Origin of the sequence: Kutzneria sp. NPDC051319, assembly GCF_040682195.1 — a bacterium.
Taxonomy (GTDB): Bacteria; Actinomycetota; Actinomycetes; order Mycobacteriales; family Pseudonocardiaceae; genus Kutzneria.
Genome location: NZ_JBFBAM010000005.1, coordinates 227,484 through 270,918, shown reverse-complemented (window position 1 = coordinate 270,918; position 43,435 = coordinate 227,484). Strand labels below are relative to the sequence as shown.

The 43,435-nt window shown below is 69.9% G+C and carries 41 protein-coding genes and 1 pseudogene (1 of these 42 running past the window's edge); 17 read left to right on the top strand and 25 right to left on the bottom strand.

Annotation, left to right across the window (positions count from 1 at the left end; translation table 11 throughout):
* Nucleotides 1–63: 63 nt before the first annotated feature.
* The 6 genes from AB0M73_RS07350 to AB0M73_RS07325 all read right to left on the bottom strand — a co-directional run bounded on the left by AB0M73_RS07350 (nt 64) and on the right by AB0M73_RS07325 (nt 6,064).
* Complete coding sequence (locus AB0M73_RS07350) at nt 64–1,389, bottom strand: glycoside hydrolase family 27 protein (RefSeq protein WP_363888020.1); 1,326 nt, start codon at nt 1,387–1,389, stop codon at nt 64–66.
* Nucleotides 1,390–1,581: 192 nt separating this feature from the next.
* Nucleotides 1,582–2,529 (bottom strand): hypothetical protein, encoded by a 948-nt coding sequence (locus AB0M73_RS07345; RefSeq protein ID WP_363888018.1) that lies wholly within the window; start codon nt 2,527–2,529, stop codon nt 1,582–1,584.
* A gap of 211 nt (nt 2,530–2,740) precedes the next feature.
* On the bottom strand, nt 2,741–3,139 hold the full coding sequence (locus AB0M73_RS07340; protein WP_363888015.1) for an RDD family protein: 399 nt from the start codon (nt 3,137–3,139) through the stop codon (nt 2,741–2,743).
* Between the two features lie 10 nt (nt 3,140–3,149).
* Nucleotides 3,150–3,563 carry an RDD family protein gene (locus tag AB0M73_RS07335; RefSeq protein WP_363888013.1) on the bottom strand — a complete coding sequence of 138 codons (414 nt, stop codon included), beginning with the start codon at nt 3,561–3,563 and terminating at the stop codon, nt 3,150–3,152.
* Nucleotides 3,564–3,622: 59 nt separating this feature from the next.
* The gene (locus AB0M73_RS07330; RefSeq protein ID WP_363888012.1) at nt 3,623–5,137 is read right to left on the bottom strand and encodes an amino acid permease; all 1,515 of its coding nucleotides are present in this window, start codon (nt 5,135–5,137) and stop codon (nt 3,623–3,625) included.
* Nucleotides 5,138–5,140: 3 nt separating this feature from the next.
* Nucleotides 5,141–6,064, bottom strand: coding sequence for a phosphotransferase (locus AB0M73_RS07325; RefSeq protein WP_363888009.1), 924 nt, complete (start codon nt 6,062–6,064; stop codon nt 5,141–5,143).
* Between the two features lie 91 nt (nt 6,065–6,155).
* Here AB0M73_RS07325 and AB0M73_RS07320 point away from each other — a divergent pair, with 91 nt between their 5' ends.
* From AB0M73_RS07320 to AB0M73_RS07310, 3 genes are all read left to right on the top strand, one after another.
* A complete protein-coding gene (locus AB0M73_RS07320) occupies nt 6,156–8,606 on the top strand; it encodes an FAD-dependent oxidoreductase (RefSeq protein WP_363888007.1) in 2,451 nt (816 codons plus the stop codon).
* A 113-nt stretch (nt 8,607–8,719) separates the two neighbouring features.
* Nucleotides 8,720–10,219, top strand: a complete 1,500-nt coding sequence (locus tag AB0M73_RS07315) for an alpha/beta hydrolase (protein ID WP_363888005.1) — start codon at nt 8,720–8,722, stop codon at nt 10,217–10,219.
* 125 nt (nt 10,220–10,344) lie between these two features.
* Nucleotides 10,345–11,748 carry an alpha/beta hydrolase gene (locus AB0M73_RS07310; RefSeq protein ID WP_363888045.1) on the top strand — a complete coding sequence of 468 codons (1,404 nt, stop codon included), beginning with the start codon at nt 10,345–10,347 and terminating at the stop codon, nt 11,746–11,748.
* Nucleotides 11,749–11,940: 192 nt separating this feature from the next.
* On the opposite strand, the gene AB0M73_RS07305 is transcribed toward AB0M73_RS07310, so the two are convergent.
* The 4 genes from AB0M73_RS07305 to AB0M73_RS07290 all read right to left on the bottom strand — a co-directional run bounded on the left by AB0M73_RS07305 (nt 11,941) and on the right by AB0M73_RS07290 (nt 15,037).
* Nucleotides 11,941–12,576 carry a response regulator transcription factor gene (locus AB0M73_RS07305; RefSeq protein ID WP_363888003.1) on the bottom strand — a complete coding sequence of 212 codons (636 nt, stop codon included), beginning with the start codon at nt 12,574–12,576 and terminating at the stop codon, nt 11,941–11,943.
* Nucleotides 12,577–12,628: 52 nt separating this feature from the next.
* Entirely contained in the window at nt 12,629–13,228 is a 600-nt protein-coding gene (locus tag AB0M73_RS07300) for a TetR/AcrR family transcriptional regulator (RefSeq protein ID WP_043717209.1), read from the bottom strand.
* 14 nt (nt 13,229–13,242) lie between these two features.
* A complete protein-coding gene (locus AB0M73_RS07295) occupies nt 13,243–14,193 on the bottom strand; it encodes an LLM class F420-dependent oxidoreductase (RefSeq protein WP_363888000.1) in 951 nt (316 codons plus the stop codon).
* A gap of 79 nt (nt 14,194–14,272) precedes the next feature.
* Nucleotides 14,273–15,037 (bottom strand): SDR family oxidoreductase, encoded by a 765-nt coding sequence (locus tag AB0M73_RS07290; RefSeq protein WP_363887997.1) that lies wholly within the window; start codon nt 15,035–15,037, stop codon nt 14,273–14,275.
* An 82-nt stretch (nt 15,038–15,119) separates the two neighbouring features.
* On the opposite strand from AB0M73_RS07290, the gene AB0M73_RS07285 reads away from it, so the two are divergent.
* The gene (locus tag AB0M73_RS07285; protein ID WP_363887995.1) at nt 15,120–15,911 is read left to right on the top strand and encodes an SDR family oxidoreductase; all 792 of its coding nucleotides are present in this window, start codon (nt 15,120–15,122) and stop codon (nt 15,909–15,911) included.
* A 149-nt stretch (nt 15,912–16,060) separates the two neighbouring features.
* Here the strand turns inward: AB0M73_RS07285 and AB0M73_RS07280 are convergent, their stop codons facing one another.
* Genes AB0M73_RS07280 through AB0M73_RS07270 form a run of 3 tightly spaced genes read right to left on the bottom strand, consistent with a single transcriptional unit; the run spans nt 16,061 to nt 18,935 of the window.
* Nucleotides 16,061–18,130, bottom strand: a complete 2,070-nt coding sequence (locus AB0M73_RS07280) for a prolyl oligopeptidase family serine peptidase (RefSeq protein WP_363887992.1) — start codon at nt 18,128–18,130, stop codon at nt 16,061–16,063.
* 29 nt (nt 18,131–18,159) lie between these two features.
* Entirely contained in the window at nt 18,160–18,618 is a 459-nt protein-coding gene (locus AB0M73_RS07275) for an SRPBCC family protein (RefSeq protein ID WP_363887990.1), read from the bottom strand.
* A complete protein-coding gene (locus tag AB0M73_RS07270; protein WP_363887986.1) occupies nt 18,615–18,935 on the bottom strand; it encodes a metalloregulator ArsR/SmtB family transcription factor in 321 nt (106 codons plus the stop codon). The genes AB0M73_RS07275 and AB0M73_RS07270 overlap by 4 nt, the downstream gene beginning before the upstream one ends.
* A 51-nt stretch (nt 18,936–18,986) precedes the next feature.
* Here AB0M73_RS07270 and AB0M73_RS07265 point away from each other — a divergent pair, with 51 nt between their 5' ends.
* Nucleotides 18,987–19,895 (top strand): ATP-binding protein, encoded by a 909-nt coding sequence (locus tag AB0M73_RS07265; RefSeq protein WP_363887984.1) that lies wholly within the window; start codon nt 18,987–18,989, stop codon nt 19,893–19,895.
* Between the two features lie 74 nt (nt 19,896–19,969).
* Here AB0M73_RS07265 and AB0M73_RS07260 read toward each other — a convergent pair whose 3' ends face one another.
* Together AB0M73_RS07260 and AB0M73_RS07255 are read right to left on the bottom strand one after the other, a co-directional pair.
* The gene (locus AB0M73_RS07260; RefSeq protein ID WP_043717214.1) at nt 19,970–21,457 is read right to left on the bottom strand and encodes a CoA-acylating methylmalonate-semialdehyde dehydrogenase; all 1,488 of its coding nucleotides are present in this window, start codon (nt 21,455–21,457) and stop codon (nt 19,970–19,972) included.
* Nucleotides 21,454–22,761, bottom strand: a complete 1,308-nt coding sequence (locus tag AB0M73_RS07255) for an aspartate aminotransferase family protein (protein WP_363887982.1) — start codon at nt 22,759–22,761, stop codon at nt 21,454–21,456. The genes AB0M73_RS07260 and AB0M73_RS07255 overlap by 4 nt, the downstream gene beginning before the upstream one ends.
* 129 nt (nt 22,762–22,890) lie before the next feature.
* Between AB0M73_RS07255 and AB0M73_RS07250 the strand changes: the two genes are divergently transcribed.
* Together AB0M73_RS07250 and AB0M73_RS07245 are read left to right on the top strand one after the other, a co-directional pair.
* Entirely contained in the window at nt 22,891–24,480 is a 1,590-nt protein-coding gene (locus AB0M73_RS07250) for a PucR family transcriptional regulator ligand-binding domain-containing protein (protein ID WP_363888043.1), read from the top strand.
* Nucleotides 24,481–24,491: 11 nt separating this feature from the next.
* Entirely contained in the window at nt 24,492–25,256 is a 765-nt protein-coding gene (locus AB0M73_RS07245) for a class I SAM-dependent methyltransferase (RefSeq protein ID WP_363887979.1), read from the top strand.
* Here AB0M73_RS07245 and AB0M73_RS07240 read toward each other — a convergent pair.
* The 6 genes from AB0M73_RS07240 to AB0M73_RS07215 all read right to left on the bottom strand — a co-directional run bounded on the left by AB0M73_RS07240 (nt 25,217) and on the right by AB0M73_RS07215 (nt 30,872).
* Nucleotides 25,217–26,371: a hypothetical protein gene (locus tag AB0M73_RS07240; RefSeq protein WP_363887976.1), complete on the bottom strand. Its 1,155-nt coding sequence runs from the start codon at nt 26,369–26,371 to the stop codon at nt 25,217–25,219. The genes AB0M73_RS07245 and AB0M73_RS07240 overlap by 40 nt on opposite strands.
* Nucleotides 26,368–27,426 (bottom strand): ThiF family adenylyltransferase, encoded by a 1,059-nt coding sequence (locus AB0M73_RS07235; RefSeq protein ID WP_363887974.1) that lies wholly within the window; start codon nt 27,424–27,426, stop codon nt 26,368–26,370. The genes AB0M73_RS07240 and AB0M73_RS07235 overlap by 4 nt, the downstream gene beginning before the upstream one ends.
* Nucleotides 27,427–27,777: 351 nt before the next feature.
* Nucleotides 27,778–28,944 carry an MAB_1171c family putative transporter gene (locus tag AB0M73_RS07230; protein WP_363887972.1) on the bottom strand — a complete coding sequence of 389 codons (1,167 nt, stop codon included), beginning with the start codon at nt 28,942–28,944 and terminating at the stop codon, nt 27,778–27,780.
* The gene (locus tag AB0M73_RS07225; RefSeq protein ID WP_363887969.1) at nt 28,937–29,509 is read right to left on the bottom strand and encodes a hypothetical protein; all 573 of its coding nucleotides are present in this window, start codon (nt 29,507–29,509) and stop codon (nt 28,937–28,939) included. The genes AB0M73_RS07230 and AB0M73_RS07225 overlap by 8 nt, the downstream gene beginning before the upstream one ends.
* Nucleotides 29,502–29,894: a hypothetical protein gene (locus AB0M73_RS07220; protein ID WP_043717223.1), complete on the bottom strand. Its 393-nt coding sequence runs from the start codon at nt 29,892–29,894 to the stop codon at nt 29,502–29,504. Before AB0M73_RS07220 ends, AB0M73_RS07225 begins: the two co-directional genes overlap by 8 nt.
* Nucleotides 29,895–30,125: 231 nt before the next feature.
* Complete coding sequence (locus AB0M73_RS07215; RefSeq protein WP_363887968.1) at nt 30,126–30,872, bottom strand: alpha/beta hydrolase-fold protein; 747 nt, start codon at nt 30,870–30,872, stop codon at nt 30,126–30,128.
* A 184-nt stretch (nt 30,873–31,056) separates the two neighbouring features.
* Here AB0M73_RS07215 and AB0M73_RS07210 point away from each other — a divergent pair, with 184 nt between their 5' ends.
* The 4 genes from AB0M73_RS07210 to AB0M73_RS07195 are packed head-to-tail and all read left to right on the top strand — an operon-like array spanning nt 31,057 to nt 35,833.
* The gene (locus AB0M73_RS07210; RefSeq protein WP_363887966.1) at nt 31,057–32,586 is read left to right on the top strand and encodes an NCS1 family nucleobase:cation symporter-1; all 1,530 of its coding nucleotides are present in this window, start codon (nt 31,057–31,059) and stop codon (nt 32,584–32,586) included.
* A gap of 15 nt (nt 32,587–32,601) precedes the next feature.
* A complete protein-coding gene (locus AB0M73_RS07205) occupies nt 32,602–33,444 on the top strand; it encodes a nitrilase-related carbon-nitrogen hydrolase (protein WP_043717224.1) in 843 nt (280 codons plus the stop codon).
* Nucleotides 33,441–34,829 carry a dihydropyrimidinase gene (gene hydA, locus AB0M73_RS07200; RefSeq protein WP_363887962.1) on the top strand — a complete coding sequence of 463 codons (1,389 nt, stop codon included), beginning with the start codon at nt 33,441–33,443 and terminating at the stop codon, nt 34,827–34,829. The genes AB0M73_RS07205 and hydA overlap by 4 nt, the downstream gene beginning before the upstream one ends.
* 11 nt (nt 34,830–34,840) lie before the next feature.
* On the top strand, nt 34,841–35,833 hold the full coding sequence (locus tag AB0M73_RS07195) for a TIGR03842 family LLM class F420-dependent oxidoreductase (RefSeq protein WP_363887959.1): 993 nt from the start codon (nt 34,841–34,843) through the stop codon (nt 35,831–35,833).
* 119 nt (nt 35,834–35,952) lie between these two features.
* Here the strand turns inward: AB0M73_RS07195 and ppk2 are convergent, their stop codons facing one another.
* Complete coding sequence (gene ppk2 / locus AB0M73_RS07190; RefSeq protein ID WP_363887957.1) at nt 35,953–36,747, bottom strand: polyphosphate kinase 2; 795 nt, start codon at nt 36,745–36,747, stop codon at nt 35,953–35,955.
* A gap of 133 nt (nt 36,748–36,880) precedes the next feature.
* Here ppk2 and AB0M73_RS07185 point away from each other — a divergent pair, with 133 nt between their 5' ends.
* From AB0M73_RS07185 to AB0M73_RS07160, 6 genes are all read left to right on the top strand, one after another.
* On the top strand, nt 36,881–37,747 hold the full coding sequence (locus tag AB0M73_RS07185; RefSeq protein ID WP_363887954.1) for a metal-dependent hydrolase: 867 nt from the start codon (nt 36,881–36,883) through the stop codon (nt 37,745–37,747).
* The gene (locus AB0M73_RS07180; protein ID WP_363887952.1) at nt 37,747–38,670 is read left to right on the top strand and encodes a 2Fe-2S iron-sulfur cluster-binding protein; all 924 of its coding nucleotides are present in this window, start codon (nt 37,747–37,749) and stop codon (nt 38,668–38,670) included. Before AB0M73_RS07185 ends, AB0M73_RS07180 begins: the two co-directional genes overlap by 1 nt.
* Complete coding sequence (locus AB0M73_RS07175; protein WP_363887950.1) at nt 38,667–40,370, top strand: SDR family oxidoreductase; 1,704 nt, start codon at nt 38,667–38,669, stop codon at nt 40,368–40,370. Before AB0M73_RS07180 ends, AB0M73_RS07175 begins: the two co-directional genes overlap by 4 nt.
* Nucleotides 40,371–40,373: 3 nt before the next feature.
* A complete protein-coding gene (locus AB0M73_RS07170; RefSeq protein ID WP_043717233.1) occupies nt 40,374–41,156 on the top strand; it encodes a methylenetetrahydrofolate reductase in 783 nt (260 codons plus the stop codon).
* Nucleotides 41,153–41,776 carry a maleylpyruvate isomerase N-terminal domain-containing protein gene (locus AB0M73_RS07165; protein ID WP_363887947.1) on the top strand — a complete coding sequence of 208 codons (624 nt, stop codon included), beginning with the start codon at nt 41,153–41,155 and terminating at the stop codon, nt 41,774–41,776. Before AB0M73_RS07170 ends, AB0M73_RS07165 begins: the two co-directional genes overlap by 4 nt.
* A gap of 90 nt (nt 41,777–41,866) precedes the next feature.
* Nucleotides 41,867–42,445: a dihydrofolate reductase family protein gene (locus tag AB0M73_RS07160; protein ID WP_363887944.1), complete on the top strand. Its 579-nt coding sequence runs from the start codon at nt 41,867–41,869 to the stop codon at nt 42,443–42,445.
* Nucleotides 42,446–42,494: 49 nt separating this feature from the next.
* On the opposite strand, the pseudogene AB0M73_RS07155 reads toward AB0M73_RS07160, so the two are convergent.
* The 3 genes and pseudogenes from AB0M73_RS07155 to AB0M73_RS07145 all read right to left on the bottom strand — a co-directional run.
* A pseudogene (locus AB0M73_RS07155) lies at nt 42,495–42,620 on the bottom strand (IS5/IS1182 family transposase); the annotation flags it as partial.
* A complete protein-coding gene (locus tag AB0M73_RS07150; RefSeq protein ID WP_363887941.1) occupies nt 42,604–42,873 on the bottom strand; it encodes a nuclear transport factor 2 family protein in 270 nt (89 codons plus the stop codon). The pseudogene AB0M73_RS07155 and the gene AB0M73_RS07150, both read right to left, overlap by 17 nt.
* A gap of 57 nt (nt 42,874–42,930) precedes the next feature.
* A protein-coding gene (locus AB0M73_RS07145; protein WP_363887939.1) for an RICIN domain-containing protein crosses the window boundary here: on the bottom strand, nt 42,931–43,435 show its 3' portion. Its footprint extends 35 nt past the window's final position; the window shows 505 of its 540 coding nt (coding positions 36–540); its start codon lies beyond the right edge, outside the window — the gene reads right to left on this strand; the stop codon is at nt 42,931–42,933.

Genomic DNA, 43,435 nt, shown 5'->3' with positions numbered 1-43,435 from the left:
CTCGGGCAGGCATGATCTCAACACATGCTCGCCCGAGAGCGGGACTCGCGGTGTTCGCGGGGGTCACCCCACCTTGATCAGCCGGGAGCCGTGGGACGGGACGGCCGTCGCGGTCCAACTTCCGTTGAACGAGCCCAGATCCGTGCGTGACACCAGGTCCCGCACCGGATGGCTGTCGCTGACCCCGAGATCGCTCCAGTTCACGGTGATGTTCGCCGTCGAGGAGCCCATGTTGTACACGGCGACGGCCCAGCTCCCGTCGGGCATCTGCTTGCGCCACTTCTGCAGGGTGCCTCCGGTCACGCGCGTCGGGAACCGCGAGGCCTGGTCCACCGCAACCACTTCCGGGTTGGTCAGGATCGAAACCGCCCCGCTGTCAAGGAAGTAGACGTCGCCGCCGACCCACAGGGGCGCGGAGGCCATGGACCAGAAGGTCATCACGCTCTGGCGTTCGGTGCTGGTGATGCCGTCCTGGATGGCCTGGCCCGAGTTGTTGGAGATGGGCATCGAGTCCAGGTTCGGGAAGTAGCCCGCCTGCAGGCCGGACAGCCAGTTCGGCAGGTCGTTCCACCGCGCGCTGACGGAACTGGACCAGGTCGACAAGGTTCCGCAGTAGCACTCCACGTCCGTGTCGATCCGAACATCGTTGGTGTAGCTGGAAAGTTGCGACTCGATGGACTGGGGCACGGGCCAGGCGCTGGTGCTGAGCCAGATGCTGCGGCCCGTCTGGTCGATGGCCCGGGACCAGGCCTGGATGTCGGCCACGTTGTCAGTCGTCGTGCCGTCGACCTTGATCAGGTCAACACCCCAGGAGGTGAAGCGGCTGGCGATGGAGCTGATGTAGGCCTGGGCGCAGGAGTTGGCGTAGTTGATCTTCCACGAGCTGCCCCAGCCATTGGTGGCGGTCAGGGGCTGCTGGGCGATGTCCTGGGTGTGGCAGCTGGTACCGAGGATGGGCGCGTTCTTGTCGTAGACGCCCTTGTCCAGCCCCACGGTCGTGTACAGCCCGAGCAGCAGACCCTCGCCGTGGACGTGGCCGGCCACGCCGGCGATGCCGTTGGGGAATCTGGTCGGATCGGGGTCCGGAATTCCGTTGCCGTCGGTGTGGCCGTGGAAGGCCAGGTCGGCGTTCCAGCCGGAGTCGATGTCGATGTACCGGTACCCGGCCGACTTCAGCTTCGACGCCACCGCGTCCGCCGCACCCTCGACGTGCGACTCGGTCAGCCAGCTCGTGCCGTACGTGGCCCGGGTCGAGGCCTCCACGCTCCAGCTGCTCCACCCCATCCCCGGCATCGCGAAGCCGGTCCGGGCATCCGCCGGGCTCGCGCCCGGTAGCAGCAGAGCGACGGCGGCCAACGCCGCCGCACCCGCCATGAGACGACTGGGCATGGCAGTCTCTTTTCTCCCGGTCCACGCTGATCAGGGAAAACTCACCGTAGCCCCGCTAAATTTCCGCCGTCAACTATCTCCTGTGGCGCGAGTCCCGCTCTCGGGCAACCATGAAGCAGCTTCCGAACCCCGGCGAGTCCCGCTCAGCGTCACACCGAAATACGGTTCGGGGCAGGTGTGGCCGACGCGCCGCTAGCCTGGGCAACCGGTCCGCGCGAGCACACCGAGGCCCTGAACCTCAGTGCCGGGGCCGAGGTCGCGCGGTAGGACGGACAGGGCGGAAGCGACGTCGTTGGCGTTGCACGAGTCGGGGACGTTGTACTCGGCCTGGAGCTGGCGGTAGCGGTCACGGAAGCGGACGGCGGCCTCCCGGCCGACGTGGTTCGACAAGATGTCGTTGAAGGAGTCGTCGGGCCACGGGTTGGGCTCGTGCGGGAGGCGGAAGCCGGCCTCACCGGGGTGGGGCGGGCCGATCTGCTGCTCGGGCACCATGAGGTCGTACCAACGGATCAGTTCGCCGTGTTCGGCGATGAACCACGAGGTGGTGGAGTCCCCGTAGCTCCTGAGGTACAGGTGCGCGGCGCCGAAGCGGCGGCTCAACGACGCGCACCGCTCACGACGCACGGCGCGGTGCGCGGCCTCGTCGGCGGCCATTTGTTTGACCCCATAGGGATCGTCCTCGCCGGGCGGGAGCGTGCCGACGGCGTGATGGTCGACGGCGGGCTCACCGAACACGAGGGTCCAGCCGTCCAACACGGGGCTCACGTAGACGACGGAGCACCGGCCGTGGTCCGACCACCACCGGTTGCCCTCGAACCGCCAAGCCAGCCGCCCCATGCGCATGGTCACCGGCACGGGCGACGAGAAGCCGAACGCGTCGAGCACCGCGGCCTGGTCGCTGGTCGGCAAGGCGTACCAGAACTCGCATTCGCTGAACGGCAACGGCTTCTCGGCCGGCAGCAGGGCGGGGTCGAACGGCTCACGCAGGGTGGCCAGCACCGACAACGCCGCCTCCCGCAGCTCCGACGACGACAACGCCGCCCGCACCTCGGCGATCTCCGCGGGCCCGAAGTCCTTCAGGGAGAACGGGTTGTAGTCGCCGTCGGCGGCGATCCGGCTCAACAGCTGGGCAACGTCCACGCCACAAACTATAGGTATCGCCGCGCCAACGCCGCGAAGGCGGCCTTGGGCTCCCACCTACCCTCGTCCCGCTCGTAGTACCGCGCGGCCCAGGAATTCTTTGAGCCGCCCGGGAACGGCGGGGATCGCCGCCATCAGTCGACCAGCACGGCCAGCAACTCGTCCTGTGTCAGGTCGCCGGTGAGGCGCACGGCCCTGCCGCCCACGCGATCTACAGCCCGTTCAACAGCCCTTCCAACATCATCCCGAAAGCCGCGGCGATACTCCCCAGCAACCACCACCCCACCAGCGACCAGAAGGAGACCCGTCCCCGCGTGTCCTCACGCACGATGCGCAGCTTGAACAGCGCCTTGCCCACCGTCCGCTGCCACGCCCACTGGACCAGCACCCGGTTCACGGACGACGCCGCCACGTAGGTGAGGCAGAACAGCAACGCCCGCAGGTTCGGGTCGTCGGGCGCGAGCCAGAAGCCCACGATCACGCCGATGGTCGCGTGCAGCAGCATGTCGGAGAAGACCGCCCCCAAGTGTCGGCCGGGGTACTCGCCATTGGAGTGCACGTTCTCGGCCGGCACCCTGATCGGCCACCGGCTGGCCGTCTCGGTCGCCATGAATGCCCCCTCAGATCAACTCGTGCAGCCGGTACGCCATGTACGCGCCGACCGCCGTCGCCCCGATGAACCACTGGAGGTTCAGGTCCAGCAGCGAAGGCCGGGCGCCGGTGTCCTCGCTGACCACGGACATCCCCACCAGCGCCTTGCCGATGGTCGTGCCGGTCCGCCGTTGGAACAGCACCCGGTGCGCGTACGACACCAGCGCGTAGCCGGCGACGGCCACCTCGAACCGCCACCAGAGGTCGGCGTCGGGCAGGGCGATGGCGAACCCGAGCCAGACGACCAGGGCGAAGGCCAGGTGCAGGCCGCCGTCGACGGCGTACCCGATGAACCGCCGCTCCCAACGGTGCAACTGGTCGAACGAGCCCCGCCGGTAGACCGGGGTCAGGCCCTTGAACGAGGTGCTGTCGATGTCCCCCATGTCCCTTCAACGCCGAGAAGTCCCGGATGGTTGCCCGGGACTTCTCGGCCGAACGGGTGTCAGATCTCGACAGTGTGCTTGGGGCCGGTGAACCACTTGCGGGCCGAGGCGAACCACCAGATGGCGATCAGCAGCACCAGTCCGCCGACGGCCAGCGGCGCGTAGTTCACGGCCGTCCAGCTGAAGTCGGCGGCGCCCGGCACGCCGGCGGGGACGGTGGGCAGGATGAAGTACACCGAGATGATGACGATCTCGATGATGGCCGTCCAGCACATCCACTTGTAGTTGCGGCCCAACGACCACGGCCCGGGCACGAACGAGGAGCCGGCCCGCAGCCGCAGGGCGATGGGGATCAGGAACGCCAGGTACAGCCCGATCACCGCCACCGACACGACGGCGTAGAACGCGGTGGGCACGCCGGCGGAGCTCTTGTACAGGGCGGGCAGCGTCAGCACGAGACCGGCGACGCAGGAGCCGATCACGGCGTTCACCGGCACCCGGTTGGCGTTCAGCTTGGACCACAGCCGGTGGCCGGGGACCGCGCCGTCCCGGCTGAAGGCGTAGCTCATCCGGGACGTGCTGGTCACGCAGCTCATGCCGCAGAAGAACTGGCCGATGGCCGAGATGCCGATGACCACGATGGCCAGGTTGGAGTTCAGGGCGGTGGTGATGATCGAGCCGACGAAGCCGGCCTGCTTGTTGATCTCGTCGACGTTGGTGGCGGCGAACAGGAAGGCCAGCAGCAGGACCCAGCCGCCGATCGCCGAGTACAGAATGGACTGCCAGATGCCACGGGCGGCGGTGCGCGCGGCCCCCTTGGTCTCCTCGGAGATGTGCGCGCAGGCGTCGAAGCCGGTGATCGTGTACTGGGTGAGCAGGAAACCCAGCGGCAGCACGTAGAACCAGTAGGTGCCGTCGGCGAAGCCGGAGTTGTTGATCCGCTGGGTGAACACGAACGCGAAGCTCTGGTGCGAGGTGGGCGCGAAGGCCAGGATCGCCACCACGGCCACGACGCCGACCACGTGCCAGTACACGGAGACGTTGTTGAGCATGGCGACCAGGTGGCTGCCGAAGATGTTGATCAGTGCGTGCAGCACCAGCACGATCACGAAGATGACGAAGATCTCGTTGAGCGTGCCCTCCCATCCGGAGTCCACAAGGGACAGGAAGAAGGAGATGAAGGTGGCGCAGCCGTAGTCGACGGACGCGGTCACGGCGACCAGCCCGACCAGGTTGAGCCAGCCGGTGAACCAGCCGTGCACCGGCTTGCCCAGTTTCGAGGCCCACCAGTAGATGCCGCCGGCGGTGGGGAACGCCGACACCAGCTCGGACATGCACAGCCCGATGATCAGGATGAAGGCCGAGATCACCGGCCAGCCCCAGCTGATCGCCACCGGGCCGCCGTTGTTCCAGGCCTGGCCGAACGTGGTGAAGCAGCCGGACAGGATGGAGATGATGGAGAAGGAGATGGCGAAGTTGGAGAAGCCGCTCCACGTCCGGCGCAACTCCTGCCGGTAGCCCAGTCGGGCCAGTGTTGTCGCGTCGTCGTCGATGTGCTCGACCTGCTCGCTCACGGCTTACCTCCGCACTGTGTCCAGCAACTCTCCCAGCCCGGGGTCGCCGAGATCGCTCAGCGCCCGCCCCCACTTCGCGGCCGCCTCGGCCGCGTAGTCGAAGTCGGCAGCGGCCCGGCCGCCAAGTAGTCCACTGTGGACCGTGAACCAGAGCGTCCAGGTCACGTTGGACATCGTCCGGTACAGCCGCACCCTGGCCAGCAGTTCCGGGGAACGGTCCCGACCGAAGTAGGCGTCGGCCAGCCGCGCCACGCCGTCCACGTCGAGCAGCGCCTCGGCGGCGATGTCCCCCAGCTCGAAGCACGGGTCGTTCTGGCCGGACAGCTGGTAGTCGACGATGCGCACCCGGCCGCCGTCGGCGATGAAGTTCTCGGCCAGCAGGTCGTTGTGGCACGGCACGCGCGGCACCGGCCGGGCGGCCAGCGCCTCCCGGATGCGGGCCACCAGCGGCAGTTGGTCGGCGTAGCCCTCGGGCAGCCCCAGCCCGTTCCGGTCGCACAGCGCGAGAAACTCGGCCAGCTTGTCGAAGATGTCGAAGTCGTTGCCGAACGGCCGCCCGGAGTGCAGCCGGCGGCACGCGGCGGCGATCCCCTCCAGGTGGGCCGGCACGTCCGCGGTCGACAGCGTCACGCCGTCCACGTACTCCAGCACCAGGGCGTGCTCGTCGGGCAGGACCCGCAGCACCTTCGGCCCGGCCCCGGTCTCGGCCGCCTGCACGGTGTTGGCGATCTCCTGGGCCATGGGCACGCCCAGGCCGGCCTCGGCGACGGCCGGGTCGAGCACCCGCAGCACGAACCGTCTCCCGCCGGCGTCCACCCGCACGACCCGGTGGCTGAGCCCGCCCTTGATCACGGTCAGCTCGACCGGCCCGGCGAACTCGGGCACCTGGGCGACGATCGATTCCACCACGGGCTCGTCCAGCACCACCTGACCGCGCCTCCCGCCATCGGACGAACGTGATCAGCAAGTGTCGGCCCGCGGCTGGCCAGCGTCAACCCGATGCGGTAACAAGGGCGTCGTGGCAGCTGACAGGGCACTCCCCGACCGGGCCCGGATCGTGATCATCGGTGGCGGGGTGGGCGGCGCCAGCGTCGCGTACCACCTCGCCCAGCTGGGCGAACGCGACGTGATCGTGCTCGACCGCGACGAGCTGACCAGCGGCTCGACCTTCCACTCGGCCGGGCTGGTCGGCCAGCTGCGGTCCGATCCGACGCTGACCAGGATGAACCAGCACTCCGCGCAGCTGTACGCCGAGTTGCAGACGGGTGAACATCCGCCCGGCTGGGTGCAGTGCGGCGGCATCCGGCTGGCCTGCACGCCGGACCGGATGGCCGAGGTGCGCCGGCAGATCGGCTGGGCCCGGGCGTTCGGCGTGCCGCTGGAGGAGATCAGCGCCGAGCAGGCCCGCGAGCTGTTCCCGCTCATGGACACCAAGGGTGTGCTGGGCGGCTCGTACCTGCCGACCGACGGCTACGTGGACCCCTCACAGCTGGCGTACTCGCTGGCCGCCGGGGCTCGCGCCGGCGGCGTGCGCATCCACCAGCACACCCGCGTGACCGGCATCGACGTCGAGCGCGGCCGGGTGACCAGGGTCCGCACCGACAAGGGCGACCTCGAGGCGGAGATCGTCGTCAACTGCGGCGGCATGTACGCGGCGGAGATCGGCCGGCTGGCCGGCGTGCGGATCCCGATCATCCCGATGTCCCACCAGTACGTGGTCACGGAGCCGGTGCGCGAGCGGGACGGCACGCACCTGCCGACGCTGCGCGACCCGGACAACCTCGTGTACTGGCGCGAGGAGGTCGACGGCCTGCTGATGGGCGGCTACGAGCGTGACTCACGGGCGTGGTCGCTCGACGACACCGGCCTGGACCGAATCCCCCAGGACTTCAACGGAAAGCTGCTCGCCGCCGACTGGGAGCGGTTCGCCGAGATCAGCGAGAACGCCGCGATGCGCGTGCCGGTGATGGCCGACCTGGGCATCCGCAAGCTGATCAACGGGCCGGAGGCCTTCACCCCGGACAACGAGTTCTGCCTCGGCGAGACCGAGGTGGCCGGCTTCTTCGTGGCCGCCGGGTTCTGCGCGCACGGCATCGCCGGCGCCGGCGGCATCGGCAAGGTGATGGCCGAGTGGATCGTGGCCGGCGAGGCCCAGCTCGATGTGTCCCACATGGACATTCGACGGTTCGGCCGGCAGTACCGGTCGCCCTCGTACACGCTGGCCCGGGTCACCGAGAACTACGAGACGTACTACGACATCCCGTTCCCGCACCGGCAGCGCAGCGCCGGCCGGCCGCTGCGGGTGTCGCCGGTGTACGCCTGGCATTCCCAGCAGCAGGCCCATTTCAGCGAGAAGTCCGGCTGGGAGCGGGTCGACTACTACCAGAACAACATGTACGGCGGCGACGACTTCATGCAGCCGCGGGGCTGGGCCGGCATGGGCTGGTCACCGGCCATCGTGGCCGAGCACCGAGGTACCCGCGCCGCCGCCGGCCTGTTCGACGAGTCCTCGTTCGCCAAGATCGAGGTGTCCGGGCCGGGCGCGGCGAAGCTGCTGAGTTGGTTGTGCGCCAACGATGTCGACCGCGAGGTCGGCAGCGTCACCTACACCCAGGCGCTGAACACGCGCGGCGGCATCGAGTGCGACTTCACGGTGGCTCGGCTGGAGGAGGACCTCTTCCGGATCGTCACCGGCACCGCCTACGGCTCGCGGGACCTGGCCTGGCTGCGTCAGCACGCCCCGGACGACGGCTCGGTGCGGATCACCGACGTCACCGGCCAGTACACGTGTTTCGCCCTGTGGGGCCCGAATGCGCGCAAGATCCTGGCCCAGCTGACGCCGGCCGGCCTCGACAACGAGTCGTTCCCGTACATGACGGCCCAGCAGATCACCGTCGGCGACGTGCCGCTGACCGCGCAGCGCGTGACCTTCGTGGGCGAGCTGGGCTGGGAGCTCTACGCCTCGGCCGAGTACGGCGCCGCGCTGTGGGCGGCGCTGTGGGAGTACGGGCAGGACTTCGGGCTGATCGCCGGCGGTTACAAGGCGATCGACAGCATGCGGCTGGAGAAGGGTTACCGGCTCTGGGGTTCCGACCTCACTCCCGACCACAATCCTTACGAGGCCGGGCTGGGCTTCTGCGTCAAGAAGGACGGGCCGTTCCTGGGCCGGGACGCTCTGCTGCGGGCCAAGGAGCGGGGCATCACCCGCCGCCTGCGCTGCCTGACGCTCGACCAGCAGCACATGGTCGCGTTGGGCGGTGAGCCGGTGCGCATCGGCGGCGAGGTGGTCGGCCGCGTGACGACCGGCGGATTCGGTTACACCGTGGACAAGCCCATCGCGTTCGCCTATCTGCCGGCGGACACCCCGATCGGCGCGGACCTTTCGGTGGAGTTGTTCGGCGAATGGGTCAATGGCGTGGTGGTGAAGGACCCGCTGTTTGACCCCAAGGGCACGCGCATCAAGGCGTGACGGGGAAAGCGTTAACAGTCAAGGGATTCGTGGGGGTTAACCCCCGAATTCCTTGACTGGCCTGGTTCTCCTGGTATCTGTGGGTGTGAGCCACGTTACTGAGGGGACACCAAGTGAAGACATTACGAGCAGCGCTGGCGCTGCCGGTGGTGGCGCTCGCCGCCATCACGACGACAGGGCTCTCCACCGCGGGGCCCGCGACCGCGGCGCCGGAGCAGCCGAGCCGGACGATCACCTGGGCGCCCTGTGTCCAGGACGCGACCGTCGACTGCGGCCAGCTGGTCCTCCCGATCAACTGGGACAACCCGAAGGACGGCACGTTCACGCTGGCCCTGGCCCGCCGCAAGGCGACGGATCCGGCCAAGCGCATCGGGTCCCTGGTGTTCGACCCGGGCGGCCCCGGCGGTTCGGGCGTGCTGTCGCTGATCTACAGCCCGAACATGTTCTCGCCGCAGCTGATGAGCCGGTTCGACATCATCGGTTTCGACCCGCGCGGCGTGAACCCGCACGACGCCATCAAGTGCGACGCCTCGGTGCTGGCGCAGGCGCCGACCGAAGCACCGGACACGCCCAAGGGCTTCGCCGCCGCGGTGGCGTACCGCAAGACGCTGACCGACGACTGCCGCAAGCTCAGCGGGCCGCTGATCGACCACGTGGACAACATCAGCGTGGTCAAGGACATCGACGCGATACGGGCCGCGCTGGGTGAGAAGAAGCTGACCTACTACGGCGTCTCCTACGGCACGCTGATGGGACAGCAGTACGCCGAGATGTTCCCGGACCACGTCCGCGCGCTGGCCCTGGACAGCAATATGGACCACAGCCAGCGCACCACCGGCTTCACGGTCACCGAGGCGCAGACCGACGAGGACGCGTTCCAGGAGTTCGTGAAGTGGTGCGACCGCGACGCCACCTGCGTGCTGCACGGCCAGGACGTCAACGCCCTGTTCAACCGGCTCTACGCCAAGGCCCAGGCCGGCCAGTTGGTCGACCCAGACGGCCAGCCGATCACCGCCGACCAGCTGTCGGACCTCCCGGTCGGCTACCTGTACGGGCCGGACTGGACCTATCTGGCCCAGGCGCTGAAGTCCCTGGCCGACGCCACGCCGGCGTTCGGTCCCAAGGCCGACACGCCGGTGCTGACGTACTTCCCGTTCGCCTTCTGCTCGGACTGGAAGTTCGACCTGCCCAACGCCGGCGCCGTCGCCGTCGAGCGCAAGATCAGCAACGCCGTCGCGCCGACGCTGCGCCTGTCCGGCATCGGCTGGGGCGCCATGACCGGCTGCCTCGGCGTCGACAAGGTGGCCAATCCTCAGCACCCGTACCAGGTTCACGGCACGCCGCCGCTGCTGATCATCGGCGGCAAGCACGACCCGGCCACGCCGTACGCGTGGTCGGTCGGCGCGGCCAGCCAGATCCCCAACTCCACGCTGCTCACCTATGACGGCTGGGGCCACGGGCAGTACTTCAAGAGCCCGTGCGTGGTCGACGCCACCGACCAGTACCTGATCTCGGGCAAGCTGCCGCCCAAGGGCACGCACTGCCCGGCCGTGCCGCCGACCACCACCGGTTTCGCCGGCCAGCACTCGCCGTTGCCCAGCATCGGGTTCTAGCGGCCGTTCGGGTCGGATCCGGCGGCCGGGCCGAGGCAGGAACGGCCGCCGGCCTTGAACCGAGACTCCCTCCGTGACGAGCGTGGAGCTCCACCCGTCACGGAGGGACCTTTCTGGTGAGAACGATGATGACCTTGGCGCTCGCGGCCGCCACCGCGGTGTCTTTGGCGACGCCGGTGACCGCTTCTGCGGCGCGCTCCATCACCTGGGCGCCGTGCGCCCAGGACGCGACCGTGGACTGCGGATCGCTGGTGCTGCCGATCGACTGGGCCAATCCCGGCGCCGGCACGTACACTATGGCCCTGGCCCGCAGGAAGGCCCGCGTGCCGAGCGAGCGCCTCGGCTCGCTGGTGTTCGATCCCGGCGGGCCCGGCAACTCGGGCACGGACTGGTTGCTGCACAAGGACTTCTTCACGCCTCAGATCCACGACCGGTTCGACATCGTCGGCTTCGACCCGCGCGGCACCGGCCAGAGCCAGCCCATCACCTGCGATCCGACGCTGGTCGCGGCCCTGCCGACGTCGGATCCTTCGACGCCCCAGGGGTACACGGATGCCGTGTCGTACAACCGGAAGCTGGCCGCCGACTGCCGCCAGCGCAGCGGGCCGCTGTTCGACCACATCGACGATCTCAGCGTGGCGCGCGACCTGGAAGCGATCCGGGTCGCGCTGGGCGAGGACAAGCTGACCTTCTACGGCGTCTCCTACGGCACGCTGATCGGCCAGCAGTACGCCGAGATGTACCCGCAGCGGATCCGCGCCCTGGCGTTGGACAGCAGCATGGACCACAACCTGGACGTCACCTCGTTCCTGGGTACCGAGGCGCAGTCCGGCGAAGACTCGTTCGAGGTCTTTGTCCAGTGGTGCAACGGATCCACGGTCTGCGTGCTGCACGGCCAGGACGTCGACGCCCTGTTCGACCGGCTCTACGCCAAGGCCCAGGCCGGCACGCTCGTCGACAGCACCGGCGCGAAGATCACCCCGGACTTCCTGTCCGAACTGCCCGGTCGGCCGCTGTACGGGCCGGACTGGGCCGGGATCGCCCAGCAGCTCCGGGCGATCGACGCCGGCACGTTCACCATGCCGCCGAACGGCGTTTCGCCGTACTTCCAGTTCGCCTTCTGCTCGGACTGGTCATTCCCCCTGCCCGACGCCGCCGCCGTTGCCTACCAACGGAAATTCGACAACCGCCTGGCTCCGGTCACCCGGGTTTCCGGCACGGGCTGGCCGGCCATGCGCAACTGCCTCGGCACACAACACGTCCAGAATCCGCAGCGGCGACTCCAGGTGCACGGCGTGCCACCGCTGCTGATGGTCGGCGCGTTGCACGACCCGGCCACGCCGTACGTGTGGCAGACCGATGTGGCCGGTCAGCTGCCGACCGCGACCCTGCTCACCTATGACGGATGGGGCCACGGCCAGTACTTCAAGAGCTCGTGCGTGGACGACGCGGTCGACGACTACCTGATTTCCCTGGCCCTGCCGGCGAAGGGCACGCACTGCCCCGCGGTGCCGCCGGCCGGCTCGTAACCGTTGAGGCGAGGGGCTCCCACTGTCACCGGGAGCCCCTCCGCGTCATGCGACGATGCCGAATTCGGGCGCCTGCACAGGATTCCCCTCCCCAAGGTCGATCTCCCCCACACCAGAAGTATCACGGGGCGCGCGGCAACGCCGACAGACCCGGGATTGCCCATCCGGCATGGGTAAGGTCACCCATGCCGCTCACTCGGCTTCGGTCGGCCCCAGTCCGTGGCGTTTCGCGTACTCGACGGCCTCGGCCCGGTTCTGCAGGCCGGCCTTGGTGTAGGCGTGGTTGAGGTGCGTCTTCACGGTCGCCTCGCTGACGGCGAGCCGGCGGGCGATCTCCGCGTTGGTCAGGCCGGCGGCGACCAGCCTGAGCACGTCGGCCTCGCGGGCCGTCAGCTCGCCGCGGTGATCTCGCCCGATCGGGCGACGCGGGGCCGGATTCACGCCGGCCACCACGGCCCGCAGGGCGCGGATCACCGTGTCGCGGTCGGCCGTCGGCGGCAGCCAGCCGGCCGCGCCGGCCTGCAGCGCCGGCAGCACCTGGTCGTTGGTCGCGGGCAGCACCGCGATCACGATCACCACGGTCGCGGGGTGCTCGGCGCGGACCGCGCGCGTCAGCTCGACCGCGTCGCCGCCGGGCAGCGACAGGCCGAGCAGCAGCACTTCCGGTCGGTGCCGGTCGAGCAGCGGAGGTACCTGGGTGTGGTGCGTCGCCGTGCCGACCACGGCGACGCCGGGTAAGTGCCCGAGCGCGGCGTCCAGGCCGGATCTGACCGGGACGCGGTCCTCCGCGACCACGACACGGACGATCGGGGTGTCCAAAGCCGTCATGGGCAAATGATGGTATGCCCACCCCGAACTCGCCCGGATTTCGGTGTCGGTTCTAGTTCGCCAGCGCCGCCAGCACGAAATCGGCGATCTCGGCACCCAGTTGCTCAGGGGACTTGGGGCCGTCCGGCCGATACCAGGTGGGCAATTGGTTCACCACGCCCAGCGCGATCAGGACCGCCGTGTCGGCCGGCGTCACCGAGCTGAACTCCCCCGACGCCTGTGCCTTGGCGATGACGTCACGGAACGTGCGCTGGTACCGCCGGCGGTCGGCCCGGAAGGCGGCCATCCGCTCGGAGTCCAGCTTGTGCATCTCCCGGACGAACACCGCCGTCTCGTCGATGCGGTCCGCGGTGGTGACGACCAGGTTGACCATGATCGCCCGGACGGTCTGCACCGCCCCGTTGCCCTCGGCGATGATCCGGTCCAGCTCGGCGGTCTGCAGGCCGATCAGCGAGTGGTAGATCTCGTAGAGCAGGTCGTCCTTGGAGTCGAAGTAGTGGTAGAGCGCGCCCTTGGTCACCTCGGCGTAGGTCACCACCTCCTGCACGGTGGTGGCGTCGAAGCCCTTCTCCGCGAACAGCTTCACCGCCGCGCGCAGGATGCGGCTCTCCATCGGGGTCAGCTCGCCGCGCCCCTGCGATGCCTTGGTCACGCCCGCTCCCTCTTCTACTTCCGGCCCAGGGCCCTGACGACGTCGAACTGGTCCGCCCCCGTGGGCAACACCATGATCGCGGGCGTGTCCAGGCCGTTGTCCACGTACTCCTGCACCCGCTCGCGGCAGCGGTCGAGGCTGCCATGCACGACCAGGTCGTCCACCACGTGGTCCGGGATGGCCGCGTTGGCGCCCTTGCGGTCGCCCGCCGCCCACAGCCGGTGCATCTCGGCCAGGTCCTCGCCGCGGCCCAGCCAGTCGTGGAACGCCGCGTAGGCCGGCACCGTCAGGTAGCTGCTGATCAGCATCCGACCCAAAGCCCTTGCCGCCGCAACATCTTCCGTCGGACAGACGAAGACCCGGGCCACCAACTCCTTGCCCGTGCCCAGTTCCGCGCGCACCCGCGGCACGTCGGTCGGGGCCAGCCAGTTGGTGATCGCGCCGTCGGCCTCCTTGGCGGCCAGCCGCAGCATGCCCGGGCGCAGCGCCGCCAGCATGATCTGCGGGGCCTGCTCGGGCACCCGCTCCAGCTTGAACCGGCTCACCTTGAACGAACCGAAGTCGCCGTCCACCTTCTCGCCGGCCAACGCCTTCTGCAGGAACCGCAGCGTGTCGCGGACGTTGGCGAACGGCTCCGTGAACTCACGGGCGTTCCAGCCCTGCACGATCACCGGCGAGCTCGACCCGATGCCCAGCGCGAACCGTCCCGGCGCGAGCTCGGCGATGGTCGCCGCCTGCATGGCCAGCAGGCCGGGGCCGCGGGTGTAGACCGGGGCGATGGCCGTGCCCAGACGCAGCGAGGGCGCCCACTCCGCGGCCAGCGCCAGCGGCGTGAAGGCGTCCGTGCCGGCCGTCTCGGCCGACCACACGTCGGTGTAGCCCAGGTCGGGCAGGGACTTGACCAGGTCGCGCTGCTTCGGCAGCGGAATGCCGGCCAACGGAAGCGTGATACCCCAACGACTCACTTCCACACCTCGCTAGCACTCGGCGTGCGCGTTCGCGCGTGCACTGCGTTGAATGATTCGCTCGCAAGCTCCCTCATGCTCAGACCACCATCGGGCGAATCGTGGCGCCGCCGTCGATGACCAGCGTCTGGCCGGTCATCCAGGACGAGTCGTCGCCGGCCAGGAAGACGGCCGCCTTGGCGATGTCCTCCGGCTCGCCGATGCGGCCGAGCGGCAGCGCCTTGTTCAGCTGCTCCTCGTTGTTCTCCCACAGGCCGCGGGCCAGGTGCGTGCGCACCACGCCGGGGGCGATCGCGTTCACCCGGGTGGTGGGGGCCAGCTCCATGGCGAACTGGCGGGTCAGGTGGATCACCGCCGCCTTGGTGGCGTTGTAGTAGCCGATGCCGATCTCCGGGGCCAGGCCGCCGATCGAGGCGATGTTGATGACCGAGCCGCCGGTGGCCGACATCGAGGCCTTCCACACCAGGCCCGTCCACAGCACCACCGACATCTGGTTGACCTGCACGGTCTTGTCCGCGCGGGGCACGTCCAGGTCGACCAGCGGGCCGTAGTACGGGTTGGTGCCGGCGTTGTTGACCAGGACGTCGATGCTGCCGAACTCCTCGACCGCCGCCGCGACACAGGCCTGGGCCTGCTCCGGCTCGCCGACGTGGGCCGCCTTGGCCAGCACCTTGGCCCCCGGCCGGGCCGCGCGCAGCTCCTCGGCGACCTGGTCGAGGGCCTCCTGCTTACGTGAGGAGAGCACCACGTTCGCGCCCTGGGCGGCCAGCGCGAAGGCGATCGCCTTGCCGATGCCGCGGGACGCGCCGGTGATCAGCGCGGTCTTGCCGGTCAGACCTGACATCTTCGTCGCTCCTGTGGTCGGGTGACCCCCACGGTACAATACCGACCAGTCGGTACGCAGGAGCTACGAGGAGGTCTTCGGCATGCAGGTGCGCGACAGCGTGGTCGTGGTGACCGGGGCCGGTCGGGGGATCGGGGCGGCCCTGGCCCGCCGTTTCGCCGCCGAGGGGGCCGCCGGCATCGTCGTCTCCGACGTGAACGGGGACTCCGCCGCGGCCGTCGCCGCCGAGCTCGGGGGCAACTCCGTCGCGGTCGCCGCCGACGTCACCGACGCCGCCCAGGTCGCCGCTCTGGTCACCGCCGCCGAGTCCCACTTCGGGCCCGTCGACCTGTTCTGCTCCAACGCCGGCGTGGCCTTCGGCCGGGGCATGGACGCCTCCCCCGCCGACTGGGCGACGAACCTCAACGTCAACCTCATGGCCCACGTGCACGCGGCCAACGCCGCCCTGCCGTCAATGCTCTCGCGCGGCCGCGGCTACTTCCTCAACACCGCGTCGGCCGCCGGCCTGCTGATGTCCCCCGGCGACGCCCCGTACAACGTGTCCAAGCACGCCGCCGTCGCCTTTGCCGAATGGCTCTCCGCCACCTACGGCGACCAGGGCATCGGCGTCAGCGTCCTGTGCCCCATGGGCGTGCGGACCGACATGCTCATGCCCGGCATCGAGCAGGGCGAGACCGCCGCCCTGGCCGTCGCCGCCTTCGGCGACATCCTCGAACCCGCCGCCGTCGCCTCCGTGGTCATCGACGGCCTCGCCGCCGAGCAGTTCCACATCCTCCCCCACCCCGAGGTCGCCACCTTCCTCCAGCGCAAGGCCTCCGACATCGACCGCTGGCTCTCCGGCATGCGCCGCGCCACCGCCCAACTCCCCCGCTAACCTCCTTTTTTCGCTACGTGAGTGGCTCATTTCGCTCCTAGAGCCACCTGAGCCACTCACGTGCGAGAACCACCCGCCCCAACGCGCCACATGAGTGGCTCAAGTGGCCGCCAATGCGAAATGAGCCACTCACGTGAAAAAGCGCCGGCTCAGCCCAGAGACCGCTTGAGGAAGTCGACCTGGAGCAGGAGGAGGTTCTCCGCCACCTGTTCCTGCGGGGTCATGTGGGTGACGCCGGAGAGGGGCAGGACGGTGTGGGGGCGGCCGGCGGCCAACAACGCCGAGCTCAACCGCAGGGTGTGGGCGGCGACCACGTTGTCGTCGGCCAGACCGTGGATGATCATGAGGTCCTGGCTGAGCTTGGGGGCGTCCTCGATGAGGGAGTTGGCGTCGTACACCTCGGGCCGCTCAACCGGGTTACCGAGATAGCGCTCGGTGTAGTGGGTGTCGTAGAGCCGCCAGTCGGTGACGGGCGCGCCGGCGATGCCGGCCCGGAAGACGTCCGGGCGGCGAAGCACGGCCAGGGCGGACAGGTAGCCGCCGTAGGACCAGCCCCGGATGGCGACGCGGGAGAGGTCCAGGAACGGGAACTGCGCGGCGGCGGCGTGGAGGGCGTCGACCTGGTCGTCGAGGGTGGCGCCGGCGAAGTCGAGGTGGATGGCCCGCTCCCACCCGGGACCCCGGCCGGGAGTGCCGCGACCGTCGACGACGAGGACGGCGAAGCCCTGGTCGGCCAACCACTGCGAGGCGGTGAAGGCATTCCGGGTCTGCACGACGCGCTGCGCATGGGGCCCGCCGTACGGGTCGAGCAGCACGGGCAGCGGGCCGTCGACGTAGCCGGTGGGCAGCAGCAGGGCGCCGCGAAGGCCCCGCTCCCCCAGCTCCAGCAGCTGGACGTTGGGCGTGATGGACGGCGTCTCGGCCAGGGACTCGATGCCACCGACGCGAGCGGAGCCACGGAAGACCTCGGCCACAGTGCCGAAGAAGCCGAGACCGGTGCTCAGCCGCACGGTGACGTCGCCGCTACGGGCGATGGCGTGCACGCCGTCGCCGACGGACAGCCGCTCCACGCCGTCCTTGCGCACGCGGTAGGTGTGGATCTGCGTGGGGTCGCCCTCGGACGCCCTGACCAGGATGTCTTCGGTCGTCACTGAAGTCACGGAGCGTACTTGCAGCGAGCCGTCGGTCAACACGTCGTCGCCGACGACCAGTCGCCAGGCGCCGTCGATGGCGGCGATCCGGACCAGCCGGCCGTCCTTGGTCCACGCCGGCACGCCGGGCATGATGTCGACCCACTGCGGGTCGCTGTCCTCGTGCAGCACGGAAGTCGCGCCGGTGGCCGGATCCAACGCCAGCACCCGCTGCGTGCGCTGGTCACGGGACTGCACGAGCAGCAGCGGCGCCCCGCCGGCCGACCAGTGCGCGGTCGCCAGGTACGGGAAGGCCACGCGGTCCCACTGCACGTCCACGCGCGAGCCGTCGAGGCCCAGCACGGCGAGGCTGACGTCGGCGTTGGGCGTGCCGGCGGCCGGGTAGGCGATCTCCGCCGGCACCGTGCCGGGGTTGGCCGGGTCGGCGATGTGCCAGCGCTGCACCGGCTTGTTGTCGACGCGGGCGGCCAGCAGCCGCTCACCGTCCGGCGCCCACCAGTAGCCCCGGAACCGATCCATCTCCTCGGCCGCGATGAACTCGGCGACGCCCCACGTAACCTCGTCCCCGTCGGGCACGGCCAGGCCCCGGTCGCCTGAGCCGTCCACGCCGACCACCCGCAGCTCGCCGGCCACCACGGCGTACGCCACGTGCCGGCCGGTCGGGTCGGGCCTCGGATCGATCACCGGACCGGGCGTGGCCAGCTCAGCGGTCGCGCCGGTGGCCAGGTCGGTCACGTGCACCTTGCCGGACAGCGCGAACGCCGCGACGGTCAACGCGGAGTCGGTGGCGTACCCGACCACACCGGCGGCCGACTCCCGGCTGCGCTCACGGCGCGCCCGCTCCTCCGGCGAGAGGTCCTCGCTGTCGGAGAAGGGGTCGAACAGCGGGGTCTCCCGCCCGCTCTCGACGTCCAGGCTCCACAGGCCGGTGCGACGGTCGGTGCCCGACGCGGAGCGCAGAAACAGCACCCGGGATCCGTCCGGTGCGACGGTGAACGCCCTGGGCACACCGAGCGAGAAGCGCTGGGTGCGGGCTTGTTGGCGGGGGAAGGACAGTTCGGCGGTCACGGAATGGACCCTATCCGTCCCCGCCCAGGTCACGCCGCTGCGATATCGGCGTAGCCCCGCAGGATGCCGGCCCAGCCGTTCTCGTTGTCCACGCCGCTGGCCACGGCCTGCCAGTTGCCGCCGTGCCGCTCGAAGTGCCGGTGCTCCAGCTCGACCCGGGTCACGTCCGGGCCTTCGGCGACGAACCGGATCTCGACCTCGCTGGCCTTGGCCGGGTCCGGGTCGTACGCCCACTCGCCGTTGAGGTGCCAGCTGACCACCACGCGGTTGGGCGGGTCGTAGACCAGCACCGTGCCCCAGTCGCACTCGCTGCCGTCCACGCCGCGCTCGTACCAACGGCCGCCCTGCCGCTGTTCCATGATCGCCTCGGCCATGTCGGCCTTGCCGATGTGGTGCGAGGACGGCCACCAGGTGGCGAACCCGGCGGTGAAGACCTTGAAGGCGTGCTGCTGGCCGGCCCTGACGGTGACGGTCCTGACGACGCTCATGACGGCTCCTCGGGTGTGTTCTCGACGGCGGCCGCGTAGGCGGCCAGTGCGCGGTCCCACACCAGGTCCAGGTAGGCCCGTAGGCCCGCGACCCCGCTCGGGTCGACCCGGTAGAGGCGCCTGGTGCCGACGGCGTCGTCGATCACCAGCCCGGCCTCCTTGAGCACCTTGAGGTGTTGGGACACGGCCGGACGGCTGATCGGCAGCTCGCGGGCGAGCTCGCCGACGGCCTTCGGCCCGGTGGCGACCAGCTCGAAGAGGGCCCGGCGCATGGGGTCGCCCAGCGCGCCGAGGCCGTCGGTTCGGTAAGTCGCCACGAACGGTAAGCTACGGCTTACCGAGACTGTCCGTCAAGTAGTGTGAGCACTGTGCAGCGGTTCATCACCGGCCCGGCCGTGGCCCGGCTGGAATGGGTGCTCGACGGCCTGGACGGGGAACGCGGCTGGGGTGAGGACGCCGCCGAGGTGCTCGCGCCCGGGTTCGCCGAGGCCGTCCCGCCCGAGCAGTACGTCAAGATCACGCGGCGGCGGGCCATGGACTACTCGCCGGTGGTCGTGCTCGGGTTCGACCTCGTCAACGACACGACCGCGCGGGCTCGGCTCCGCCGCCATGACGGAACCGTGGATGTGGTGTCGTGCACGGTGGAAAGCGCTTCACCGCACCGGATCGTCCACACCTACGTCACCGGGCTGGTGCCCGACGACCTGACGCCGCGCCTGCCGGCCGACTTCGCGCGGCACGATGTTCCCGACACGGCAACGGATGCGCGGCTGATCGTGTTCTCCGGCGTGCCCGGCAGCGGCAAGAGCACGCTGGCCGACGCCACCGGCCGTGAGCTCGGCATCCCCGTCTTCGCCGCCGACTGGCTCCTCGGCGCGCTGACCCCGTTCGGAGGCCGGCATTTCGAGTCACCGCTGTCCATTGCCGAGGAACTGCTGACCACGTTGGCGTTACGGCAACTGGTCGCCGGCCAGTCGGCGATCCTCGACTATCCGGCCGAGCGGGTCGCCACCCGGGAACGCTGGCGCAGCCTGGCCTCACGCACCGGGGCCGACTTCCGCGCGGTGGTCTGCATCTGCTCGAACCCCACGACCCATCGCCAGCGCCTCGAAACCCGCACACGTGGCATCCCCGGCTGGCACGACGCCGGCCACTGGGCCAACGTCCAGCAGCGGCAGACGGCGTTCCCGGGCTGGGCCGGCGCCGCACTGGCCGTCGACACCGCCCAGCCCCGGGAGATGGTCTTCGCCGCCGTCATGCGCCACCTCACCGAATAACCACCCTGATGCAGGGAAGGACGCCTTACCCTCGTTCAACGCGGGTAAGGCGTCCTTCCCTGCGTCAACGGAGGTCAGGAGTTCTGCGGGAACCCGAGGTTGATGCCGCCGTGCGACGGGTCCAGCCAGCGGCTGGTCACGACCTTGGACCGGGTGTAGAAGTGGACGCCTTCCGGGCCGTAGGCGTGGGAATCGCCGAACAGGGACTGCTTCCAGCCGCCGAACGAGTAGTACGCCACCGGCACCGGGATCGGCACGTTGACGCCGACCATGCCCACCTCGACCTCGTGCTGGAACCGCCGCGCGGCCCCGCCGTCGTTGGTGAAGATGGCAACGCCGTTGCCATAAGGGTTGTCGTTCACCACCGCCACGGCGTCCTCGTACGAGGACCGCCGCACCACCGACAGCACCGGGCCGAAGATCTCGTCCCGGTAGAGCGTCATGTCCGGCTCCACGCCGTCGAAAAGCGTTGGCCCGAGCCAGAAACCGGCCGAGTCGCCGTCGATCACATGGGAGCGGCCGTCGACGACGAGCCGGGCGCCCTCGGACACGCCGGTGTCCAGATAGGACGTGACCTTGTCGCGATGGGCCCCGGTGACCAGCGGGCCCATCTCGCTGTCGGGCTTGCGCCCGTCGCCGACCGACAACCCCGGGAGCCGCTCGGCGATCTTGGCGACCAGCTCGTCGCCGATGGGATCCACGGCCACCACGACGGAAACGGCCATGCACCGCTCCCCCGCCGAGCCGAAGCCGGCGTTCACCGCGGCGTCGGCGGCGAGATCGAGATCGGCGTCGGGCAGCACCACCATGTGGTTCTTGGCGCCACCCAACGCCTGCACGCGCTTGCCGGCGGCGGTGCCGGTCTCGTAGACGTAGCGGGCGATCGGCGTGGAACCGACGAACGAGATCGCCTTGACGTCACGGTGTTCCAGCAGCCGGTCCACGGCGACCTTGTCGCCGTGGACCACGTTGAGCACACCGGCCGGCAACCCGGCCTGGGCCCACAGGTCGGCGATGAGCATCGACGCCGACGGGTCCTTCTCGCTGGGCTTGAGCACAACCGTGTTGCCGCAGGCGATCGCGGTCGGCACGAACCACAGCGGCACCATGGCCGGGAAGTTGAACGGCGAGATCACGCCGACCACGCCGAGGGATTGCTGGATCGAGTACACGTCCACCCGGGTCGACGCGTTCTCGCTGAAGCCGCCCTTGAGCAGCTGCGGGATGCCGCACGCGTACTCGACGTTCTCGATCGCCCGCTGCACCTCGCCGGCCGCGTCGGAGAGCACCTTGCCGTGCTCGGCGGTGATGCGGGCGGCCACCTCGCTCTTGTTGGCCACCAACAGTTCCCTGAACCGGAACAGCACCGTCGACCGCGCCGCCAACGACGCCTCGCGCCAGGTCAGCCAGGCCTTCGACGCCGCCGCGACCGCCTCGTCGACGACGTCGGCCGATGCGAAGTCCACAGTGGACGCCACGGAACCCGTTGCCGGGTCGTACACCTCACCGACCCGCGAGGCGGTGCCGGTCCACAGCTTGCCGTCGATCCAGTGCGTGGTCATCGGGACAGCTCCTCGTTGGTCACGGCAATGGACTCGGCCAGGATGTCCAGGGCCTCGTCGGCCTCCGGCTCGGTCAACGTCATCGGTGGCGCCAGCCGCAGCACGTTCCCGTTGAGGCCGCCCTTGCCGATCAGCAGGCCACGCTTTCGCGTCTCCTCCAACACCCTCGCCGCCGCACGGGCGCTCGGCTCGTCGCCGCCGGGCTCGACCAGCTCGACGCCGATCATCAGCCCCTTGCCGCGCACGTCGCCGATCACCGGGTTCTCATCGCCGACGTGGCGCAGGCCGTTCATCAGCTTGTTGCCCAGCTTCAGGGCATTGGCCTGGAGATCGTGCTCCAGCACGTAGTCCAGGGTGGCGTTGGCGGCCGCGGTGGAGATCGGGTTGCCGCCGAAGGTGGAGATCGAGTTGGCGGTCAGGCTGTCCATGATGTCGCCACGGGCGATCACGCCGCCGATCGCGAAGCCGTTGCCCAGCCCCTTGGCGAAGGTCATCATATCCGGCACGACGTCGTGGGCCTCGATGCCCCAGAAGTGCTCGCCGGTCCGGCCCCAGCCGGTCTGCACCTCGTCGGAGATGAGCAGAATCCCGTTCTCGTCCAAGACTTCCTTGAACGCCGCGAACAGGCCGTCGGGCGGGGTGGTGAACCCGCCGACGCCCTGGATCGGCTCGGCGATCATGCACGCCACGTCGCCCGCGGTGGCGGTGGCCAGCACCTCGCGCAGGTCGGCCACGCAGGCCTTGATGTAGTCGGCGTCGCTGAAGTCCTTGAACGGCCCCCGATTGCGGTTGCCGCCGTGCACGTAGCTGACGTTGACCGGACTGAGCGAGGAGGCCGACCAGCCGCGGTTGCCGGTGACGGCGATCGTGCCGAACCCGCGGCCGTGGTAGGAGTTGCGCAGGGCCAGCACCTGGTTGCTGCGGCGGAACTGGGTGGCCAGCATCATCGCCGTCTCGTTGGCCTCGGTGCCCGAGTTGGTGAAGAACACCTTGGCGTCGGGGATGCCGGACAGCCGCGCGATCTTCTCGGCCAGCTCGACCTGCTGGCGGATCAGGTACAGCGTGGAGGTGTGCACGATGCCGCCGGACAGCTGCGCGCGCACGGCGTCGGAGATCTCCGCGATGTCGTAGCCGATGGCATTGGTCAGGATGCCGGCGAAGAAGTCCAGGTACTGGTTGCCCTCGGCGTCGGTGACGCGGCGGCCCTCGCCGTGCGTGATCTCGATCGGCTCGTCGTAGTACAGCGCGAGCCACCCGGGCAGCACAGCCTTGTGCCGGGCGAGCAGTTCAGCGTGCGACGACATGGCGTTCCTCCCGTGGTGGACCGGACCCGCAAGCGAGTGTGCGGCCCGGCGGGTCACCGCGGTAATGGACAACCTGTAGCGGGTTGGGCCGCCTAGACTGACACTGTGTCCAAGCTGGCCAAGAGCTCGGTGTTCCCGTCCGTGTCGGACGTGCTGACCATGCCGCTCATCCGGCGCGGCCGGCCCCGGCTGGCGGCCGGGTCGGCGGGGCTGGACGGCCGGGTCCGATGGGTGCACGTGGCCGAGGTCGCGGACATCGGGCCGCTGCTGCGCGGCGGCGAGCTGGTGCTGACCACGGGCATCGCGCTCGGTGACGACCCGGCCGAGCTCACCGCCTACATCGACGGGCTGGCCGACGCCGGGGCCAGCGGCGTGGTCTTCGAGCTGGTCCGGCGCTGGACCGACGCGCTGCCGGCGGCGCTGCTGGCCGCGGCCGAGCGGCGGTCACTGCCCGTGATCACGCTGGCCCAGGAGACCCGGTTCGTGGCCATCACCGAGGCGGTGGTGGCGATGATCGTCGACGCCCAGCTGGCCGAGCTGCGGGCGGCCGAGCAGGTGCACGAGACCTTCACGGCGCTGACGGTGTCCGGGGCCGAGCCGTCCGAGGTGCTCCGCGAGGTGGCGCGGATGACCGGCGCCCCGGTGGTGCTGGAGACGCTCGGTCACGACGTGCTGGCCTACGACACGGCCGGCGGCGAGGTGGCGGAGCTGCTGGCCAACTGGGCCGAGCGGTCCCGGGCGGTCAACGTCGCCGAGCGCACGGCCTACCACCCGGGCGCCGGTTGGCTCGTGACGATCGTCGGCGCGCGCGGCAACGACTGGGGACGGTTGGTGCTGGTGAGCCCCGACTCGCCGCCGCACCGGCTGGTCGTGGTGGCCGAGCGGGCCGCCTCCGCGCTGGCCGTGAACCGGCTCGTCGCCCGGGACCGGGAGAGCCTGGAGCGGCACACCCATCGCACCCTGTTGACGGAGCTGCTGGCCACCGGCGCGCCGCCGGTGGATCTGGCCACCCGGGCCGGGGCGCTCGGGGTGCCGCTGGAGGGGAGGCAGCTCGTCGGCATGGCCATCCGCCCCGAGACCACGCCGTCGGCGACCCAGGAGGCGCTGCGCGACCTGGCCGAGGCCACCGCGTCGGCCGCCCGTCGCACCAAGATCCCGGCCCTGGTCGGCGGCGTCGACGACATCTCCGTGCGGGCACTGCTCTCCCTGCCGTCGCAGTCCACTGTGGACGCCGCGCTGAGACGCCTTGCCTCACAGATCAGGAGTTCCCCCACCGCGATCCCCGTGGTCATCGGCGTCGGCACCACCGTGCGGTCCATCACCGACGGCCGGCGCAGCATGATCGAGGCCGCCCACGTGGCCAACGCCGCCCTGCGCTCCCCCGGCACCCGCAGCTACCACCGGCTCGACGACGTGCGCCTGCGCGGGCTGCTGCACCTGCTCCGTGAAGACGAGCGCCTGTCGGCCTTCGCCGAACGCGAGCTGGGGCCGCTGTTGGCCCGCGATGCCGCCCAGGGCAGCCGCCTGATCGACATCCTGCGGGTGTTCTGCGAGCACGGCGGCAACAAGTCGGCCGCGGCCGCCGCCGCGCACATGTCCCGCACCGCCTACTACCAGCAGCTGTCCCGCATCGAGTCGGTTCTCGGTGTCTCGCTTGAGGATCCCGAGTCCATGCTGTCCCTCTACGTTGCCCTGCTGGCAATGGATCTTCCCTGCTAGGGTCGGTTCCCGTGGCGGAAACCTATGCGACCGGGCCCTTTGCCGCGCCGACCGAGCAGGAGCGGCTGCGGATGCTGGAGCGGTTCCGCGACCCCGACACGGTGGCGATCCTGGAGTCGCTGCCGGCGGCGGAGTCGTGGCGGTGCCTGGAGATCGGCGCCGGCGCCGGTTCGGTGACCCGCTGGCTCTCGTCGCACTGCGCCCACGTCGTGGCCGCCGATCTGGACGTGCGGCGCCTGGAGCCGGCGCCGAACGTCACGGTGCTCGAAACCGACATCGCCACGCATGCGTTCGAGCCGGCCTCGTTCGACCTGATCCACGCCCGTGCCGTGATGTGTCACCTGCCCACCCGGGACAAGGTCGTCGCCGACGCCCGGGACTGGCTCGCCCCCGGCGGCTGGTTCGTCGTCGAGGACGTCTACACGCTGCCGGTCGGCTCCAGCCCCTATCCGGCCATGAACACCTACGCCCAGGCCGCAGCCGCTTCGGCTCAGGCTCGCGGTGCCGACATGCAGTGGGGCACAAGGCTTCCCGGGCTCATGGCGCGGCACGGCTATGTGGACATCCAGGTGGAGACGAAGCCGCGGATGATCGGCCTCGGCGGCCTGGCCGACGACCTGTGGCGGCTCAACCTGCAACAGGCCGGGCCGCACCTGATCGCCAAGGGCCTGTTCACGCAGAAGGCGCTGGACGAGTGCCTGGCGCTGATCGACGATCCCGGTTTCGTGGATGTCCGCTATATCGGCATTTCCGTCTGGGCCCGCAAGCCGGAGTGAGCGGCGCGGCGGATCGCCGCGATCCCCGACCGGGCCGCGCCGGTGAGGCCGAACCCCATCGGCACCAGGATCACCAGCAGCGCCACCACGCCGCCGACCGCCGACCACCCGCCGTCCGGGATCGCCGACACCGCCAGCCCGATCACCCGCAAGGTGGCTCGCAGCGTGAACCCGAAGTAGTAGGAGAACGCGATCGCCACGCCGGGCACGTACAGCAGCAGATAGGCCCTGGCCCAGAACAGTTCCCGCGGTGTCGCCGCTCCGATCAGGTCCAGGTCGTTGCGGCCGGCCCGACGGATCAGCCGGCGGAACACCGCGCCCTTGAGCGCCCACAGGTTCTTGCTGTTGGTCAGCACCAGGAACAGGGCGTAGAAGTCGGTGCGCATGTACACGGCGGTCTGCGCGACGATGGCGCCGACGTTGATGAACACCGCGACCCGCATGATCGGGTCGGGGCCGACGAACTCCTGGAGTATCACCAGAATCGCCACGATCGCGGCGTCGATCAGGATGCCGGCGACCAGCGGCACCGCGCGGCGCCGACGGGGCAGCACCCACAGGCCGGTCACGTCCGTCTGCGCCACGATGAAGAACAGCCTGCGGCCGAAGGAGATCCGGCCGTAGACGCCGTACTGGGCGGCGGCCAGCTTGTGCGCCATCTCGTGGATGACGGTGAGCACGGCCGAGACCACTGTGATGGACAGCAGGCTGGCCAACGGGATCGTGAACGGCACGCCGTCGTGGTAGTCCGGCCGCAGCGCGGGGTCGACCACGAGCAACACCACCCCGATCACCACCAGCGCCGCCTGCGCGGTCAGTCCCGCCGGACCGAAGAGGATACGGCCGAGGCGGTGGCCGAACGGCGGTGTGTCGCCCGGCGGCTCCTCGTCGCTCAGGATGCCGGCCTCGGTCAGGTCGTGCAGGAAGTCCTCGACATCCACCGGCTCGCCGACCATCTCGCCCGCCCGGGCCGTGCACTCGGCCACCGAAAGGCCTTCCTGCAACCACAACACGATCCGGCCGCCGACCGCCGGCACCTCGACGAAGTCGGGGCCGCCGCGCCAGCCGAGCAGGTATCCGTCGCCGTCCGGGACGACCGTGACCGCCTGGATCATCGGCACAGCTCGCAATCGGGATGGTGCTGCCACGCATGGCGTTCCGTGGTCATGCCGTCGGCCAGCTCCACGACGTGATAGCAGGCCGCGGCGACCGGCGGCTCGGTGCGCCGCAGGTAGCGCATCGCCTCCATCGTCACGAAGCCGGCCAACAGCTGCACGACCGGCCCGGTGGCTCGGTTGACCGGATTCCGCTCGAACAGCGCGTCCCGCATGGGCCCCTCGTCGCCGCGGTGCAGGTGCAGGCAACGCCGGCAGGGCGACCGGCCCGGCTCCACCGACCAGTAGCACAACGTCGAATAGGCCAGACCTCCCACGACATAAGGGATTCCGAGCTCGAAGCAGGCCTCGTTGACCATGAGCTGGATGTCGTCCGGGCTGTCGACGGCGCACACCACCAGGTCGTGGCCCTCGGCCAGTTCCCGGACGGCCGCGGCGCTGTCCACCCGGCGGTGCACCGGTTCGACGACCGTGCCCGGGGAGTAGGAATCCGCCCAGGCCTTGGCCGCGTCCACCTTGCGCTCGCCGATCGCGGCCAGCCCGTAGGCGAACTGCCGGGCCAGGTTCTTGGTCTCCACCACGTCGAAATCGACCAGTGTCACGTGCCCGACGCCCAGCCCCACCATGGATTGCAGCACGCCGGAGCCCACGCCGCCCGCGCCCAGCAGCAGCACCCGGGCCGCCGCCACCGCCCGGTGCTGGTCGGCGCTGCTCACGTCCAGGCTCGCCGTCACGTCGTAGAAGCGCAGGTTGCTCTCGTGCCGGCGCCGGACCTCGAGCGGCAGGGTCTCGTCGTCGCCGGCCCGTTCCAGCAGACCCCACTCGTCGAACTGCGCGACCGCCGCGGCGACGTCCCGTTCGGACACCGTGAAGCCGTTGGCCGCCATGGCATCGGCCAGTTCCGGCTCGGCACGGCGGCCTTCCCGCAGCAGGCCGAGCAGGGCCGCGACGGCGCCGTCCTCGTCGTCGAGATGGACGCGTTCCAGCGCGCGCCGGTGGATCACGACACTGCCGGCGTCGGGCAGCACCAGCACGGATTTCAGGCGTGGCAACACAAGCGGTCTCCCGGTTACGGACCGAGCCGTCCCCGGTCGAGGCGGGGACGGCTCGGCGTGCTGGCGACTCAGGCCGCCTCGGACTCCGTCTGGTGGTTGCGCGTCGCCTCGATGCGCTCCACCTTCTTCACCATGATCTTCATGCGTTGTCACCCCCTCGATCGAGGGCATGATCCTGCGCCGCCCCCACTCCCGGCCGACAGGGAGCCAGCCCCCAGGCGACCCAGGAACATTTCCCGACCCCAACCCCCGCGAGTCCCGCTCTCGGGCACACCGAAATACGGTTTCGGGCAGACCGGATCTGCACCGCCGCGGGTTTCGGTGTGACGCTGAGCGTGACTCGCGGGGGTGTTACAGGCGGTGGGTCGCGAGGCGGGTTTCGCTGACGGTGGTGGCGAAGCGGTCGGTGCGGGCGTCGGTCCAGACGGCGGCGACGGAGCGCAGCCAGTGCAGCTCGGACTCGCCGTCGGTGCCACCCTGGCGGACGAGGTCGAGCGGGTCGGTGGCCATGGGCAGGCCGGCGGCGTGCACGGCGATGGCGACCTTGAGCCAGCAGGCGGTGGTCATCGGGGCCATCACCTCGGGCGGCACGTCGGAGACGAAGACCTCGATCTGCGCGAGGTCGGCCGGCTGGACCCAGTCGTTCATGATCAGCATGCCGTCACGGATCTCGACCAGCCGCCGGTGCAGGCGGAGCTGGCTGTTCTGCGGCCGCAGCGCGTCGACCAGGAACGGCCGGGGCGGGTCGAGCGCGATGTGCGGCACGGCCGTGACGAGGGATTTCCACAGCGGGTACAGCGCACTGGCGTTGCGCCAGGCCGACCAGCCCAGCAGCAGCGGCACGAAGGCGGCGATCGAGCAGCCCAGCGAGACGCCGATGGTGTGCGGGGACGAGACGTAGGTGCCGAAGGCGACGGCGGACTCGACCCCACCGAACACGGCGACGAAGCGACTGCCGATGAACACCGTGAAGCCGACCGAGCCGATGATCAGCAGCAGCACGGGGATGCGCACCAGCCACGACCGCACACGGCCGAAGGCCCGCAGCAGCAGAACCAGCGTCGCCACGGTGGCGATGCCTTGGTAGACCAGGTAGACGACCCAGTAGACGTCCAAAATGGACACCGTGCCCGGCACCGGGAAGAAGTGCGGCCGGGCCTTGCCACCGCCGAGAGTGAAGATCACGTACGACGCGATCATCACGACAACCGTGACGCCGCAGGAGATCCAGCGCAGCCACGGGGAGATGCGCACCTCGGCCGCGCGGGCGGCGAACGTCAGCAGCGTGGCGGCGACACCGACGGCCATGACGCTGGAGGCGAGGTACTGGAAATTGACGTCGCCCGTGATGCCCCGGATGAAGGCGTTGGTGTCCTTCTGCAACATGGTGATGCCCAGCGCCAGCATCAGCAGCGCGAACCACAGCGGCCGCTGGTTGCGGGACCGCAGCGCCGAGACGCGCACGATCACGACGATCCAGCACAGGTAGAGCAGGACCGTCTGAATCAGGTCAGTCACCGTCGTTGATCCCCAGAATCGTGCCGAGCCGGCTGTCGGCGTCGCCGAGCGCGCGGGCGTGCCGCCGGGCCACCCGCTCCAGGATGAGGCTGGCCACCATCTCGGCGTCCTTCTCCTGGCCGGTGGTGTAGCTGGTGCGGGCCAGCACCTGCCGCACCAGGCCGGAGTCGACCTGCCCCTCGCTCAGGGCCTCGGTCAGCGCGGACGGCAGGTCCTCGGTCACGTGATCGCACAGCATGTGCCCGATCTCGTGCAGGATGATGTGCTCCTGGTGGAACCGGCTGGTCCGGTGCTCGACGAAGACGTGGTCGGCGACGTCGGTGGCGATCCACATGCCGCAGGCGTTGAGGCCCGAGGACGGCGGCACGTTCAGGGGGTGCACGTGCAGCGGCCGGCCGCGCTGGGCGGAGATCACCCGGCACAGCGCGTCCACGGAGAACGGGCCCGTGGTCGTGTACCGATCGGCGATCGCGCGCAGCTCGCGCTGTCTGGTCACGGGGTCCGCCTCGTCGGTCTGCGCCGGCGGGCACCGGTGGTACGGCGCCCGCACGGCGGAGTCAGTCATCGGACTCGTCGAGCTTCTCGATCTGCCGGGCCCGCTCCACCAGCTCGAGAATGGCCCGCTGGCTCTGCTCGGACAGCCCGTCGGCGCGCATCGCGATCATCCGCACGCCCTGCTGCCGCAGGCAGGCGGCCAGTTCCATGTCCTCGCTGGTCACCTCGTGGTCGAAGAAGTAGGCCGGCGGCCGTTGGAAGAAGCGGGCCAGCGCCTGCAGCCGGTCGCCCGTCGGGTTGCCCCGCTGCCCGGTGCGCAGCATCCACAGGTAGCCGGTCGAGATGGACAGCCCCGTCTCCCGCCGGATCTCCCGCGCGATCGCCGCGTTGCCCGGCGGTTTCGACCAGCGCTCGCCGATCAGCGCGTTGATCTTGTCGGCGACCGACTCGCCCATACCGTCCCCCAGCTCCCCCAGAAACCACCGTTCACCGTATTGAACACGGAACGCGCATGTCAAGAAACGCAGCGTATTGACAGCGCCCACCCCGGCTGGAAGGCTGAGCAAAACGTCCACCAGAATGAACAGCCCGGCGCCCGCCGGTCGTTCACCGCGGCGGACGTCGCACTGGGGCGATTGTCGAGCGGCAGGACGCGACCAGGGGGCGCGTCCTGCCTCCTCCGGCCCTCACAGCACCGTCCCCAGGTAGCCCATCGCCGCCGGCAACACCCGCCGCCAGTAGCCGTCCGTGTGCTCCCCATGGTCGAAGGCCGCCACCTCGGCGTGCGGCGCCAGCTCGCGGGCCGAGTCGTAGAACGGGTCCTCCTCCCCACACCACACGCCCAGCCGCTTCGGCAGCGGATGCCGCAGGGGCTCGTACGACGACCACTGGGCCTCGTCAGCGAAGGCGTCGACCGTGCGGGCGTCGTCCCACGAACGGAACAGGGCGGGGCTGAGGACCGCCGCCGGCAGGCCGGCGTCACGGGCGTAGACCAGGCCGCCGAAGCAGCCCATGGAAATGCCGAGGACCGCTCGCGGCGGAGCCAGGCCGGCGGCCTGGAGCCAGCCGGGCAGCTCCTCGCGCAGCATGCGCTGCGGATCATCGGACGGCGTGCGTGACACCCAGTAGGAATCGCCGCCGTCCACCGCCACCACGGTGAACCTCGCCTGCGCCGCCGCGAGGAAGGCGGGCACCCCGAGGTCGATCATGCCCCGAGCGGAGTTTCCACGGCCGTGCAGGAGCACGCACACCGGCAGCCCCGGCTGCATGACCACCATGTCCACGTCACGGCCCCGAGCGGCGGATCGCTGCCGGGTGACGGAGACCGGGACGGGCTTCACGGCGGGCACCACCCCGTCGGGTCCGGTCCACCCCAGCAGCCTCCGTAGTCGGGTCTGCTCGACCACCGCACCGGCGACCAGAGCCGCCCCCACCCCGCCACCGACCAGCACTGCCCGCCGTGAAATCACGATCAAGAGACGCCCGAACGGGCAGAAGGGTTCCGAACTGGACACAATGTGCGCCACGGGGGCCAACCATGGACACTGTGACACTGCCCTTTCCCGCAGCGGCCACCCACGATACTGACTTCTCGCCCAGGTGACGTCAGGAGCAGCCATGGCACACTCCCCGGTCCCGGTCACCCCGACAGACGGCCGCGTCGAGCTCGCGGACGACGCCGCGATCGCCGACAGCCGGTTCTACAACAGCGAGCTGGCCCCGGTGCCGCTGGAGAAGCGCACCTGGACGACGTACAACTTCTTCGCGCTGTGGATGGGCATGGCCCACAACATCCCCAGCTACACCCTGGCCGCCTCGCTGATCGCGCTGGGCATGGACTGGGTGCAGGCCTTCCTGACGATCACGCTGGGCAACCTGATCGTGCTGGTGCCGATGCTGCTCAACAGCCACGCCGGCACCAAGTACGGCATCCCGTTCCCGGTGTTCGCCCGCAGCTTCTACGGCGTGCGCGGCGCGAACCTGCCGGCCCTGCTGCGGGCGTTCATCGCCTGCGGCTGGTTCGGCATCCAGACGTGGGTCGGCGGCGAGGCGCTGTACGTGATCGTCGGCAAGCTGTTCGGCGGCGGTTGGAGCAATGCCGCGGCGATCGGCGGCCAGCCGTGGACGCTGTGGCTGTCCTTCGCGGCGTTCTGGGTCGTGCAGATGCTGATCATCTGGCGCGGCATGGACGCCATCCGCCGGTTCGAGAACTGGACGGCGCCGCTGGTGTCGGTGGGCTTCCTGATCCTGCTGGTCTACGTGCTGGTCAAGGCGGGCGGCTTCGGCCCGATCCTGTCCGAGCCGTCCAAGCTGGGCTGGGGATCGGGCTTCTGGGCGGTGTTCGCGCCCTCGCTGATGGCGATGATCGCCTTCTGGTCGACGCTGTCGCTGAACATGCCCGACTTCACCCGGTTCGGCGGCAGCCAGCGCAAGCAGTTCTGGGGCCAGATCCTGGGCCTGCCCACGACCATGTCGTTCATCGCGATCGTGGCCATCCTGACCACCTCGGGCGCGGTCGCCCTGTACGGCGAGGCGATCTGGGACCCGGCGCAGCTGGCGGCCCGCTTCGACAGCCCGGTGCTGGTGGTCGTCGCGCTGATCGCCCTGGTGCTGGCCACCATCTCGGCCAACCTGGCGGCCAACGTGGTGTCGCCGTCCTACGACTTCTCCAACGCCGTGCCCAAGCGCGTCACGTTCGCCACCGGCGGCCTGATCACCGGCGTGCTGGGCGTGCTGATCCAGCCGTGGCGGCTGATCTCCGACCCGCACGTCTACATCTTCACCTGGCTCGGCTTCTACGGCGGCGTGCTGGCCGCGGTGGCCGGCGTGCTGATCGCCGGCTACTGGCTGATCGACCGCACCCAGCTGTCGCTTCCGGACCTGTACAAGGAGAACGGCAAGTACTGGTTCACCGGCGGCTGGAACTGGCGGGCGCTGGTGGCCACCGTCGTCGGCGCGGTGATCGCGGTCGGCGGCGCCTACTCCGCGCCCGGCACCGGCCCGTTCCCGGCCGACGGCCTGATCCCGTTCCTCAAGCCCGTCTACGACTACAGCTGGGTGGCCGGCCTGATCGCCGCCTTCCTGCTGTACCTGGTACTGACGCCGAGAACATCGGCGACACCGGCAGTCACCGTGGCGACCAACTAGGCAAGGAGACGCAACGTGGCACAGATCGTCCGAGCCGGCCTCGTCCAGCAGCGCTGGACCGGGGACAAGGAATCGATGATCGCGAACGCGGTGGCCGCCATCGGGACCGCCGCCTCACAGGGCGCTCAGGTCATCTGCCTCCAGGAGTTGTTCTACGGCCCCTACTTCTGCCAGGTGCAGGACGCGGACTACTACTCCTACACCGAGCAGATCCCGGACGGGCCGACCACGCAGCTGCTGTGCGAGGTGGCCAAGCAGCACGGGGTGGTGCTGATCGCGCCCATGTACGAGCAGGAGCAGCCGGGCGTCTACTACAACACCGCGGCCGTCATCGACGCCGACGGCAAGTACCTGGGCAAGCACCGCAAGAACCACATCCCTCAGGTCAAGGGGTTCTGGGAGAAGTTCTACTTCCGGCCCGGCAACATGGGCTACCCGGTGTTCGACACCGCGGTCGGCCGCATCGGCGTCTACATCTGCTACGAGCGCCACTTCCCCGAGGGCTGGCGGGCGCTGGGCCTGGCCGGCGCCAAGATCGTGTTCAACCCGTCGGCCACCAGCCGCGGCCTGTCCGAGTACCTGTGGCGGCTGGAGCAGCCGGCGGCCGCGGTGGCCAACGAGTACTTCGTCGGCACGATCAACCGGGTCGGCGTGGAACCGCTGGGCGACAACGACTTCTACGGCCAGACCTACTTCGCCGACCCGCGTGGGCAGCTGATCGGCGAGGCCGCCTCCGACACCGAGGAGGAGATCGTCGTCCGCGATCTCGACATGGGCCTGCTGGCCGAGGTCCGCGACCTGTGGGCGTTCTACCGCGACCGCCGCCCGGACAGCTACGAATCGCTGGTGAAGCCGTGAGCATCCTGATCAAGGGTGGCACCGTGCTCAGCTCGACCGGCTCGGTGGCCGCCGACGTGGTCGTGGACGGCGAGCGGGTCACGGCCGTGGTGGCGCCGGACTCGTGGCCCGGCAACGCCGACACGGTGGTCGACGCGTCCGGCAAGTACGTGCTGCCGGGCGGCATCGACGGGCACACGCACATGGAGATGCCGTTCGGCGGCACCTTCTCGGCCGACACGTTCGAGACCGGCACGACCGCGGCGGCCTGGGGCGGCACCACCACCATCGTCGACTTCGCCGTGCAGGCCAAGGGAACCTCACTCCTGTCCACTTTGGACAAGTGGCACGAGAAGGCCGACGGCAACTGCGCGGTCGACTACGGCTTCCACATGATCGTGTCGGACGTCAACGACGGCACGCTCAAGGAGATGGACGCCTGCGTCGACGCCGGCGTGAACACGTTCAAGATGTTCATGGCCTACCCCGGCGTCTTCTACTCCACCGACGGCGAGATCCTGCTGGCGATGCAGCGGGCGCGGGCCAACGGCGGCACGATCATGATGCACGCCGAGAACGGCATCGCCATCGATCAGCTTGTCGCGCAGGCGATCGCCGCCGGGCGCACCGATCCCGTGCAGCACGGCCTGACCCGGCCGCCGGAGCTGGAGGGCGAGGCCACCCACCGGGCCATCCAGTTGGCCAAGGTCACCGGCGCGCCGCTGTACATCGTGCACCTGTCGGCGGCGCAGGCGCTGGAAGCCGTTGCCGAGGCCCGGAACACGGGCCAGAACGTGTTCGCGGAGACCTGCCCGCAGTACCTGTTCCTGTCCATCGAGGACCTGGCCCGACCGGACTTCGAGGGCGCCAAGTTCGTCGCTTCCCCGCCGCTGCGGGAGAAGTCGCACCAGGGCGCGCTGTGGCAGGGGCTGCGGACCAACGACCTGTCGGTGGTGTCGACCGACCACTGCCCGTTCTGCTTCGTGGAGCAGAAGGAGCTGGGCCGCGGCGACTTCTCCAAGATTCCCAACGGAATGCCCGGCGTCGAGCACCGGATGGACCTGATCTACCAGGGCGTGGTCGGTGGCGAGCTGACGTTGCAGCGCTGGGTCGAGGTCACCTCGACCACGCCGGCCCGGATGTTCGGGCTGTATCCCCGCAAGGGCGTCATCGCGCCCGGTTCGGACGCCGACATCGTGGTGTACGACCCGGCCGCGAAGCAGACGCTGTCGGCGACGACACATCACATGAACGTGGACTACTCGGCGTACGAGGGACTGGAGATCACCGGGCGCGTCGACACCGTGCTGTCGCGGGGCCGGGTTGTTGTCGACAGCGGCGGCTGGCACGGGGCCAAGGGGCACGGCCGGTTCCTGTCCCGCGAACTCAACCAGTACCTGAACTGAGAGGCCCAGCAATGGACTTCGGCGTTGTACTCCAAACGGATCCGCCGGCCCGCAACGTCGTCGAGATGATGAAGGCGGCCGAGGGCGGCGGCTTCCGCTACGGCTGGACGTTCGACTCGGTCGTGCTGTGGCAGGAGCCCTTTGTCATCTACTCCCAGATCCTGGCCGCCACGAGCGCGCTGGTCGTCGGCCCGATGGTGACCAATCCCAGCACCCGGGACTGGTCGGTGACGGCATCGCTGTTCGCCACCCTCAACGACATGTTCGGCAACCGGACCGTGTGCGGCATCGGCCGTGGCGACTCCGCGCGCCGGGTGATCGGCCAGAAACCGGCTTCCCTGGCCACTTTGAGCGAGGCCATGCACGTGATCAAGGACCTCGCCGAGGGCCGCGAGGCCCAGCACCACGGCGTGCCGGTGCAGATCCCGTGGGTGCGTGACGGCAAGCTGGAGATGTGGATGGCGGCCTACGGACCCCGGGCGCTGAAACTGGTCGGCGAGCAGGCCGACGGCTTCATCCTGCAGACCGCCGACCCGGACATCGCCCGCTGGACCATCGGCTCCGTGCGGGAAGCCGCCGTCGCCGCCGGCCGTGATCCCTCGGCCGTGACGATCTGTGTCGCCGCACCGGCCTACGTCGGCTCCGACCTTGCGCACCAGCGGGACCAGCTGCGCTGGTTCGGCGGCATGGTCGGCAACCACGTCGCCGACCTGGTCGCCCGCTACGGCGAGGGTGGCGGGGTGCCGAAGGCGTTGACCGACTACATCAAGGGCCGCGAGGGCTACGACTACGCCCACCACGGCAAGGCCGGCAACCCCTCCACCGACTTCGTCCCCGACGACATCGTCGACCGCTTCTGCCTGGTGGGCCCCGAATCCGCCCACATCGAGCGCCTCCAGGAGCTCGCCTCCCTCGGTGTCGACCAGTTCTCCCTCTACCTCATGCACGACGACCGCGACAAAACCCTCGCGGCGTACGGCACTTCGGTGATCCCCACCCTCTAACCCCCGCGAGTCACGCTCACAGACACACCGAAACACGGTTTCGGGCAGAACTGCGCCGCAGATCTCAGAACTGCCCGAAACCGTGTTTCGCACTGCCGGAGAGCGTGACTCGCGGGGGTTCAGTGGAGGGTTGCCGCGTGGTCGGGGACGTAGTTCTGGGTGTCCTTGGGCGGGCGTTGGTAGCCGGTGGACGGGGGACGCTTGGGCAGCTTGAGTTCCGGCAGCTTGACGTCGTGGTAGGGGATGGAGGACAGCAGGTGGGCGATCATGTTGATGCGGGCCCGGCGCTTGTCGTCGCTCTCCACGGTCATCCAGCGGGCCTCGGGGATGTCGGTGTGCACCAGCATCTCGTCCTTGGCCCGTGAGTAGTCCTCCCACCGGGTGATGGACTCGGCGTCCATGGGCGACAGCTTCCAGCGGCGCATGGGGTCGTCGAGGCGGTCGTGGAAGCGCTTCTCCTGCTCGTCGTCGGAGACGGAGAACCAGTACTTGCGCAGCAGCAGGCCGTCCTCGACGAGCAGCCGCTCGAAGATGGGGCACTGGTGCAGGAACCGGTGGTACTCGTCGGGCGTGCAGAAGCCCATCACCCGCTCGACACCGGCACGGTTGTACCAGCTGCGGTCGAACAGCACGATCTCGCCGGCGGCGGGCAGCTGGGCGATGTAGCGCTGGAAGTACCACTGCGACCGTTCCCGCTCGGACGGCGCCGGCAGTGCCGCGATGCGCGCGACGCGGGGGTTGAGGTACTCGGTGACGCGCTTGATGGCGCCACCCTTGCCGGCGGCGTCCCGGCCCTCGAACACGATGGCCACCCGCGCCTTCTCGACCCGGACCCACTCCTGGAGCTTCACCAGCTCGGCCTGCAGCCGCAGCAGCTCGGTCTCGTACAGCGTACGGTCGAGTCGCTTGCCCATCGGTCGTCCCTCCTGCCGATCTGCGTGAATGCCACCCCAGTGTCACCGACCGCGCCACTCGACCCGGGGGTTGCCACCGGATGCCCGCCGGTTTACCGTTACCTCCAGTAACAGGTAACTCGGGAGGTCGGCGATGACGGAACCCGACAAGCTGCTGCTGCAACCCCGTGACGTGCGGTTCGACTGGTCACAGCTGCCCATGCACTGGGTGCCGCGGGAGCCGTTCGCCACGCACGTGCTCAACGTCCTGCACCTGCTGCTGCCCGAGGGCGAGCGCTGGTTCTGCCGGGTCTTCCACCACGCCCTGCCGCTGGTCACCGACGACCGCCTGGCCGAGGACGTCCGCGGCTTCATCGGCCAGGAGGCGATGCACGCCGAGGCCCACCAGGGCGTCCTCGCCCACCTGCCGGCCAAGGGCCTCGATCCGGACCCGTTCGTGGCCCAGGTGTCGTGGATCTTCAAGCGCATCCTCGGCGAGCGGCCGACGCTCACCGTCCGGGCCCACCAGGAGTACCTGATCGAGCGACTGGCCATGGTCGCGGCCATCGAGCACGTGACGGCGTTCCTCGGCGACTGGATCCTCAACTCCCCCGGCCTCGACCGGGCCGAGGCCGATCCGACCATGCTCGACCTGCTGCGCTGGCACGGCGCCGAGGAGGTGGAGCACCGCTGCGTCGCCTTCGACGTGATGCGCCACTTCGACGGCCGCTACCTGCGCCGGGCGCGGGCCATGGTGATCGCCGGGCCGGTGCTGTGGATCATGTGGATCAAGGGCGCGAAGTTCCTGCTGGCCAACGATCCCGAGCTGCCGCGCGGCACCAAGGCCACCTGGCGCGACTACCGGCGTGCCGTCCGAAAAGGACTGATGCCGGGGCCGTGGCGGATCGCCCGCTCGATGTCCCGCTACTTCAAGCCGAGCTACTACCCCACGCAGGAGGGCTCCACCGCGCAGGCCGTGGCCTACCTGGCGCAGTCCCCGGCCGCGCAGGCAGCCCACTGATGCCGGACCGGTTCATCCAGGGCCTCGCCCGGTTCACCGACGTCTACACCCGGGCGCTGCCGCTCTGGGGCCGCAGCCGGCGGCGGACGGTCCCGCTGGAGCGGCCGCTGGATCTCGTTGTCAGCGAACGGAAAGAGGTCGCCGACGACGTCGTGGGCATCCGGCTGGCCGGGGACGACCTGCCGGCCTGGCAGCCCGGGGCGCATCTCGACCTGCACCTGCCGTCCGGACTGCGGCGGCAGTACTCGCTGTGTGGGGACCCCGGCGACCGCACGTATCGCATCGCGGCCCGGCTCATCGGCCCGGGATCGGCCGAGGTGCACGAGTTGAAGCCCGGCACGCGGGTCACGGTTCGCGGGCCGCGCAACGCCTTTCCCTTCGTGGCCCGGGGAAAGGCGCTGTTCGTCGCGGGCGGCATCGGCATCACGCCGATCCTGCCCATGGTTCGGACGGCGGCCCGACTGGGCATGGACTGGCGCCTGGTCTACAAGGGACGGTCGCTGCCCTTCCTCGACGAACTGCCGTCCGGCAACGTGACGATCAATCCCGGCCGGGACGAGCTGCTGGCCGACGCCCCGGAAGGCGGCGCGGTCTACGTCTGCGGGCCGTCGGGCATGTTGGACGCCGTGAAGCGGGGTTTCCGCGACTGCCCGGCGACCGGCCTGCACTACGAGCGGTTCGGGCCGCCCCCGATCATCGACGGTCACCCGTTCGAGGTGCAGCTGGGCGTGGACGGACCGGTGCTCGACGTGCCGGCCGACCGATCGGTACTGGCCGTGCTGCGCGACTTCAGGCCCAGTGTGCCGTACTCGTGCCAGCAGGGCTTCTGCGGCACCTGCCGGCAGCGCACGGTCGACGGCAGTGACATCCTGGTGTGCGTCGAGCGCACCGACGGCGAGCGCTTGGTCCTGGAGGAACGATGAAGAGCAGGACTGTGGCCTCCGACGGCGTTCGGCTGGCCGTCTACGAGCAGGGCGACCCGGCGAAGCCGACGGTGCTGCTGGTGCACGGCTACCCCGACACGCACCTGATGTGGCAGGACGTGGCCGCGCGGCTGGTCGAGGACTTCCACGTGGTCAGCTACGACACCCGGGGCTCGGGCAAGACCGGCAAACCGTCCACTATGGAGGGTTACCGGCTCGAACACCTCGGCCACGACCTGATGGCCGTGGCCGACGCGGTCAGCCCCGACCGTCCGGTGCACGTCGTCGCCCACGACTGGGGGTCGATCCAGGCGTGGGAGGCCGTCACCGAGCCGGCCAACGCCGACCGGATCGCTTCGTACACCTCGATTTCCGGGCCGTGCCTCGATCATGTGGCGCACTGGATGCGGCGGCCGAGCCTCAAGTCGGTCCGGCAGCTGATGCACTCGTGGTACATCGGCTTCTTCCACCTGCCCATGGTGCCGACGCTGGTCTGGCGGCTGTGGCTGGGCCGCAACTGGGGCCGCTTGCTGACCATGGTCGACGGCGTGCCCCGTCGGCCCGGGCATCCCGCGCCGACGATCACCAAGGACGGCATCAACGGGATGTCGTTGTACAAGGCCAATTTCCGACCCGTGACCCGTAATCCGCGGGAGCGCCGCACCACCGTTCCGGTGCAGGTCATCCAGCCCACGCGGGATCGCTACGTCACCGCGGCGCTGACCGAGAACCTCCAGAAGTGGGCGCCGAAGCTGTGGCGCCGCACCGTTGCGGCCAGCCACTGGGTCCCCATCACGCATCCGGACGTGATCGCCCGCATGGCCGCCGAGTTCATCCAGCACGTCTCCGGCGAGCCGGCCACGCGGTCGCTGCGCCGGGCCGAGGTCGGCCGGCACCGGCCACCGTTCGCCGACAAGCTGGTCGTGGTCACCGGCGGCGGCAGCGGCATCGGCCGGGCCACCGCGCTGGCGTTCGCCAAGCAGGGCGCGGAGGTCGTGGTCTGCGACGTCAACCACGACACCGCCAGCGAAACCGCCGTCCTGGCCGGCGGGCGGGCGACCGCCTACCAGGTGAACGTGGCCGACGAGAGCGCCGTGGCCAAGTTCGCCGCCGATGTCGCCGCCGAGCACGGCATTCCCGACGTCGTGGTCAACAACGCCGGCATCGGGCACGCCGGGACGCTGATGGACGCCACCACCGAGGAGTGGCAGCGGGTGCTGGGCGTCAACCTGTGGGGCGTGATCCACGGCTGCAAGTCGTTCGGCGAGCTCATGATCGCCGGCGGCGAGGGCGGGCACATCGTCAACGTGGCCTCGGGCGCCGCCTACGTGCCGTCCAAGCTGCTCGGCGTGTACTCGACGTCCAAGGCGGCGGTGTTCATGCTCTCCGACTGCCTGCGGGCCGAGCTCGCCTCGGCCGGCATCGGCGTGTCGACCATCTGCCCCGGCATCGTGAACACGAACATCGCCGGCACCACCACCTTCTCCGGCGCTTCGGCCGCCGAGCAGGCGCAGAAGCAGCGGGACAGCACCCGGATCTACCGCCGGCGCAACTTCCCGCCCGAGCGGGTGGCCGCCGAGATCGTGCGGGCCGTGCGTCAGCGGCGCGCGATCGTGCCGGTCACGGTCGAGTCCAAGGCCGCCCGGGTGATCAGCCGACTCGCCCCGTCCGTGCTGCGCGGGGTTGCCGCTAGATTCTGACCCATGACTTCGCGCCCGTTCCAGGTCGTCTGCGAGATCGAGCCGCCGACTCGGCCCGATCTGATGCACGTGCGGCACCAGATCGGCACCCTGTCCAAGGTCGCCGGCAGCTTTCTCATCCCCGACAACCACATCGGGCGGGCCACCGTGTCCAGTGTGGCCGTCGCGCACGAGGTGCAGGCCATGGGCGGGCGCAGCATCGCCTGCCTCAACTCCCGTGACCGCAACATGTTGGGCTTCCGCCGCGACCTGCTGACCGCCGCCGCCTACGGCGTCGAGGAGTTCCTGTTCGTCTACGGCGACAAGCCGGCCACCGGCAGCCGGACCGGGCAGCTCACCGTGCGGACGATGATCGACGAGGTGCGGTCCCTGTCCGAGGACAAGGCCTTCTCCGGCGTCGCCCCGTTCCGGGTCGGCACCGCCGCCGGGCTGCGCCCCCTGCCGTCCTGGAAGCGGGCCGCGGACTTCATGTTCGTGCAGGTCAGCTTCTCCCTCGACGCCCTGCTGCGGTGGCGCGACGCCAACCCCGTCGACATGCCCGTCTACGCCGGCGTCATGGTCATCGCCAGCCAGGCCCACGCCCAGCGGCTGGCCTCCGCCATCCCCGACATCGACATCCCCGCCGACCTCGTCGACCGCCTCGGCAGCGACCGCCTGGCCGGCGTCGAGTCCACGTGCGAGCAGGTCATGCGCATCCGCGAGACCGGCGCCTTCGACGGCGTCCACCTCGTGCCCGTCGCCCGCTACCGCGAGGTCGCCGCCCGGTTGGAGCAGCTGCTCAAGTGATCGCCCAGTTCCTGACCGCCGCCCGCGCCGTGGCCCCGCTGCTGCACTCCCCCGAGCTGGCCGAGGCGTGGGCCAAGCCCAGCGCCCTGGCCGAGTTCCGCGTCTCCGGCCTGGCCGGCCACCTCGCCGGCCAGGTCGGCAACATCCCCCGTTTCCTCGACGCCCCCGTGCCCTCGGGCGCGCCCGTGATGGAGGCCGTGGGCTACTACTCCCAGCACGGCGAGGTCGACGTCCACTCCGAGAAGTCCGCCCGCATCCGCATCCTCGGCGAGCAGCAAGCCGGCCTGTCCCCCGCCGACCTCGCCTCCCGCTACGACGCCGCCGTCCAGGCGGCGGCGGATCGGTTGGACGGCCTGTCCGAGGACCTCTTGGTGCTCATGTTCGGTCAGCGGGTGCTGCCGCTGGACCAGTGCCTGCTCACCCGCATCCTGGAGCTCGTCGTTCACGCCGACGACCTCGCCGTCAGCATCGGCGTCCCCACCCCGGCCTTCCCCTCCGACGTCGTCGACGCCACGACTGTCACCTTGGCTCGCATCGCCGTGGCCCGGCGCGGGGCCCTCCCCGTGCTGCGGGCCCTCTCCCGCCGTGAGCGTGCCGACGCCGTGGCCAGCGCTTTCTGACCGGGAAATCTCTGGGTAGGTGTGTCGATCCCGGCGCGGTTCGTTCGACGCAGTGATGACAGCAGGTCGGAACCAAGTAAGGAGCACCCAGTGCGCACCCTGATCACCACCGCGTTCGTGTCCCTCGACGGCGTTGTCGAGGCTCCGGGCGGCGAGCCCGGCTACCGGAACTCGGGCTGGACGTTCCAGGGCATCGAGTTCGACCCGGCGGCGTACGAGCTGAAGGGGCGGGAGCAGGAGGAGGCGTCGGCGATGCTGCTGGGCCGGGTCAGCTACCAGGCCTTCTCGCCGGTGTGGCCGGGGATGACGGACGACTTCGCCAAGTACAACGCGATGCCCAAGCACGTGGTGTCGACGACGCTGAAGGAGCAGGACCTGGTCGACAACTGGGGCGAGACCAGCATCCTGCGGTCGCTGGACGAGGTGGCGGCGCTGAAGGAGACGACCGAGGGCGGACCGCTGATCGTGCACGGCAGCGCGACGCTGAACCGGGCGCTGGCCGACGCGGGCCTGATCGACCGCTACCACCTGCTGGTCTTCCCGGTCCTGCTCGGCGCGGGCAAGCGGCTGTTCAGCGCGGCCGACAAGGACAAGCAGGCCCTCAAGGTCATCGAGAGCGAGTCGTACGGCAACGGCATCCAGAAGCTGGTCTACGACGTCGTCCGCTAAGACGGTTTCTCATTTGGGGTTGCCGTGAGTCACCAGGTCCAGCTTAACGGTCATAGCCCTTGTCCCCGTGCAGCTTGCGCGGCCGACGCCGAGGCCGCCCGGCCGGCCCCTTGACCGGGGCCACGGCATCGACCACCGCCTCCAACTCCAGGTGATCGTTACGGTTGGCGGCTGATGCCGTTGTTGTCGCGGAGGTAGACGCCGGAGGCGGGCTGGCGGTTGGCGCGGGTGGGGATGAGCTCGAACCGGCGGCCGACTCGGAAGATGGCGGCGCGGAAGCGGGCGACGGGGGCTCGGCCCTCGTACTCGAAGGGCACCGGGGGCATGGACATGAAGACGTCGTCGGTGAGCAGGTCGACGAGGGCGTCGAAGTCGGCGGACTCCCAGGCGCGGAACGACTGGCGCAGGAGTGCGGCGGTCAGAATCATCGAACCCCGGCCACCCGGTGGCGCGGCCCACCGCCGAGCGGCGGGCCGCGCCGAGGATCACGCGCTGTAGATGCCCCAGTGCTGGTCCGGGTAGGGGCCGTACGGATAGATGTTGATGCTGACGTCGTGCGTGGTGGAGGCGCCGGGGACGGACATGGCCCAGCCCTGGAAGGTCTCCAGCTCGTTGTCGCCGACGTAGCGCCAGAGCTGCGTGCCGGCGTTCCCGCTGCCGGCGTTCGTGCCGCAGCCCTGGAGGGTGAGGATGTCGTTGGTGCCGGGCACGTAGGTGGCGCACAGCGTGTCGTTCTGCTGCGGCTGGATGTAGAACCAGCCGGGATGGCTGGCCGAGGGATTGAGATACCAGTACTGGTCCGCGTAGCCGCCGCAGTCCCACTGGTCGATCCGCTGTCCCGTGTAGATGACGTCACCGGGGATGGACATGCACAGATCGGAGTTGAAGTTCAAGATCTCCACCCGAGAGCCCTCGGAGGCCGAGGCGGTGCCCGCACCGGCGCCCAGCGCGACGACCGTGAGCAGGCCCAGAAGCAGGGCCGCCGCCTTG

Bases quoted from the DNA above. Each gene is read 5' to 3' on its own strand.
- AB0M73_RS07350 (WP_363888020.1), bottom strand. From the start codon at position 1,389: ATGCCCAGTCGTCTCATGGCGGGTGCGGCGGCGTTGGCCGCCGTCGCT.
- AB0M73_RS07340 (WP_363888015.1), bottom strand. From the start codon at position 3,139: ATGGCGACCGAGACGGCCAGCCGGTGGCCGATCAGGGTGCCGGCCGAG.
- AB0M73_RS07335 (WP_363888013.1), bottom strand. From the start codon at position 3,563: ATGGGGGACATCGACAGCACCTCGTTCAAGGGCCTGACCCCGGTCTAC.
- AB0M73_RS07310 (WP_363888045.1), top strand. From the start codon at position 10,345: ATGATGACCTTGGCGCTCGCGGCCGCCACCGCGGTGTCTTTGGCGACG.
- AB0M73_RS07305 (WP_363888003.1), bottom strand. From the start codon at position 12,576: ATGACGGCTTTGGACACCCCGATCGTCCGTGTCGTGGTCGCGGAGGAC.
- AB0M73_RS07290 (WP_363887997.1), bottom strand. From the start codon at position 15,037: ATGTCAGGTCTGACCGGCAAGACCGCGCTGATCACCGGCGCGTCCCGC.
- AB0M73_RS07285 (WP_363887995.1), top strand. From the start codon at position 15,120: ATGCAGGTGCGCGACAGCGTGGTCGTGGTGACCGGGGCCGGTCGGGGG.
- AB0M73_RS07275 (WP_363887990.1), bottom strand. From the start codon at position 18,618: ATGAGCGTCGTCAGGACCGTCACCGTCAGGGCCGGCCAGCAGCACGCC.
- AB0M73_RS07260 (WP_043717214.1), bottom strand. From the start codon at position 21,457: ATGACCACGCACTGGATCGACGGCAAGCTGTGGACCGGCACCGCCTCG.
- AB0M73_RS07255 (WP_363887982.1), bottom strand. From the start codon at position 22,761: ATGTCGTCGCACGCTGAACTGCTCGCCCGGCACAAGGCTGTGCTGCCC.
- AB0M73_RS07240 (WP_363887976.1), bottom strand. From the start codon at position 26,371: ATGATCCAGGCGGTCACGGTCGTCCCGGACGGCGACGGATACCTGCTC.
- AB0M73_RS07225 (WP_363887969.1), bottom strand. From the start codon at position 29,509: ATGACTGACTCCGCCGTGCGGGCGCCGTACCACCGGTGCCCGCCGGCG.
- AB0M73_RS07220 (WP_043717223.1), bottom strand. From the start codon at position 29,894: ATGGGCGAGTCGGTCGCCGACAAGATCAACGCGCTGATCGGCGAGCGC.
- AB0M73_RS07210 (WP_363887966.1), top strand. From the start codon at position 31,057: ATGGCACACTCCCCGGTCCCGGTCACCCCGACAGACGGCCGCGTCGAG.
- AB0M73_RS07195 (WP_363887959.1), top strand. From the start codon at position 34,841: ATGGACTTCGGCGTTGTACTCCAAACGGATCCGCCGGCCCGCAACGTC.
- ppk2 (WP_363887957.1), bottom strand. From the start codon at position 36,747: ATGGGCAAGCGACTCGACCGTACGCTGTACGAGACCGAGCTGCTGCGG.
- AB0M73_RS07185 (WP_363887954.1), top strand. From the start codon at position 36,881: ATGACGGAACCCGACAAGCTGCTGCTGCAACCCCGTGACGTGCGGTTC.
- AB0M73_RS07180 (WP_363887952.1), top strand. From the start codon at position 37,747: ATGCCGGACCGGTTCATCCAGGGCCTCGCCCGGTTCACCGACGTCTAC.
- AB0M73_RS07175 (WP_363887950.1), top strand. From the start codon at position 38,667: ATGAAGAGCAGGACTGTGGCCTCCGACGGCGTTCGGCTGGCCGTCTAC.
- AB0M73_RS07170 (WP_043717233.1), top strand. From the start codon at position 40,374: ATGACTTCGCGCCCGTTCCAGGTCGTCTGCGAGATCGAGCCGCCGACT.
- AB0M73_RS07150 (WP_363887941.1), bottom strand. From the start codon at position 42,873: ATGATTCTGACCGCCGCACTCCTGCGCCAGTCGTTCCGCGCCTGGGAG.